Raw genomic sequence first — 47,552 nt, 5'->3', positions numbered from 1 at the left:
TTCTCCGTATTTATTTATCTTTACATAGTTTGGTTTTTTCGTGCCGACTTACTTAGCGCCATTCAGCAAGCTTATACCATTGGTTTTTTATCAGGATATCCCGGCAATCGCTTTGAGCCTAACCAAGCTATTCCCCGCCAACAGGTTTTAGTTTCCCTCGCTAATGGTCTGGAATATAGTCCCAGCGGTAATACCGAAAGCACTCTGCAATACTTCAACGATGCCTCTAACATTGCTAGCTACGCCCGTAGCCCGATTGCAGCAGCGACTGAGAAGCAAATTGTGGTGAACTATCCTAATGTGAAGTTCCTGAATCCAACTGCAACCGCCACTCGTGCCCAAGTAGCAGCTTTTATTTACCAAGCATTGGTTAGTTCTAATCAAGCCTCAGCAATTAACTCACCCTACATCGTAGCTCTTGGGACTACGACCCCAACACCTGTAGCTGTGACAATTCCTCAAGGAACTGCTATCCCTGTCAAGTATGACAAGGCAGAAAAAATTCTGGTCACCAAGGACGAAACAGCACCTTTGACACTGACAGTATCCCAAAGCGTGGTTACCCAAGAAGGATCTGTAGTGATTCCTGCTGGTAGCCAAGTTATTGGCCAACTCAAACCTGCTACAGGCGGTTCTCAATTCGTTGCTGAAAAACTGGTTTTGACCACAGGTCAAGAATATCAACTTAACGCAAGTTCTGAAGTGATTACTAAGACTGAAACCGTTAAAAAGGGTACTAGTACTGGATCAATCATTCAGAATACCGTGTTGGGTGCAGGAGCCGCCGCTGCGGTATCTGCCGTCACAGGCGATCGCGCCATTGCCACAGAAGAAGTTTTGGGTGGTGCTGGTATCGGGGCGTTGATTGGTCTATTCTTCGGTAGAAATAGTGTTGACTTAATAGCAATTGACCCAGATACCGATTTACAAATGACAATCAATCAAAACTTGTTGGTTTCACTTAGATAGTTATTGACATTGGGCATTGGTGAATGACAAATGACAAATGACTAATTCTCAACTTCCGGTAACCAAATAATAAATGTAGTTCCCGGTCTATTGGGTGAAGTTAATTTAGAGTTAATTGCAGGGCTGAAAACCTCGATTTCGCCCTGCATTTGTTCTATTAACTGTTTAGCGATCGCTAGCCCCAAACCTGTACCGGGGATTTCCGTTTGCGCCTGTACGCCCCGGTAATGGCGTTCTCCAAGATGCTCTAAATCTTCGGGTGGAATGCCAGGGCCATTGTCATTGATGACAATTCCTTGAAAATTACCTTTTTGTTGCCCACCTTGAATCAAAATCTTACCACCAGCAGGAGTGTATTTCAATGCATTATCGATGATGTTATTTAACACTTCTCGTAATGCTTTGATGTTGGCACGTACTAGGGGTAAATTGTATTTAAATTCGGTTATTAGTCTAAGTTTGCGCTCTTGTGCTATGGCTTTAGCTGATATTAATAATGGTTCTAATATATCTGCTAACGAGCAGTCAACTGTTTTATCTCCGGTTCCTGGCAATAATAGAGGCGGCTTCACATCTTTTTGCACAGTTGCTTCTAGAAATACTTCATCAGGTAGATGCAGTGGTGCTAAATCTGCCTGTGTCAAATCAATTACTTGCTCAAATTGTTGTAGTAATTCTTGGAGGCGATCGCTTTCTCGCACTATGCTATTTGCTACATCCCGATTAGTGTCTGCTGGTTTGAGTCGCTTCAACAAAAGTTTCCCAAAAGTCCGTAACGCTGTTAATGGGTTACGAAACTGATGTAACAGGTTATCTAACAAATCCTGCTGTTTTTCTTGAAGAATTTGTTGTTCGTGCAGCTGATGTTGTAACCATGCTCGTCGCTGATCTAAAATGCAAGCGATCGCCAGTGTTTGGGCTATGCGTTGAATCTGACTTTGCTCGTGTTCATTCCATTCTCGGTCTTTCCTACCAGTTACTAGCAACCCCATCATCACACCCTCATAGACCAGAGGTAAAACAATTTGGTTACCACTTAGTAGATATTCCTCTTGTAAATAAGGTTGGGATGCATCTGGTATCTCAGACTCCCATGAGGAATTTGAAGATTCCGATCCTGGTGTTAATAACCTTTGGTGATGATTAGGTAATACCAATACATTACCAACTTGAAGCTGCTTAGGTACTGTGCCGGCAGTTTCCTCTGTTTGCGGTAATAATGCTGTTTCCGGGTAAATCATCACAGGAATCAGTTTTGCCTCACCAGAGGGAGTCTCTACCAATTCTTGTGTTAGGTACACAATACTTAAAGTTGCTCCCAGCCCTTGGGCCAGCAGTGCTATTTGCTCCCGGCACAAAGCAAGAAAATCAGAACTGGCAGACATTAACATTTTTTAGCTCTTGCTCAAGATTACAGATTTTGAGGCATCATTAAGAGAGGATAGTTAGTTTTTACCTCATTCTTTTAATACAGCTTAGCTGAAATCTTCTGAGTGATGTTTTGTACCAGCGAATTATTATCGTTAGAAAGTTTTGTTTTATCTATACCTCTAAAGATATTAATTTTAATTGGATCAAAAGTTAAAAAACTATTGATTTTTTGAACTAGAACTTCTATAATGACGACGGATTTTGTAGCTATCACTACAATCTATAGCTTGAAAGAGGAGGACAATAGGTTGGCAAGGAGACGCAAAAGAAAAAGTCGTCGTCGTCAGGAAGGACGGCGCATTCTGGAACATGTGCCTCAATATAGCATCGAAAGTGGCGAAGAAAAACCTGTGACAGCAGCGAGAAGGTTCATTCAAGCTGAAGGGATATTGCCACCAGCATTGCTACTCGTAAAGCGAAACGAACACACCACAGACCGTTATTTTTGGGCAGAAAAGGGACTGTTTGGTGCTCAATACGTAGAGGAAAACCATTTCTTGTTTCCCAGCCTGAGGACTTTAGAAACTCCTCCAGGTCAAGAACCCCTTGCTTTAACTGCTCGATGAAAAATTGGTCATCTCAAGCATTGAATGTGGTCCCTGACTATTAATTAACTGGCAAAGTTGCTAAGTTTATGCAAAATTTAATTTTTTTTTAGTTTGTAGGTGATTTGCCAGTCAGCCTATTCTGGGCACTTGAAAAGGCAATACGTGTCAAACCACGCTAGCTTGCATGGCTTGGTACTTGCTTGAAAGATGTATAAAGGAGTGGATATAGAGCCAAGCGCATCAAAAAGCGCTAGTGAAGTTGCGCTCTTATCCAATAGATTGGAAGGCAAGCTCTGTCAACGAATTGAAATCAATCAATTCAGATTTTTACTCACAACGGGAGTTATGGATAAAATTGGCAAAGCAGCAGTTTTGATTTCCTCCTTACTACTTTTCATTGCCTTCAGAGTAGGTCAGGTCATAAAGGGAATACCTCATAAGTTAAGAGATGGTCATAAAAACCAACAATTATTTACCAGCCTTTAACTGTAGAGTCCTCCGTAACTCAGTGAGTTCATCTCGATGGGCAACTACAGTAACCTTACTTGAGGGGGTTTGTTCGCTCTGAGTTGTTTCTACCTTGAGCAACACCTTCTCAAGTCTTCCAGATTTTTTCCAATAAAACACACCACTCAAAGGTGAGAGCAGTACCATAGCAAGAATTAAGCTACTAAAGCTAGGAAAAAGTAGGTACACCACTAGTGAGAGACAAACAATACCAGTAGCTGACAGTAGGGTGAGAAATATAGCTAAGAACCAGCTAGGGCGAACATTACCTTCAAAAGTCACTTGGTTTTGTTCTCGGTCTACCGCTGCCACTCGGTAAGACCGCGATCGAAAATACTCTCTTAATTGAGACATGAAAGCGGCTTCGTCTTGTTCGGATACTAAGTGTGCTGTTTCTGTGCGGTCTTTAGTTGAAGCACGAATAAAGAAAAACAGCCCAACCGATAACAACAAGGTGAGCAGCAACGTAGATGGCAGAATAGGAGTATCCATAACTAATTGTTATTGTTTGACTGGAGGAGACTTATTCATTATCAATTATTCGTTACTTTGTTCGCCCGTTGATGTAGTCTTGCCAAAGAAAAGCTAAATTCTGCGCTTGAACTTGCCATTCTGGAGAAACTTGGTACATCCGCCTGGGGCGTCCCCGTCCTTCGAGTTTTTTCCAATATCCATTGATTGCCCTTTCGTCTTCCAGAAACTTGATTGCACTGTAAAGTACAGTATCGGAAAGCCTATGGGTGGGATATTCAGTTTCTAATCGTTGGATTAACTCGGTGCCGTAGGATTCACCTTCTAACAAAATAGACAGTATGTAACAAACTGCTAATTCCTGACAAAGGTAAGTTGGCGGAGGATTTTCAAAGAATTGATATATATCCTCAAGTTTCATGGTTAGTGAATGGCTAAAAAAATGCCTTAGGGTAAGGTCTACAATCCTCGTAGTCAGTATATAGTGCTACTCTTAGATGAGTAATATATAAAGCTACTTAAGCTAAATTTCCAAAGCGAAAACACCAAATGATTGCCCACGCCTTTGAAGTTGTGGAACTGGTTTGTGAGTTTCAGGGTATAGGATAGTATTCTCCTACCCAAGCTAAATCAGGTATGGTGAGGAGGGAACAGACAGTGGGGAAGTCACTGTTTTGGTGTTAAGCGATGCCGAGTTTATTAGAACTGCTTAAGCAATAAGATGCCATCGAAGAAATTTTACAGGTAAAATGCTATTTTGTCTGTAAAACTTAATAAACACTTTTTTTTACAGTGATTTTCCCAATGCAAATTTTAAAAACTGAAGCTAAAGAATATGTTTATGTTCAAACTGCTACTTTTGTAAACATACCTGGGTAGTAACTATTAATAATTTTCTAGGGTTGAGATCCTCTTGTGGTATCTGGTAAATGTGATAGTAAATTTATCAAAAAGAGCCAAAGGGGAGGGGAAAGAAAAGGAACATAGTGGGAGAAGTTCTAACACTTTAAATGCGTATGGGACATTGGGAATGTTGACTTTTGAGCAGAACCGGAGACGTTTCCGTTGTTCTGGTAAGGAGTTATTTTTGCCCCTCTACTCCCCCGTCCTGTGTTAGGGGTTCTACCATAGACCTCTGCTCCTCTACCCTCCATCTCCCCACTTCCCTTAAAAGCACCTAGCACATTGGTGATTCACTATATGTCACAAACTCCCGATGCCCCATCGTCTTCTTCTAATCTCCGGGCAATTGCCCAAACCTTTCGCCTTGCAGGTTGGATTAGCTTTTGGATTCAGCTAGTACTAGGTGTTGTTTCTGGCATAATTGTGCTGCTGTTCGGTATCTTTAGTCAAAGAACTGGCAGCCCTAGTAATAATCCTGGGACTGGCTTTGGCGTATTTTTAGCAGTTTGTGGATTGGTTATTTTAGGCGTGGGCATTTACTTAGCTTACCGTTACACCAGAATTGGCAAGCAATTGGAATCTTCCAATCCTAGCAACCGCCCTCGTAAAAGCGAGACTGTGCAAGTATTACGCTTAGGACTGTGGGTGAATTTAGGAGGAACGCTGGTGACTCTTTTGGGGGCGCAGGCGATCGTTGGTACGCTGGTAGCAAGATCTATATCTCCCCAAGCGATAACTACCCAATTTTTTGACCCAACTCGAATTATTAGCGGTCTAGATATGCTTGTTGTACAGGCAAACACTAACACTGTCTCAGCGCACTTTGCAGGGCTTGTAGCGTCACTTTGGCTACTTAATCGCATCAATAAACCGTAGAAAGACAAATTCAGAGCAAAAATTTAGCCAAAAATCTATACTTATTTTGACTGATTTTTTGTGTAAATTTCCCCTCTTTTTGGGAGGTTATATAGCAAATAATTAAAATGTGTTCGTAGTGCTTTTCCGAAATTTTCAAAATACAACGTGAAGACTAACATCAGTTGCTCATATTAACATCCACCTAAAAGGTGATATCAGAACTGTTATCAGATGAAATGAATCTGGATTGGAAGTCTTACACTATGAAAAAACTAGAAATTTGGAAATTTGGTATACAAGTGTTTTTTAGTACCTTAATGATTGGATTGTGTAGTTCCCTAATATTTATTGATCGCCAGAATAACCAAAACCAGTCAGTGTACTGGAGTGGTTTATCAGGTGTACTTGCCTATTGGCTACCTTCACCCGCGAGTACTCCGGAGTCTAGAAAATCAGAGGATTAATACTAAATTGACATTTGAAACTTTTTTCGCCCTGGCAAGATTGGCAGGGCAAAATTTTTATGTTTGCTTTTCTGTTCATTGCAAGGCAAAATCAGTATATGCTGGGGTGTTGGCAGGAAGATAATAGGCTAAAAACTGAGAAAAATCTGTGCTGGATATCAAGCAAATACGGGAAAATCCGCAATTAGTTCAAGAACGATTGAACAGTCGTAGTGGTAAATACGACATTGAACCGATATTACAGTTAGACCGGCAACAACGGGAGTTAGAGGGGACACGTAGTCAACTCCAAGCCCGTAGCAACGAAATTGGTAAAATTGTCGGCCAAAAGCTGAAATCTGGTATCGATGCTCAAGACTCAGAAATTCAAGCTTTGCGGAATGAAGGTAACTCTGTTAAAGCTAGATTGAGCGAACTGGAACCCCAAGAAAAAAACCTCAAAGCTGAAATTGCCCAGCTTGTGTTGGCACTTCCCAACTTACCAAGCGACTCTACACCCTTTGGTAAAAGTGAAGAAGATAACGTAGAAGTGAGGCGTTGGGGTGATGAGTATATTCCCCAAAACCCGAATATTCTTCCTCATTGGGAAATAGCTGAAAAATTAGGTATTCTCAATGTTGAGCGAGCTGTGAAAGTTGCCCAAAGTCGGTTTGTAACATTGATAGGCGCTGGCGCAGCACTGGAAAGGGCATTAATTCACTTTATGCTGAGTGTCCATACCCAAGGTGGGTATGTAGAAGTTAGTCCACCGCTATTGGTGAATACTGACTCTTTGACGGCGACCGGTCAGTTACCTAAGTTTGCAGAAGAAAGCTTTAAGTGCGCTGATGACGACTTGTGGCTGATTCCCACAGCGGAAGTCCCATTGACTAACCTCTATCGGGGCGAAATTCTCGCTGCTGAAGATTTGCCTATTTACCACTGTGCTTATACTCCCTGTTTTCGTCGGGAAGCTGGTAGTTATGGGCGCGATATGCGGGGTTTAATTCGGCTGCATCAATTCAACAAAGTGGAACTGGTGAAATTTGTCGAACCCAGCAGTTCTTTTGATGAACTGGAAAAATTGGTGGGGAATGCAGAAGCAATTTTACAGGCTTTGCAGTTGCCTTATCGAGTAGTAAATCTCAGTACTGGGGATTTAGGATTTTCTTCTACCAAAACCTATGATTTAGAGGTTTGGTTGCCTTCTGCTGGCAAATACCGCGAAATTTCCAGTTGTTCTAATATTATCGATTTTCAGGCGCGACGGGCTGATATTCGTTTCAAAGAAGCTGGAAAGAAAGGTACTCAGTTTGTGCATACTCTCAATGGTTCGGGCTTAGCAGTGGGACGAACGATGGCAGCAATTTTGGAGAATTATCAACAACCCGATGGGACAGTGAGGATACCAGAAGCATTGCAACCTTTCTTGGGGCGTGAAGTACTGTAATTAAGCATGGGAAAAGGGAAAGGGGTAAGGGGAAAAAGGGAAAGATTAAATTTATTCCTTTTCCCTTTAACCTTTAACCTTTTCCCCTGCCCCCTCTGCTCCCCATGCCCAATGCCCAATGCCCAATTAGAATGGAGATAACCATAGCTTAATATCTTCACTAATTTGCTCTATGTCAGTTTTAGCAGCGATCGCAGTCTTGGCTGTTCTGATCTTGGTACACGAGTTGGGACATTTTGTTGCAGCACGTTCTCAAGGCATTCTCGTTAACCGTTTTTCTTTGGGTTTTGGCCCAGTTCTTTTTAAGTACCAAGGTTCACAAACCGAATATGCTGTCCGTGCTTTTCCCTTGGGTGGCTTTGTGGGCTTCCCGGATGATGACCCCGATAGCGATGTTCCACCCAATGACCCAAATCTGCTGCGTAACCGTCCAATTTTAGACCGGGCGATCGTCATCAGTGCGGGAGTGATCGCAAATTTAATATTTGCCTATTTAGTACTGGCTCTGCAATTGGGTATTGTGGGTATTCCTGAGAAATTAAACTACAAAGCTGGTGTCATCGTACAGCCTGTTAATCAAGAATCCATTGCCTACCAAGCAGGAGTTAGAGAAGGAGATATTATTCTGGCTGTCAACGGTCAGGAACTTCCCGCTTCTGATAAATCAACCACTTTGCTGACAAAAGAAATTCAAACTCATCCCAATCAGCAAATCGAACTCAAAATTCAGCGCGAAAATCAACAACAATCCCTGAAATTAACACCAAAACTAGGAGCAGATGGCAAAGGTGTAGTAGGTGTGGCACTTAGTCCAAATGCTACAGCAGTTTATCGTCGTCCTAATAGTCCTTTTGAAATTTTCGGTATTGCCGCTAACAGGTTTCAACAATTATTTGTGGGAACACTCAGCGGTTTTGGTCAGTTAATCACCAATTTTCAACAAACTGTAGGACAAGTTTCTGGCCCAGTTAATATTGTCAAAATAGGCGCACAATTGGCTGCTGACAATAGCACAAATTTGTTATCTTTTGCAGCAATTATCAGCATTAATTTGGCTATTATTAACATTTTGCCTTTACCAGCTTTGGATGGCGGACAACTCGCTTTTCTCTTAATTGAAGGTTTGCGCGGTAAACCTGTGCCTGCTCGGATTCAAGAAGGTGTAATGCAAACTGGTTTGGTGCTACTCTTAGGACTAGGGATTTTTCTGATAGTTAAAGAAACTACCCAATTAACTAGTCAATTGGAGTGGGTACAAAAATTGCTTCAGTGAAAGTAGAGAATGGGGAGTAGGGAGTGGGGACTAAGGAAAAGAAAGTTTTATCTTTAAAGCAACGGGCGGTAGAAATTCTCTCTCGCCTGAAGCGTCTTTATCCAGATGCTACTTGCTCTTTGAACTACTCAACACCAGTACAATTGTTGGTGGCAACGATTCTCTCGGCTCAGTGTACTGATGAGCGAGTAAATAAAGTGACGCCAGGATTATTTAGTCAGTTTCCTGATGCAGCGAGTTTAGCGATCGCCGACTTAGCAGACTTAGAAAACTTGGTGCGTTCCACAGGATTTTATCGCAATAAAGCCAAGAATATTCAAGCTGCCTGTCGGATGATTGTCACCGAGTTTGACTCTGTTGTTCCCAACCAAATGGAACAGTTGTTAAAACTTCCAGGTGTGGCGCGGAAAACAGCAAATGTAGTCCTCGCTCACGCTTATGGCATTAATGCTGGCGTGACTGTAGATACTCACGTTAGCCGCCTGAGTCAACGTTTGGGTTTAACTGAGTATACAGACCCGATTCGGATTGAAAAAGATTTAATGCTTTTATTGCCGCAACCAGATTGGGAAAATTGGTCAATTCGGCTGATTTATCACGGCCGTGCTATTTGTAAAGCGCGTTCTCCCGTCTGCGTTGCTTGTGAACTTGCGGATTTATGTCCTGCTGCAAATAAGCCAGTAGTTGTAGGGTAGTGTTGGTCAGATAGAGAAAAGACGCGGGGACGCAAAGAGGGGGAGACGCGGGGACGTTAAGACAAAACTCTTCTTATCCCCGTGTCCCCACGTCCTCTTCCATATCTATGAATTTCAAGTTGACAGACTACTGGGGAACACAAGTATCCTAGAATTGAAAAGAAGACTGTAGAATGGAAAATGCTGTCTTTAAATTGAGTTAGAGAATATATGGCAAAAAAGAGCATGATTGAGCGCGAGAAAAAACGCGCCAGATTGGTAGAAAAATATGCTGACAAGCGTGAAGCTCTTTTAGAAGAGTTCAAAAGTGCAGAGTCTCCCCTTGACAAGCTAGAAATCCATCGGCAAATTCAACAGCTACCACGGAACAGTGCGCCCAACCGCCGCCGTAACCGTTGCTGGTTGACTGGTCGTTCTAGAGGTGTTTACCGGGATTTTGGACTGTCTCGAAATGTGCTGCGGGAATGGGCGCATGAAGGTCTTTTGCCTGGAGTCGTGAAGTCTAGTTGGTAGTCAAGAGTCATTAGTCATTGGTCATTGGTCATTAGTATTTACAAATGACAAAGGACAAATGACAAAGGACAAAAATTATTGACCGCAACACTTATCAATTCCCAGACTTTCTAAGAGTAGATCGCTAACGGCGTTGGCGATCGCAAACTCTCCATAAAAGCTATTGGAAAAATCATACGACTGCATCTCTGTGACAATGGCAATTACCAGAGAACCAAGGTCGTTTTCTCCTTCCATCCGTTGACGCACAAAAATCTGTGCGGCTCGTTGAGCAATCTTTTGGTTAACTGCTTCTGGGATAAATTCTGTATCCAGCCACCGCAGCAGACGTTCTCGCAACCATTCACCTTCAAGTTGCGGATTTTCAGGACGTGGTAGGGTAATGGGTGGAATTGGTTCAGTCATATTTTTTATACGCAGAGGGGATTACAGGGGAACGCAGAGAATGATTGTTAGTATCAAATTGCGTTCTTTTTGTATTTTTTATATTTATGCAATATGATATCGCTGCTATTGTTCAAGGTTATGCTCAAGGCTATTTTCTCATGGCTGATGATAGCGATCGCCTGAGTTGGTACGGAAGTCGCGATCGGACTTTTATACCCTTGGATGAGAGGTTTCGCTATCCCAAGTCTTTGCAGCGCGTCCTCAATCAAGAACGTTTTAGTGTGGCGATTAATCGGGATTTTCAAGCCGTGGTGGCTGGCTGTGCTAACCGCGAAGAAACTTGGATTTCACCAGAATTGCAAGATATTTACTGGCTACTTTACCAGACTGGTTACGCTTATAGTTTTGAAACTTGGCAAGGTGACGAACTAGCTGGGGGAATTTTGGGAATTGTTATTGGTGGTGCTTTCATTGGCGAATCCATGTTTTACGAGATTCCCGATGGTTCAAAGGTAGCGATGGTTAAGTTGGTAGAAAGATTGCGTCAGAGAAAATTTGTATTTTTTGATGCCCAAATGATGAATCCGCACTTGGAAAGATTTGGTGCTTATCGGGTTGGAGATGAAGAATATCAAGCTTTACTTAACAAAGCATTGCACCGTCGTTGTAACTTGGTATAAGATTTTAAACTTTTTAACATAGTTTTTTCTGCTGTATAAGAATAATGTTGAAGCCAAATTGTAATGGGCACTTGATACACTAGCTTTTTGATGCCAATACATAGGTTATTTCTGAGAAAGCATAGGATAGAAAAGTAAATAAAATTCATGCCCAGAAAAATTCGGGAATTAAAAGCACAAATTTTACGTGAAGGATTCGTTTATCTTCCTAAGCGTGGCAAAGGTAGTCATGAACGTTGGCGACATCCTTTGCTTAGAAAAACACTAACAATTTCAGGTAAGGATGGAGATGATGTGCCGCTATACCTGGAAAAGCAGTTAGCAAAGTTATTAACTGAACTCCAAGAGTTAAGAGAGGACGACAATTTATGAATCAATACAGTATGATTATTCAATGGTCTAATGAAGATCGGCTTTTTCTAGTCACTATTCCAGAGTTTAGCGATCGCGTTATTATGCCCTGCACTCACGGCAAAACTCGTGAAGAAGCTATTCATAATGGCGAAGAAGTAATTGAAATGTACTTGGAAGCTTGGCAATTAGAAGGTGAATCTATTCCTGAACCCAGCACGCTACAAATTGCCTGATTATTATTCCAACATTTTTGAATTTACAAAGTAAATGTTTACTGGTACGTGCGTTTGACGAAGTATGGAGTGTTGAATAAGCAATATAATTTATCTCAGATGAATAGAGCGATCGCTCGATTATCTCTAATATCATTAGTGAGTAAACAGCCTAACTGCAATCACTCGAGCAACCAACTAAATAAACCTTCTACTGTTAAGCTGAAATCTTTCGCAAATTCCGGGACTGGTAACTTTGTTTCTAGTTCTTCATAAACATTAGTTGCCTGATTTGGCAAGTAAACAAACACAGATTTTTCTTTAGGATCGATCAGCCATCCCATCTGAGTTCCATACTTGAGACAATGCAGAATATTCTTGATAACTTTAGTTTGACTTTGATCGGGAGATAGAATTTCAATTGTCCAATCTGGGGCAATTGAGAAGACGTTAGCAATCCCACCATTCTCTTGACGAGGAATTCTGTCCCACATAAACACAGAAATATCAGGCACAATTGAGCGATTTCCAAATGTGCAGCGAAGTTCGCAGAAAGCCCGTGCAATTTTTTTCGGTTTTACGATTAAATTAATTGCAGGTGCTAACTCAGTCTGAATTGCGCTGTGTTCTCCTTGTGGCATTGGTTTTTGGATAATACGCCCATCAATATATTCACTTGCAGGTTTTGTCTCTGGTAAATCGAGAAATTCAGCGAGAGTAAGAGATTTAGCAGGGGTTTGTACCATTGGAGGTTTCCTTAAAGTAACTCATCAGCCATCCAAACCCTTACACCTTTTGTTCGGTAACTAATGTCAGGCTAACCCATTCGCCTTTCTCGTTATAGCTGCGAATCATCCGTTGGCGGAGGTTTGGTTGGATTAACCAACCGGTTTCTAAAAATAAAGGTTGACGTAATTGCACTTTTAATGGTGAAGTTGCAGAAGCGCCATCAGGTAACATTAATACTTGTATCTGTTTTTCAGGATTTTCATCAAAGAGAATGATGGAACCTTTAATAGTAGCAGTTGAGGTAATTGTGCGTTCTGCAAAAGAAGTACTTTGAATTAATCGCCCAGTATTATCTAATTGTAATTTTAGAGTTGTAGAGTAAGTGTCAGGCGAACGCAAATCTCGATACATTGTCACTGCTTGACCTTGCCATTCTCCCAACAAGTCATCTAACTGCAAAGGTGGACGTTCTGCTGTTGGGGTTCCAGCTAGATGTTCTCGAATTAGGGTTAGTCCACTGAGATTACCTGTCTTATCAAATAGTTGCACCAGACGCAAGCGGCGATTTTCACGAACAAAAGCGAGTTCTCCACCGAATTCTGAAAATGGCCCTAACTGAATTAAACCTTCAGAAAACGAACCATTTTCAAAAAACAGCAAACCTCCTCCGACAGAACTAAATTCTCTGATTAAATCTTGTCCCGAACGACTCAGAGTTAGGCGCACTTTCTGGCTACCATTCAATTGTTCTAGGGAAAGGCGGCTAGGAGTATCGCTCAAAAGTGTACCTTGGGGAGAAAAATTAGTGAATGAACCTTCCCAAACACCAAGATTTTCTAAAAAACATTCCCATTGTGATTTCATAACGATTTCGTCCTTTCTCTTCTACCCATGCCCAATGACTATCCTTTAGCAAAACGTCTAACAGCAAATAAGCTTCCCATTAATCCTACCGTGGCACCGAAGCTCAAGAGAATTAGGGGCAATAATAAAATTTGGGCTGGGGTGAGTTGTATTCCGTTGGTGATTACTTGGATAAACTCTGGTTGAGTGGCTAGCAATTTACCGAGAAACTGTTGAATCACAGAAATAAAACTCCAAGCGATCGCACCACCAACTAAACCAAAAGCAATTCCTTGTAAAATGAAGGGCAGGTAAATCCAGACAGAAGTTGCTCCCACTAGTTGCATAATCTCAATTTCCTGGCGTCGCGCCATGACAATCAGGCGAATTGTGGTGGTAGTCACAGCGATCGCTGTTACAGTCAAAATAATTGTAATTGTTAAAGTAACCCAGTTCAAACCCCGGTGTAACTGGGCAATGCGTTTGACTGCTTCATCGATATACTGCACGGTATCAACTCCCTGTAACTTAGCCAACTGGGTTGCTAAAGTTGGTACGACTTGAGAGTTACGCGCTTTCACCTTGATCTCATCAACCAAAGGATTTTCACCTAGCTGCTGAGTGACACCCTCAATATCCGAAATTCTCATTTCCTTGACTAACTTATTCCAGGCTTCCTCCTTAGTAATTGTTTGTATCGCTGTTACCTGCGGCATTTTTGCTATCAGTGGCTCAATGCTTTGAACTTGCATATCCGGTTCGAGATAAACTGATACTTCTAGCTGGCTACCGAACTGGTAGAGAAGTTTTTCGACTTGCCAAGAAGTTTGCAAACTCAAGCCGAATAAAAATAACAATACGGTCACAGTACTGACAGCTGCCCAATTCATCCAACCTCCCCGCAGTAAGCCAAGGAAAGTTTCTTTGAGCAGATAGTCAAGTTTCGTGAGAGATTTCAACACAAATCACCCCAGTACAAAAAGTTAGAAGTCAGAAGTCAGAATTTATAATTGATAACTCAGAATTGGTGAATTCAGCACTCCCCACTCCCTTATGTCCCTCATCTGCCCACTCCCCATTCCCCAGCTTGATAGAATTAAGGCAGTAGGAATTTTCACCATCTAGCCATCAAGACTCATGCCTTCTGAAATTGCTGTCGAGAAAAAAAAGTTAAAAAATCCGCCTTTGGAGCTTCATTATTTAGGCGATCGCGTGCTACGTCAAGCTGCAAAGCGGGTTTCTAAAGTTGATGACGAACTCCGCAAACTGGTGCGTGAAATGCTGCAAACTATGTACAGTAAAGATGGCATTGGTTTGGCTGCACCCCAAGTGGGAATTCACAAACAATTAATTGTCATTGACCTGGAACCAGACAACGCAGCGAATCAACCGTTGGTGTTGATCAACCCCACAATTAAACAAGTTAGCCGTGACATCTCGGTTGCCCAAGAAGGATGCTTAAGTATTCCCAATGTATATCTAGATGTGAAGCGCCCTGAAGTTGTGGAAATCGCCTATAAAGACGAGTATGGCCGTCCCCAAACTTTAAAGGCTAATGACCTGCTGGGACGCTGCATTCAGCACGAAATGGATCACCTTAATGGTGTGGTGTTTGTAGACCGTGTGGAAAATTCCTTGACTTTGGCGCAGGAACTATCTAAGAATGGCTTCTCGTATCAAGCGGTGAAACCAGTAGCATAGGGGAATAGTAGTGTATTTAACTCCAAAAAGCGGTTTGTTTCTGGGTGGTTGTTGTGTAAGTGCGATCGCAGGTGTAGGTTCGATTTTTGAACTCAGTTACGGACAACCAGATTTTGGTGTCACAACCACGGCAATTATCCTCGCATTGAGTATTCCACTCACAGGATTATTTTTCTTTGCCGCAGTGAGGGACGCAAGGGCTAACATGAAATAAGCATCAGGTACATAAAAAAGGTAAACGGATGAACTAAGAATACTAAATTCATCCTTTTACCTTTTATTTTTGTTCTGTATCTTCTACTGCTCCTAAGGCTTTGAGCGTCATTAGCTGTGCTGCGGTTAAGCCTGTCACCCCAGTGATATTCATTCCTTCGTAGGGTTTTGGCGATCGCAGTGTTTTTAAGCACTCACCGGTTTGAATATCCCACAATTTAATCGTCTCATCTTCACTGCCACTAGCCAAAGTTTGGCCATCAGGACTAAAGGCAACTGACCGTACCCAACTAGAATGCTCGTGCAAGATTTTCAGGCGTTTACCATCACGGACATTCCATAACTTCACCGTCTGGTCTTCACTGCCACTAGCCAAAGTTTCACCATCAGGACTGAAGGCAACTGACCTTACCCGATTAGTAGACTCTTGTAAAGTTTTCAAGCATTTGCCGTCACGAATGTTCCATAACTTCACCGTTTGGTCTTCACTGCCACTAGCGAGAATTTCACCATCAGGACTGAAAGCAACTGACCATACCCAATTTGTATGCTCCTCCAAGGTTTTGATACACTTCCCCTCGTGAATATCCCATAACTTCACTGTCTGGTCGTCACTGCCACTAGCCAAAGTTCGACCATCAGGACTAAAGGCAACTGACCAGACTCGATTAGTATGCCCTTGGAAGGTTTGCAGGCAATTTCCGTCGCTAATATTCCATAACTTCACCGTTTGGTCGTCACTGCCACTAGCCAAAGTTTCACCATCAGGACTGAAAGCAACTGACCGCACTCGATGAGTATGTCCCTGCAAGGTTGTGAGGCAGTTTCCGTCGCTAATATTCCATAACTTCACCGTTTGGTCTTCACTGCAACTAGCCAAAGTTTCACCATCAGGACTGAAAGCAACTGACCATACTCGATTAGTATGTCCTTGGAAAGTTTTGAGACACTTCCCGTGGCGAACATCCCATAATTTCACCGTTTGGTTTTCACTAGCACTAGCCAGAGTTTGATTGTCAGGACTGAAAGCAACTGACCGTACTCTATCGGTATGCCCTTGCAAAGTTTTAAAACATCTCCCGTCGCCAACATTCCATAACTTCACCGTCTGGTCTTTACTGCCACTAGCGAGAGTTTGACCATCAGGACTGAAGGCGACTGACCATGCCCGATTGCTATGCCCCTGCAAGGTTTTGAGGCACTTGCCGTTAGCAACATCCCATAACTTCACCGTTTGGTCATCACTGCCACTAGCGAGAGTTTGACCATCAGGACTGAAGGCAACTGACCAGACACGATTGCCATGTCCCGGCAAGGTTTTGAGGTATTTGCCGTGGCTAACATCCCATAACTTCACTGTTTGGTCTTCACTACCACTAGCAAGAATTTCACCATTGGGACTGAAAGCAACTGACCGTACCCAATTGCTATGCCCTTGCAAAGTTTTGAAGCACTTGCCGTCGCTAATATTCCATAACTTCACCGTTTGGTCATCACTGCCACTAGCGAGAATTTGACCATCAGGACTGAAGGCGACTGACCATACCCAACTGGTATGTCCCTGCAAGGTTTTGAGACACTTTCCGTTACGAACATCCCATAATTTCACTGTTCGATCTTCACTAGCACTAGCCAAAGTTTGGCGATCGGGACTGAAAGCGACTGACCGTATCCTATTAGTATGCCCTTGCAAGGTTTTGAGGGACTTTCCGTTACGAACATCCCATAATTTCACCGTTTGGTCGTCACTACCACTAGCGAGAGTTTCACCGTCAGGACTGAAAGCGACTGACCACACTGGACTGTTATGCCCCATCAGGGTGAAAAGTGATTTACAATCTGCAACTTGCCATAGCTGAGTTTTACCATCAACATCACCCGTTGCCAAAAGTTTTCCGTCAGGGCTAAATGCTACCGATGAAATACTACCCAAGGTTTCAGCAAAAACGGATTTAGCAAGATTGCAGCCAGCAAAATTGACATCATGCAAATTCACATTTTGTAAGTATGCTTGCCAAATAGTCAAATGGGAAAAGTCATAGCAACTCAAATCAATCTGTAGTTGACAAAGCATATTCAGAATATTTCCAACTGCATACCCTGGTTCTGGCGGAAATTTATCTCGAATTTTCGATATAATTTGTGTTAATTTATTTTCGAGATCGTTAGGATTTATGAAAATAGTGTTTAACCTATTTAAAATGGGTTTAAGTATTAAATTAATTTGAGTATTTCTAATATAATCTTTCGCTGTAGCTTCAATTAGAGCATGATTTTTAAATATTGTAATTTCATCATCGACAATTTCTTGAGAAACATCTTCTACTAAACGGTCTGTCATATACTCCATCACTACAGGTTGGAGTGTGAAAGTAGGAACGTAACTAGTTCCTTCTGTTCCTCTTTCAATTAACGATCGCCGTCGTAAAGATTCTAGCGCTTCTAGTAATTGTCTTTTTGGTAAACCTACAATATCATCTAACAATTTCTCTAAAGAAACAGAGTCACGCTTAATTGCTAACCAGTACATAATTTCTGCTTCTGGTTCTGACAAACGTTCAAATTGCTGATCCAATAAATTACGAGTGTCACCAAAAATTATTTCTCCTTCATTAAGAAAAGCGGCGATATCACCAGCAAATAGCTCCCGAATCGGCTCAGAAACTAACTTTAGTGCTAAGGGATTCCCTGAATAATTCTCAACTAACTTTGCCCAGTCTTGCTTTGAGCCAAATATGCCTTTATCCTTAAGAATTTCTTGCCCTTCTATTTCTCCTAAGCCAGCTAATAATAGTGTTCTGACTGGTGATGTCTCTCCCTCTAAAGGAGCAAACTCTTTGGGTTTTTCACGAGAAGTCAATACTAAACAACTTTGATGCGCTTCTTCCCCGACTCGTTTGAGTAGTTGACCATAAGCCTCATATCCTTCTCTATATTCACCGGCACGGTCGCCCCCTTGCAAAATGGTCTCGGCATTATCCAAGACCAAAAGACAACGCTGTTTTCGTAAATATTTAATCAGTAAAGTTATTTGACTATCTACGGTTTCTAGTAAATCAATTTCTTTTTCATCAGATAAAAATACGATTAGGTTAGCCAAGAGTTCTTTGAGAGGTAGGGCATTGCGGAGCGATCGCCAAATCAAGTATTCAAAATCATACTGCACTTCCTCTGCTAACTTTACAGACAATGTGGTTTTGCCAATTCCTCCCATCCCTAATAGTGCTATTAATCGGCATTTATCCTGGACAATCCATTGCTTGAGTCCAGACAGTTCTGCTCCTCGCCCGTAAAAGCTACCACCGATACTAGGTGCTTCGCCCCAATCTGGAGGTTTACTGGCAATGGATTTCACACTAACTGAAGATGCTCGATACTCACTTTCAATCACTTGCTGTAACTTAGTGAGTTTTCCCGGGCCAACACCGTTGACATGAAATTTTTTATAAACCTCGCTTAATCTTTTGCGTACTGCCTCCGGGCTAATGTTCAATTCTTTGGCGATCGCATTTGGCGATTTGTCCTCAACCACACCTAACAACACCTCTAACTCACTACTAGATACACCCCGTTCTTGGGCTAAAGCCACAACAAAGTTTTGGGGAATCGCACTCATGCTCTCACCAATACAAACTACACTCCCAATGTTAGCTCACTATGTGAGGAAGCAATCTCTCAAAAGGGACGGTTAGGCTAACTGTCTATAACGAATGTCTAGTGCTATGGTGCTTTTTTGACAATTTTCTCACTTTATACCTTGACTAAGTAACTAAGTTACTTGTATAGTGAGTTCAACACTGCTTCATCGAGTAACTTAGTAAGTTTACAGTTAACTCCATGAAACTTAGTGAGTAATGCATCGATTTTGAAGATTGTCAAAAAGGCAAGTATGTTGTCTTTGGGAAATTGCATTTTAGGGTTTGATGCGCGTAATCTGCGTTCTGCGCCATCACGAGCATTTAGCACCTAATATCAATTTCCAGATTGCCATTGCAATTTATTTAAGAGTTATTCGAGTTCAGATAAACCTTCTCTCTACTTGCCTGAAGACATAAATTTCTTTGACTCAACTGTATTAATCTAGGAGCTTAATTTTCATCATTTATAAATACTAAGCTAACTCGATTTAGGAGTATGGCTGTAGTTTTCCTTAATTTACTAGGAGCAATGTTGTAACTATTTGCTCTCTACTTGGCATAGTGGGGTGTGTGCTGGCTAGCAATATTCAACTGTCAAAAAAGGACAAAAACTATGAATACCAATCTCAAAAACGACGAAAACCGCTTATTTAATTGGGCTACTAAAGGGCTGAAGTTTTTTCTGTTTACTCTGCTTGGTTTGGGAATTGCCTTGATTTTATCTAAGGTGCTTGGCGCTGTCTCCATCGCAGGGATACTGTTATCGGCCGTTTTATGGCAATGGTTGTTTCGGATAGCAGTTATTTTGTTTTGTTTGTTTGCGATCGCCATGATTATTGAATCTTGGCGTTAATTGTTTACTTCCTGATTTAGAAAACAGTACGAATCGAATCTCATGTTGGAACTTAATCAATTGCCTTTGGCTACCTTTTACTTCAGTCAAAGGCTTCTTCAAAGGATATTTTACCATGCAAAACAACAGCAATAACACTCTAAAAGAAACACTCTCGCCTATTTTAATCATCTTAGTGGCAGGCTCAATTTCTTTGGCAATTGTTAACAAAGAGAATCACCCTGCATATTTTGACATAGTTAAAATAGCTATGGCTTACAGCTTTGGCTCCATCAAGTCCCAAGGAAAAACTAAAGATTCCGAAAAGCAGAACGATCTAAATGACGATGAGGACGGTAGTAAAAAATAGTTCTATAGGAGTTAAATTTGGAGTGGGTTGTTGTTATACATTGCTTCTACAATAGAAGGATGCTATCAACTACCACTCAACTACTACGACTGTCTCAAGGACAACTCAACTTATTAGAAGCTTGTCCGCGTAAATTCCAACACACTTACCTAGAACAACTCAATTCGCCTACAAATCCCGAACACGAGGAACGGCAAACTTTGGGTAGTCGCTTCCACCTGTTGATGCAGCAGCGAGAAATGGGTTTACCAATTGATAGTTTCCTCCAAGCAGATCCTCAACTGCAAAGCTGGATGGCTGGTTTTGCTGATGCAGCCCCAGAAATTTTAATGTCTGCAACTGACAATCAAACTTTTCGTGAAAGCGAACACTACCGGACTCTGCAAGTTCAGAACTATTTGTTGACGGTTGTCTATGATTTATTAATTGCAGATAACCAACAAGCAGAAATTCTTGACTGGAAAACTTATCCGAAACCACCTCATAAACGGAAATTAGAATCCAACTGGCAAACACGGCTTTATATGTATGTTTTGGCTGAAACTAGCGCGTATTCGCCAGAAAATATTTCTATGACTTACTGGTTTGTGCAGTCTGAAGGTAAACCGCAAAATATTAAATTTAATTACAATACTGCTCAACACATAAAAATATCAAAAAAACTTAATGAACTGTTAAATCAGTTAACTAATTGGTTGGAAGATTACCAAAATCACAACAAGCAGTTTCCGCAAGTGCCAGAGGGTAGTAAAACTTGTGATTATTGCCATTTTGCTAAAAGGTGCGATCGCACAACAGTCACACAAGAAACAGTGAAAGATTCAATGCCGAATCTCGACAGTATTCAAGAAGTATCACTTTGATATTCTCGTATGATTGTGTTGACAAAATAGATGCCTTATACCTCTAAACTCTCGTAGAAAGCTAAAAAGTAATATCAAGTCATTTTTTTGATTCTAAAGCATTTGAAAGCATTTTGGTTAAAAGTTTTATATTCGGTAAATCTGCTTTTTTTTATTCAAATTTAATATAGCGATCTTATTGGATAAAATAAATGTTTGTTTGGTCGATATCGCTAAAATTCCGAAAACATCTAATAGAAATAAATTACAACTTCTAAATTTATGTCCAGCTTTGACGAAACTGAAGCGATTTATGTCCGCGAATTAGGAATAGACGACATTGCTCCCATTTATCATCTGGGAGAAGAGTTATTTACCAGTGATTTATATCCTTATTTATACCGGACTTGGGATGAATGGGAAGTAATTGGACTTTACAATACAGACCCAGAATATTGCCTCGTGGCTGAAAGAGAAGGAGAATTAGCAGGCTTTGTTTTGGGAACCATTATTACCAAAGCATCTTGGACTTATGGTTACATTTTATGGCTGGGAGTTAGTCCTAAATTCCAGCGTCGGGGAGTAGCAGACAAGTTAGTTGATAAAGTCGTTGCCCGCATGATTGAAGATGGGGCGCGGTTTATGCTAGTAGATACTGACCCCACCAATACTTCAGCATTAAAGTTTTTTAATCGCAAAGGTTTTGGTAATATCCGCCAGCATATTTTCTTGTCGATGAATTTAAGTAAACATGAATATTATGGCAGATTAATTGATTACGAACATCAAAAAGCAGAAAGAGCAGGTTACAGGCGATCGCGTCCAGCAATTCGCGTCCGGAAACCCGATAGCGCTGCTAATGAAATATTACTTAATCCCCTAGTGAGTGAATCTCAAACCACCGAAGATCAATCACCAATTTAATAAGAGTAGAAACGCCATTAACCCTTGTCTGTACAAGAGTTAGCAGTTAAAACTATCTTCAATCTTATTCATATTAATTTCCGAGCATCAAAAGAGGCTGAAGCAATTGCGAAACAATAAGGTAGTATCTGTGTAATCTGAAGTTTTTGGTAAAGCAAGGCGGATTCATGTTCCAAGAAATTACTGCTCAGATTGATTATTCTTCCTCATTTCCATATTTAGCGACAGTCTTAGGCGTTAGTAGCATAACGGGAACACTGGGTTGGCGTTGGTGGAAACAAAAGAACACATATAAATCGTTACAATTACTCCCTTCTCCTCCCAAACATTGGCTGTTAGGAAATCTTCCGCAATTATTAGCAGCAGTGAAAAAGAAGAAATTATTCCTGCAAATTTTTGATTGGAGTAAAGAGCTAGGTCCGATGTATGTTATCTGGAATGGCAGTTCTCCAATTGTCGTTTTAAGTAAGCCGAAAGTTATCGAAAATACCATTGTCAATGGGATTAGAGATGGTAGCTTAATTAGATCTGAGGAATTGCGTAAAGTTTGGAATGATATCAGTGGTCCCATTATGATAGGAGAAACCGGGACTGAGTGGCAGTGGCGACGCAAGGCTTGGAACCCAGAATTCAGTTCTAGCAGTCTTTCCAAATATGTTGAAATTATTAGCCAAGCCTGCGAACAAGTAATTGAGACAGTAAAACAAACTCCACCAACAAAAGAAGTTGAGGTAGATCCTCTGTTTGTAGAACTAACAATGAGGGTGATTTCCTCTCTTGTACTAGGCATTCCTGTGGATAGAAATAGTACTAGTCATGAAGGGCCACCCCTGGAAGTTCCCAAGGTGTACGAAGCGATGTCTATTATAGGCTATCGGTTCCTACGACAAGCTACTGGTGAGAAGACATGGATGAAATATTTGCCAACTCAGAATTCACGAGATTATTGGGCAGCAAGGCGATATTTAGAGGAATTTCTGACTCCCCGTGTAGACTTAGCTTTACAGATGAGAGAACAAAACCAGACCGATTTACCACAAGTCAGTCCTTTGTTCCGGGAATCAATGTTGGTCAAAATCGCTGCTAAAGAACCAAAATACAATCGTGAAACATTAATAGCAGAATCTCTTGAACTCTTAATAGCTGGTACTGACACAACAGCCCATACTTTATCCTTTGCAGTGGGAGAGTTGAGCTTAAATCAAAGGGTTTTTCAGCAAGCACAGGACATCGTTGACCAAGCTTGGCAAAGTAAAGGCTCTATTAATACAGAAAGCTTCAAAGAATTGGCTTATATCAGTGCAATTCTCAAGGAGACATTGCGCCTTTATTCAATTGCCTCAGGCTCGACTTCATTGGAGGCTCAACGCGACACTGTAATTGAGGGTAAAGTGATTCCTCGCGGTACTAGAGTATCTTGGTCAATGCTTGCTGCTGGAAGAGATTTAGAAGTCTATGCTAATCCGGAGGTATTTCTGCCAGAACGTTGGTTAGACAAGAGTAAGGAAACTAGTTCACTGCCAATGATAGACTTTGGCTCAGGATCTCATCGTTGCTTGGGAGAGCATCTATCAATGCTGGAAGGAACTCTGATGCTAGCATTATTACTCCGCTACTTCGATTGGGAGTTAGTCAACGGTCGTTCTTCTCTAGAAGAATTACAGCAAAACCTGTTAATTTATCCGTCTGATAAAATGCCAGTGCGCTTTCGGTTGAGAAATTGGGAGTAAAGCTTTCAGAATTTCGTACTACTTCTATTGTCCGGATTCTCTGTATTTCTATAGCAATCCTAAGTCATTCGTGAAAAAATCTATTGTTTATTGCCTGCCTCCAGGACTAATTGAACAACTCATACCAATTCAATTAATGATTGCAACATATCTTTTGTTAAAGACGCGATAAATCGCGTCTCTACAGATGGTCTATTTGTCGCATTCTTTTGCTAAATTAGTATCTTTTAGGAATGCTATAGAAATACACAGATAAAATGCTTGCAAAAACCACAAAGTAAGAAACTCTAAGACTTAATTTATTACTTTACTAACTTTCTTTGTATGCCAGAACAACAGTGGACTCTAGCAACAACTGAACAACCGCCAGAGTGGTTCATCCAAGCGGTGAAACAGCATACACCTGCATCAAATGGACTGTATGCAGCACAATTGTTGTGGCAACGGGGAATTCAAGAAAAATCACAACTATCAGCTTTCATTAACCATAAAGCTTATCAGGCAGCAAGTCCCTTTGAGTTTGGACAAGAAATGCATCTGGCGATCGCCCGCTTACAAAAAGCCCGCGATGGTCGTGAAAAAATTGCTATTTGGGGAGATTTTGACGCTGATGGCATTACCTCCACTGCCGTACTTTGGGATGGATTAGGAGAGTTTTTTGTCCAAAATATCGAGTTAACTTATTACATTCCCAATCGTTTAAAAGAATCCCACGGACTGAATAATCAAGGAATTGATAATTTAGCAAAACAAGGTTGTAAATTAATAGTTACTTGTGATACAGGTAGCACAAATATTAATGAAATTATTTATGCCAAACAATTAGGTATCGATGTCATAGTTACCGACCATCACACCTTACCTGAAGAACGCCCACCAGTTACAGCAATTATTAATCCGCGATATCTGCCAAAGGAACATCAGCTGTTTCATCTTTCTGGGGTGGCGGTAGCTTATAAATTGGTGGAAGCACTTTATCAAACTTTGCCTCATATTCCCCGACATCCATTAGAGGATTTATTAGATTTAGTGGCAGTAGGATTAATCGCCGACTTGGTGCAGTTGAGTGGAGATTGTCGCTATTTAGCACAGTTGGGAATTCAACGCCTGCAAGCAGATTTTCAACAGCCACCGACAGCGCGACGGCGACCGGGGGTAGGGCGATTATTAGAATTGTGCCAGAAAAGTGGCGATCGCCCCACAGATATTTCCTTTGGTTTGGGGCCTAGAATCAACGCCGTTAGCCGCATCCAAGGTGATGCTAGTTTCTGCGTCGAATTATTAACTAGTCGCAACGCCAAACGTTGTAACGAATTAGCCGAAGTTACAGAACTGGCAAACGCCCGCCGCAAATCCTTGCAAAAAGATGTACAAGCCCAAGTAGCACAAAAACTGACTCAATTAGATTTATCAACCACCAGCGTCATTGTCCTGGAAGATGCCCAATGGCCTGCCGGTGTATTGGGCTTAGTCGCTGGACAAGTAGCACAAGAAACAGGACGCCCGACAATTTTGTTGAGTACAGAGGAACTGGGGACTGGGGAGGAATTTTCCCAATCCCCAATCCCTAATCCCCAATCCCTAGCCCGTGGTTCCGCCCGTTCGGTGAATTCCGTCGATTTGTATCAACTGGTGAAAGAACAAGCACATCTGTTGCACCGCTTTGGCGGACATCCCTTTGCAGCGGGTTTGAGTTTGCCGATTGAGAATATTCCTTTATTTACAGCAGCGATTAATCAGCAGTTACGGCAATCTTTGGGCGGTACAACTCTGACACCAACGGTGCAAGCAGACATAGTGGTAAGAGTTGCAGACTTGGGCAAAGAGTTATTTTTAGAACTGAAATTGCTAGAACCTTGTGGAATGGGTAACCCTGTTCCCAAATTGCTAATTCAAAACTGCTGGTTTGAGAATAGTTGGCATCGCAATCAGCAGGATTGGCAAGGTAAAAAGGTACAGTATATTAAAACCGAGTTTGGCATTCGGGATGATTCAACTAGAAGTCCGTTTCCTGGTATATGGTGGGGACACTACAAAGATGAATTGCCTGTAGGTAGGTGTGATTGTATAGCAGAACTCGACTACAACACCTTTAAAAAACGGTATGAAATTAGATTAATTGCCGTGCGCCCTAGTGAGAACTTAGCACTGACGACTGACAACTCCCCACTCATTTTAGACTTACGAAATCAGCAATACTCAACACTGACAGATCGTGACTCAGCAATGATTCTCGAACATTGTCCGACGAACTGGGATGATTTACGTGCATGGTTGCGGCGATGTTTAACGACAAGCCCCTCGGTGTCTACGCTTTATAATAAACAACTAGCGATCGCTTGGTCTAAACCCAACCACGAACCACCAAAAGAAATTTGGCGAACTTTGGTTGGAATTGCCAAATATCTCAGTCGTACCAATCAATCTGTCACCCGCGTACAACTTTTAGATAAACTTGGAATTAGCGATCGCACCTTATTTTTAGGAATCAAAGCTTTAAAATATTGGGGATTTACAGTTACAAGACAAGACCGTGATTTGCAAATCACGTGGAACCCCAACAGCGTCTCTCAAACCAATGCTGATGCAGCTGTTACACAGTTTTTGGCCGCAGTTAGCGAAGAGCAATTCCAGCAAAACTACTTTGCAGAGGTGCCACTATCTACTATTGTTGCCATGATTAATACTCAGTAATGTGGCGATCGCATTCTGGATCTGCTCAATTGTGGCTTGCTGTCGTAACGAGCAAAAATGTGCCAAAAAATCCCTATTGAAACTAGATAAAGGGTACGTATAATTATACGTATATGTAATTGATTAATGAAATCGGCGTTTCCTGAAAACGCATATTTTATGTCTATCGGGAATTTTGGCAATATTTATTCAGATGAGCTAATTACAGCCACCGAGTTGAATCGTCAGCCCGGACGAGTTCTAGACAAAGCTTTAGAACGTCCAATCACAATTACTCGCAACGATCAGTCTTTTGCTTTGTTGCGCCGTGAGGAAGTAAGTTTTCTTGTGAAAGCAGCAACACAAAGTAAAGCTGTTTTCGAGGTATTAACCGTTGCTTTTTCTTTATTACTTGGCAAAGAAATCGGCTTTGAACATCCTTATGGATGGCTGAGTGTATTTGAATCTGACGAGCTGCAAGACTTGATTGAAGAACTGAGTGAAGCTTTTCGGTTGATTGATTTTTCTAGTCAGGCATGGGATACGATCGATGCGATTATCCATGAATGGCATGAAAGTGCTATTGCGATCGTCAGTCCTGAGTTAGCAGTGGCTTTTAGTGCCGAAACTGATGAGATGCCATTAACTCAGCCATCTGCTGAAAGTGTTGTGTGAATTTGAGTGATGTCAGAAAATCTTCCAGAATTTCCAATAATAGAAAATGTGGAGCCGCCAGAAGTTAAACTGACGGCTCCGACATTATCTGAAACACAAAGTACTTGGTTAGTAGTAGCCAAAAATCGTCGAGTGAATCGGGACTGGGAAACCTTAATAGAACGCCACCCAGAAAACACTCGCCGCTGTTACGAAGATTTGATTACTGCACCAACAACTAGACAGGCCGTGTGTTTCCTTTAAAGGGCAAACTCTACAAAGGTGCATGGGAATACGAAGTGACAAAAGGGGACAGAGTATTTTATGTTCCTGATGAAGAACTGTTGAAAGTTGTTGTCTACTACGCAGGTAAACATCCTTCTCCTGCACCAAGACCGTAATTTGTGTTAATCGTTTCGTCTTTGCTGATTTTAGGCAGAATCGCTCAAGGTAAGGATTTTTTGGGTGCGATCGCACACTACATCCTGCTACACTAAAAAGAACTTACGGTAATTACGGTATGGCTTCACTTGGTTTAGTTGTGAATCAAAACCAAATGCTGTTGAATTTACTGAAGTGTCAGCAATTTAGAAATTAGCTTTTTAGGAAGTAAAGAATTAACCTTATGCCCTCTCCAGGCTTTTCTCAGAGACTACGAGATTTAGAAATACACATCAGCAAAGACCAAGAACTACTTAACGACTTTGAAGAAGCATTGCGCTACGAGACAAACCCTCGTGTCAAGGCTCGGTATCGACAGGAAATTCAGCAGCAATACGATTCACTTACTCGCTACAAGCAAGAATACGCTGAACTAGAGCAACAATTATCAAATACTCCAAATGTTCAGATGCAGAAAGTCGAAAGCCAATTGCAGCAAATGGATGCGAAGTTAAATGTTTTACTCAATGGTCAAGTTGCCATTTATGAAAATCAGAATCAAATGCGTCAAGCCTTGTTGAATCGCTATGATGCTATCGAACGAGCCATAATTAGTGCTATTACTCAGCAACTAGACCAAACACAATTAGTTTTGATTCAGAATCTCATAGATGCACTGGAAGCAAACTTGATTTCAGATCAACAAATGCAGCAAATGTTAGCAGCTTTAGAAGAACGAATTCCTACTTTACCTCTCAATAGTTTAGCTGTAACTGAAATTATCAAAGACCCTGAGCTAGATGCCAAACATAAATTAAAAATAACTCTACCGATTGTGCCAATGCTTGTGGAGTACGAAGGTGAGTTGGAGTTTGGAACTGGTTTTAACATTAAGTCTGCTTGGGAACAGTTAATAGCTAAGTTGCGGAGAAACTAAGGTATGGATGCTCGGCTTCAAGACCTTCAAAATCAACTAGCAAAGGAGAGAGAGCTATGGAACGAGCTGCAAGATCGGCTGCGTTATGAAACAGATCCAAGGCGACAGCGCCAGTTGAGAAATGATATTCAACAGGCAGATCAAAGAATAATAGAGCATGAAAATGAAATTGAAAAAATAAAGCAAAAATTCAAAATTTCCCAAATCAAAGAAACTCAGCCAGAAATTTTAACTGATAACACTAATCAATCAAAACTAGAAACTGATAATTTCAACCCAGACACTAATTTGGGCACTAGAAATAATAATCCTTCGAAAGAACCTAAAATTAGAATCAAAAAAAATTTCAAAAAAATACTATTTTTTATTTGTATTGCCATCGGATGCTTCCTAGCAATATTACTATATCAATTAACATTAAATTCTTCAATTACTATTTGTCCAAATGGCAAGGAGAATAGCAATATCAACTTGTCAATTGTTAACTCTTTAAGCTGCGGTGAAAAGTCTTTAATATCAGGGTCTATTTTAGATGATAAAAGGAAGGGTGTAGAGGCTTATAAGAGCAATGATTATACCAAAGCTATTGAATCCTTTGAAAAAGCAATAAAGAAAGAACCAAACGATCCTGAAACATTGATATATCTTAATAATGCCAAAATTGAAAAAGACAAAATACCAGCTTATACAATTGCTGTAGCAGTTCCTATAAGTAGCAACCTTTATACCTCGTTACAAATATTGAGAGGAGTTGCTCAAGCTCAAGAGGAGTTGAGGGAAGAAGGATCTCGGCCTAAAAAAGGTCTTAAAGTAATGATAGCGGATGATGCAAATGACGTTAATCGAGCTAAGCAAATTGCAAGCATTTTGGTACAACAGAAGCATATACTTGCAGTTATAGGTCATTATGCCAGCGATGCGACTATTGAGACAAGGGACATTTATGAAAATGGCCAGTTAGTATCGGTTTCTCCTGGGAGTACTTCCACAGAACTTCCACGTCCAAACGATCGTTTTTTCTTCCGTACAATACCCCCTCTTGAAAGAAACACCACAGGTATAGCACGTTATTTAGAGAGGAAACAAATTACTAAAGTAGCAGTTTTTCACAATCCATCCAGTAAATTCAGTGAATCATTTTTCAGCGAATTAAAAACGATTTTTTCTGACTTTAAAATAGAGATTGTAAATGACAATCCAGAAGAGAGAGATTTTCATTTATCTAACCCTTTCTTTAAGCCAAAAAAAGCTAGTAAAAAAGCAATTGATAAAGGTGCTCAAGCCTTTGTCTTGATTCCAGATGGAGGAACTACAAACTATAGCATACCAAATGCCCTAAAATTAATTAAAGCTAGTCCTAAAAATTTTGTGATAGTAGGAGCAAATACCCTTTTCAGAGATGAAACACTTCTGTTAGGTGAAGATGTTGTAGATCGTTTAGTAGTGACTACTCCGTGGATACAAACAACAGTTTCTAAATCCAATTTTGCTAAGCAAGCTGAAAAATTATGGCAAGGTAGAGAAATTAGTCCCTGGACTGTGACGGCTTATGATGCAGCTAAAGTCTTGATTCAAGCCTTATTTATAAATATAGAAGATAATCCGACACGTCTCAAGTTACGAGATAGCTTGATAAATCCTACAGTTAAACCTAAGGGAGCTGATGAGATCTTTATCGAGTTTGAAAATGGTAATCGTAAAAAACCAGAGGTCGAATTAGCCAAAATTGTCAAGTTGAAGTGTTCTGAATTTGGTTACAGTTTCGTTCCCGAACAAGATCGAGAACAGGATATCAAACAGTTAGAGGCTAGTTGCAACTGATGATTTATTTAATCATAGAATCATTACTTAAAATCTTGTTCATCGCTTATCAGAACATAAGAGGCCTTTTAATTATCCAGATACGAGTTTAAATTTACAATTTAAATATTAAACTTCGTCAGGATTTATTCCCAGCTGTCTCAAACGTTCTGCCAAACGCTGGGCTTTTTGCTGTTCTTGTTCTAATTGCGACGTTAATAACTGTGATTTTTCCTCACCAGTTAGCAATAAATTTCCCTGCGTATCCCACCAACGCAACCAAGGCGCTGTAGTATTTCCATAGTTTCCTTGCCAAATACCCAATTCGACACCCATCAAGGAAATCTCATAGTGTCCGCGTTCGTTAGCACTGAGTTGCTGATATCTACCATCAACTAAGTGATAAACCTCAACAGCAGCTTTGCTAAATTCATAAATGCCGTAAAAAGGTACGCGAATTGCTTGCTCGTATACCCAAAATTTACCAGTAATTGGAGTCTTATCTCTCTCTTGGGAACCATCCCCAGAAGCGAATTCCAGTACAATTAAGGGAGCGATATATTCTTGCCACAACACATAAGAGCGCCGAAATTGACCATTTAACATAGGTGGAACATTCGGGACGTAAAACCAATCGGGTGCTTCTGCACCGCGTTCAGGTGGTTCAGTCAAACGCCAGTAAATGCCACAATCTTGACCAATACAATACTGTTTATCTGAGTGAATTTCCTGTAATACATCTTGAACGGAGTCAGTTAGAAGTATGCTTTGCGGGTGTTCTTGAAAATTTTTCACAAAGGTTCCATCTGACTCTGGTAACTCAGTATGGTCGGGAAGGTGAGTAATGCCTAGTTCGGAGAGTTTGGCAATAGTCATTGAACTTTGGCGCGAGTGAATCGGCTTATTTATGTTAGCACTGTTGCGAGCAAATGCTTGGCCGTTTGGCTGTGCTGCGTTGTGTTGCCCAACTGAAGTGAATTGTATTGCCCTATATAGGGTTGAGAAAGCGATCGCTCGTCGCAGGCATCACGGTAAGCTGAGCAAACACATTAGTACAACACGCGATCACCTACCAGAACACAAGGCGCGATCGCTTTTCATCACTTTCTGGTTTGTCTGCAAATAATCATGCAGCAAATCGCAACCCAGTGCTAGCAATTTATCCAGTTTAATATCTGCTAAATCTTGGAAAATCACTGTACCGCTAGCACTTCCCACAGCTAAAGTCTTGCCATTAGGGCTGAAACTGATGCTGGTTAACTCATCTTTATAACCTTTCAAAGCAATCACCAATGTTCCATCGCGGTTCCAAATCCTCACTTTGTCATCGCTGGAGGCTGCTAGAGTCTTACCATCTGGACTAAAGCTGACACTGATGAAAGTATCCCCATCCCCACCCAGATTACTTAGCAACTCACCATCTCGATTCCAAATCTTCACTGTGCTATCAATACTAACTGAGGCGAGAATTTGACTATCAAGTGACCAAGCTACCCCATTTACTCGACGGCTATGGCCAGCTAATGTTTGTATCAATTTACCGTCATTACTCCATAGTTTCACCGTTTTGTCATCACTAGCTGAAGCTAGCAATTTTCCATCAGGACTAAAACTTACCCAATTCACTGCATCTTGATGTCCCTGCAAGGTGTTCAGCAGTATACCGTTACGGCTCCAAAGTTTTACTGTTTTATCTTTACTCGCTGAGGCAATTACTTGACCATCAGGTGACCAAGCTACACCCAATACTGTATCATTATGACCCTGTAAGGTATGGAGCAATTGACCACTCCGACTCCAAAGCTTTACTGTTTTATCTTTACTAGCTGAGGCGATTATTTTACCATCAGGGCTAAAACTAACGCCCCAAACTTGACTCTGATGCCCAGCGAAAGTACGGAACAATTTACCTTCTCGATTGAAAAGTTTTACGGTTTTGTCTCGACTAGCTGCTGCTAAAGTGCGACCTCCAGGGCTAAAACTGATACTCGTCACCCAATCGTTGTTATCGGTTTTAGGTTTTTGCAGTAGCACATCGTCCCAACGCCAGAGTTTAATTGTTTTGTCTCGACTCGCAGAAGCAAGGGTGCGACCGTCTGGGCTGAAACTAACGCTATTCACCCAATTATTATGTCCTCTCAGCGTGCTAAGCAGCACACCTTGTGAACTCCAAAGTTTGAGCGTTTCATCGGTACTTGCGGAGGCGATCGTGTTACCATCGGGGCTGAAGCTGACGCTGGTGACTCCTGCACTATGTCCTGATAAGGTTCTCAGAAGGTTACCTTCTAAACTCCACAATTTGATAGTCTGGTCTAAACTAGCGGAAGCAATTGTTTTACCATCGGGCGACCAAGCGACACTCAAGACTGCATCATTATGACCTGGAAAGGTTTTCAGTAACTCACCCTCTCGACTCCAAAGCTTGATGGTGTTGTCAGCACTCCCAGAAGCAATGATTTGTCCATCGGGTGACCAAGCGACAGCTAAAAGTGCACTGCTATGTCCCTCTAAAGTTTTGAGTAATTTACCGTCCTGAGTCCAAAGTTTTATCGTCTTGTCTGTACTCGCTGAAGCAATAAGTTGACTATCGGGACTGAAACTAACACTATTCACCACAGCTTGATGTCCTACTAGAGTGGCTAGTAGTTGACCATTCTCATAATTCCAGAGTTTCACTGTTTTATCTTGACTGGCGGAAGCGATAATTTGACTATCGGGGCTGAAACTGATGCTATTGACTACATCTTCATGTCCTGACAAAGTTTTGACCAAGCTACCATCAAGACGCCAGAGTTTAATTGTAGTGTCTGCACTGGCTGAGGCAATTAAAGAGCGTTCGCGGCTAAATATAACACTATTTACCCCAGATATATGCCCATCGAAACGATTATATTCTCTTACCCCCGAAACCGCTTGATATAGAGCCGTCAGCACTTGCTCTTTTGTATTGGAATCTACCCAGATTGTTTGTTGTAATTTTTTCCCTGCCTTTAAACCTTCCTTTAAAGCATCAATACCTTTTTGCGAGGCAAATAAAGCTTCACTAGAAACACTCAGGGTTTTAATCTCGCTATCTATTGCTGTCACAATGGAAACACTTAAACCAAATATCGCCAACACAGAAGCAGTCAAAGCAATTTTCAAGGAACGATTTAATTTAGCTTCACTGAGTCTTTGTTTTTCTTGGCTTTCTGCTAGTTTAGCTGTTAATTCTTTTTCTTTGAGTTCAGCTCGCAATTGCTCAATTTCTAACTGACTTAATTCTTCGCGCTTTTGTAACTCCCGCAATTCTGTTAAGAAACCCAATCCCTGTTGGGGATGAGTATCTATCAATTTGGTTGGCTGCTTTTTTTGGCTCAGTTCGCTTTTGAGTCGCTCAATTTCAGCTTGACTTTGTTCTACTTTTTGGCGTAGTTGGTTGAGTTGTACTTGTAAGCTTGATTCCTGTTGTTGCAAGTAGCGAATTAAATCTACTAAATAATCGTGAATTAGTTGATAACGTTCTGGCACGTCAGGAAAAAGAACCACTAACCCAGAGCGAACTAAAATATCTAAAACTAGCTCTAATTTACTAGCATCTTCTAACTCTGTTAATTGTGCCGCTAATTCAGCGCGAGTTTTAAAAGGTCGATTGTTGCTTTCATCTGTTAATAAATATAAAACAAGTAAAGCTGCTCGTTCATTTTCTGGACCGCAGTCTTTGATTAATTCCTTAATATATCGCTCAATCAGTTTGTTGGGTCTATATGGCTGGTATTCTTCTAGGGTGGTAATTCGCTCATCTTGAATTTGTGCTCCTACAACTTGCAATTCAATGGGGCGTACTTCTCCAAATTCTGTGGATAAATCTGCAATTAGGGCATCAATTAAAGCAGGTTCTAAATGTAACTGAGAACGCTCTGTCAATTTTTTGATAATTGCTTTTGCGTATTCTGGTGAAAAATTATTTAACTGGTAGCGGATATTGTTATCAAGAATATTGTTGTTAATTGCTTCCAGTGAAGAAAGATGTTTAAAGTCTAATAAGCGATGTAAATAATCTTCTCGTAAAGAAAGAATAACTTTGACAAAAGGTATCTGAAGACAGTCGCTAATAAATTTATCAAACGCTTGCTTTTGATGGCGATCGCTATATCCAAAGAAAAATTCTTCAAACTGGTCAAAAATTAAAACTGTAATCAAATGATTCTCAGCATTTTTTTCTAATTGTTGTAAAATATTCATAATACTACTAGGCGTAACGGACTCCGGTAAAACCTCCGGTTGAATGGCTGCTTCTCCTTTAATCTGAGACATCGCCTCACTTAAAGATTTGCCTAATTCCCTGGCCCAATCTGTATAAACTTGCAGCACCACAGGCACAGCAATTTGATCGCCAATGGCTCGATTTTGCAATGCTGGAACTAAACCCGCAGTTACTGTAGAACTCTTACCTACTCCCGATTGACCGTGAATCACCGTCAACTTTTGGTCAGCACGGCTAATTCTGCCAATTAAATTATTAATATCTCGCTCTCGACCAGAAGCCCCAATTTCTAAAGCAACACTACTACTCCCAGCAGGTAACATTAATGCTGGGTTTGTCGCTTGTCTTTGGGGTTGTAAACGTCCTGCACCGATAAAAGCCCGAAAACCATACTGCTGTTCGACAGAACGGCGTTTTTGACGAATGTAATAAGCTTCTAAATACCGCCCTTCTTCAAAATAAAGCGATCGCAATGTCCGTAACAGGCGAATATAACGATGGGCATCATATTGATGAGCGCTGTATTCTAATGCTTCAGGAAGTTCTTTTGTCGCCTTTTCTAAATATTCACGCGCGACTTCTTGCTCACCTAAATTGCGCTGTGCTTTGGCTAATATTAAATAATAAATTTGCGCCAGCAGTAAAGGAAATAAACAGTTATAAGGGTCATTCTGCTTTTGCGCTTCACCTAATTTCAGCAGTGATACATGTGCTAAAATACTCGCCTGTACCCAACGTGATTGCTGCACGGCGACTTGTGCAAGAAAGCCGTAGTCACAAGCAAGTTGAATTTGATTACCATAAATTTGATGCAACTCCAAAGACCTTTGAGCAACAATTTGCAATTGTTCCCAGTCTTGGAGGTTTTGCAAAACTTCAGCAAGTTGACCAATAAATTCAGCAACTATATTTATACACCCAGCTATTTGTAAAATATTCAAACATTGCTGAAAATAAGATTTTGCTGCTAACCAATGACGGCGATTTTCAGCTTGATTTTGCTCAGCTAAACGACAACAACATAGCCCCAGATAAAACAGCAAAATTCCCTGTCGTAGAAGTATGGGAGATGGGGGAGATGGGGGAGATGGGGAAGAGAAGGGAGCAGGGAGCAGAGGGGAAAGAGGTAATTTTTCATTCTCACCCTTGCCGCCTTCACTCTCGCCCAACTTTTGCCAAACCTGTAAACTTTTTTGAAAATGACTTAAAGCTATATTGATGCGATCGCTAACATAATTATCTAAGCCAAAAACAAATTCTAAACTAGCGTGCAATTCTGGTTCTAAGGTAATACCACGATTTTGCAATTCTCTGATGGCAAAGTGGAGTTCATAGTTATGTTCCCAGACTTGCTCTAGAGTAGAATAATTTTCGGTAAACTTAGGTGCTTGGGGTTGTGCAGTATTCTTGGGCAACACTTTGGCAAACAAAGAATCAGTTTCTTGTTGGAGAAATTGCAGCAACGAGCGAGTTGTCATTTCAAAATGAATCGGTGTCGCCGCCCAACTCGCAAAATCTGGTGCTAAACGTACCACTTTTTGCAAAACTTCATCATTCATCCACACAATTATCGGAAATGGATGGCGTTTGCGAAATTCATCTCGAATATGATTAATAGATCTGAGGAAATCATCAAGTTCATCTACTAACTCTAAACCCAAAATCATCAATGCAGATGGGGGTTGATCGCGAGTAACTAACTGTAAATGAATAGTTGTGTAAAGACTTCTAGCGTTGTGGGGTAAAACTACTTTTTGAATCTGGTATAATCCAGAAGACATTTCTTCAAGTCGTTGCAACATTTCCTCTTGCAAAACTCGATAATCGCAGCATACTAAAACTAGGGAAAATTGACCGTTGGAAAGTGCGATCGCTCTCCCTAAACTCCTCAACGCCCGCTCGTTATTTGCTCTTATATCTGCTTGTGGGTGTCGTTCAACCATGATTTAAATTTTTGCGTTTCTGCTAAAACTGGGTTGACGGCAAACCAAGCCCCTTCCCGATCGCGGTATTCAAATACAAACAAACTCCGCAATAAAGTGTGGTATTCAATATCACCTCTGACCCTCTGTTGTTGCACCACCTGAAAGATGAGTTCCCATTCATGGGGGTCAATGGCGTTGGCTCGGTAGTCTCGCTGTCTTTGAATCACCAAGTCAACACACTCCCGCTCGAAGGGTGGATCTTGTTCCCGCAAACAATCAAACAACAACCCCAACAAGTCGCGCACATGACCACCACTAATCATACACAACCGATCTAAGGTCTCTAAATTATCAAACACCTCTGTAATTAAGCCTAACCGATCGCTAGGTAAAATGTCGGGAAAAGCTCTCGCTAGCACCATTTGTCGCATCAATGCTAGCCCTTGGGGAAAAATTTCTCCAGAGCGCAAACGCACAGGTATCATCGGTAACACTTTTGGTGCAACTCCTCCGCCCAAACGATGCTGAAGTTCGGCGCTATCGTTGGAGAAAGTCAAAGCTAGGGGAATAGTATAGACAATATGACAATTTAGTTTGCGTAACTGTTCGCCCCGTTGAATAAACAAGTATTCTGGCAGCGATCGCCCCGATGGTAAAGGTCGAATTGCCACTCTATCCAAGTTATCAACAATTACTACCAGTCCTCTTTTCCCCTTAGTTTTGAGTTCTTTGTTGGCGCGTTCTAATAGTTCTTGATTAATTGATTGTAAAATATTCGCCGTTCGCGGTTCTAAATAGTCCCTTAACCGCCGCCGCAATTGGGGGCTTTCTTTGGTTTTAGCTGTAATTTTGCCAATCCCTACAGATAACTCAGCTTCAACTCCCAGTTCAATTGGTGTTTGCAAAAAATCGACAATTTCGCCAAACAACTTGGTAAAATAGGTGGGCTTAAGTTTGATTTTCATCGCTTCTAGGCTTTCACTTACCTGACCAGCGATCGCCAATAAAACATCAGTCACATCCACATCTGCCATTTCTAAGACATGGGTAGACTCAAAATAAACTACATGAAATTGCTGCACTTCTAACTCAGCTTTCAGGCGCAACAATTCCGTTGATTTTCCGCAGCCGAGATGTCCCGTAAATAGCTGACAAGTTGGCGAATCTGGGGATATGCGAGTGATGGTGCGCTGCAAAGCCTCAATGATTTTGCCACCCCGCACCACTGCAAAATCGATATAATATCGGCGATCGCTTGCATCTCCTATCATTAGAGGTCTACTTGGATTGCAAGCCTGATAAAATCTTTCTAAATCTAGGAGCATAACTAATCGAGTTCATTCACGAATAGGGGGTGACAAAATTTCTCTTCGATAATTTATTTGTTAATTTAAGTACATCTCACTTAAATTACTAACAAAATTAGCAGCATTCCGGTTAACTTTTCATATTTTCGTTTTATATAGCACACCACAATGCTGACATTTGATTTTAAGTAAGCAGGAATACTACTATAGGGCTAGTATTTGATTTTTGAAATTACTCTTAGAGGCAGGAAACAGGCAATAGGCAATAGTGAAGAAGGGGATTAGAAGTGTACGGATTTTTTTCAGAAATCAAACCGGATTCCTATATAAGTATAAATTGCAAAAAGCTCTAATATTAAATAAGCTGCTCTTATCAATATTAAAAATATTCCATACAAAAAAAGTACTGTTAAGTACAATTTTGTAGTGTTTTTGAATATATAGCAATCCTATTTGATTTGTGAAAATATAGGAATCATATTTGATTTTTGAAATATACGTAGGGTGTGTTATGCCGTAGGCTAACGCACCAAAACCTTCGGGTGGTGCGTTACGGAAGCCGTAACACACCCTACACATACTTAGATTTTTTCAGAAATCAAATACTAGTCCTATAGAAAGTCACAGATACCCTAATAAGCTTCGGTTAAGCATTTTTTCTTCTCTTTGTGTCCTCTACACCTGGAGTAGTACCCTGGGGGAAGCCGCTTTGCGTCTACGTTAAAAAAATGACTTTGAGAAAGAATGCTAATCTTAACCCAAGCCTATTGACAAATACCCGACTTCTGGTGGAAAGTCGGGTATCTCATCTCTGACAAATGATTAAGTAAGGTTATAGAGTTCTGTTGCCTTGAAATCGAAAATCTAAAATCCAAAATCGTATAATCTATAATCCCATTGAATATAAAATTATTCGGTCATAGAGCTTATCCGGCAAAATATGTTTTAGCACAGCTTGGATTTTGGCATCTTGTCCAACGAGATAGCGTGTCTTTGGTTGTTTTGCAGTCAGCGCGTGGACAACAGCTTGAGCGACAATATCCGCAGAAATTCCTCTAGATGCAATGATCTGCATTTTCTGACGTACAGCATTCATCGCCTGGCCGTAAAGATTTAGTGCCGATTCTGGTAAGCTATCTTGCCCGATGTCAGCTTGAGTCAGGGATTTATTCCAAATTGGTGTAGCGATGGAACCAGGTTCAATAATTGAAACTGAGATTCCCCAAGGTTTTAACTCCATACGCATGACATCAGTGAGTGCTTCCAAGGCAAACTTTGAAGCATTGTAAGCACCCAAAAACGGTGTAGGACTTCTACCAGCAATGGAACCCATATTGATAATTCGACCCCGACCTTGGCGTAATAAACCAAGAAATGCTTGTGTCACTGCTAATTGTCCAGTGACATTAACGTTCATTTGGTGTTGAAATTCCGCGATCGGTAATAATTCTAAAGGACCTGGGACAGCAATTCCAGCATTATTCACTAAACCTGAAATCCCAACATCACCGACTGTGTTTGTTACCTTATCAACTACAGAGGCGATTGATTCAGCATCAGTAACATCTAAAAAAACCGGAATTAGCCTTGGTGAAGCTTTTTCTTGGAGTGTTTGAGCATCAATATCTTGACGCACACCAGCAAAAACAGAAAATCCCAATCGGTCTAAAAGTAAAGCACAGGCCTGACCAATTCCTGTTGACGCTCCTGTAATCAGAACTGTACCTTGATAATTTCCTGCAACCATTAGTTTTTTTGATTATGAAACTGCTGTAATATTTCTCTGTGTGTCCTAATAAAATTCAGCTAAAGTGCTTAAAAGTTGCATTTTTTCTTTAAGACCATCATTAATCATTAGTAAAAAACAAATGACAAATGATAACCTCACGACTTAATGTGCAACTTAAATACGTAACAGCTTAGTATCAATCCTTGCAGATACCAGAGCGAAGACAATCTTCGGTTTGGTCATCTCTAGCCGATATATCCCACGGGAATATATCTGAGGGAGCTTTTGTGCTGTAAACCATGAGAGCAGCTACGGTAGAAAGCTGATTTTTGACAATTGACACATTACTATAAACATTGCCTAGCTCAGGATTGGATAAATAAACAGGCAATGCCATCAGACCAATGCAAATTGTCCGGTTCATACAACCTCAGCTAAAAATTTCCGATTACGCTAAACTTAGATGCCACCTTGATGAACCGGAGTTGAAAAACTGAGCATTGTATATTGATGTTATGTTAAGCTACTCAGTTCTAATAGCCGCAGAGACGTGATTTACAAATTATCCGTTCCACCCTTTTTTAGGTTAGGCATTGCCTACAAAATGGCTTCCTACTAACTTATGCACATGCAACCCTAAAAAACAGGACAAAAAACTCGCAGCACTCAAAAACATATCTTAGTGGCTGCGATCGCCAGATAAAATAGTTAACAATGCTGACTAAACAGATGAGGCAGACGCGTGGACACAAAGAAAAACTAATACCCAATGCCCCATGCCCAATGACGCCACTTGCTTCAAGTCGGCAGAGCCGCCCAACGCAGTGGCTCCCCCATACCCATATTATAAATGTTGCCTACTAACTGACTCATGACGCCTTCACAAGACGTAGATACTGTAACCGCTCCTGATATAGATACAGAAGCAGATGGCAACTCCCAAACAGATCCTTTAGATGAGTTGCCAGATGAAGTCGAAATGTCGCTTTTCGACCACCTAGAAGAGTTGCGACAGCGAATTTTTTATTCACTCATTGCTGTAGCAATAGGTATTATCGGCTGTTTCTTTGCCGTTAAGCCGATTGTCCAACTACTTGAGGTTCCAGCACAAGGAGTCAAATTTCTTCAACTTGCACCTGGAGAATATTTCTTTGTCTCTCTCAAAGTCGCAGCTTACACTGGCTTGGTACTTGCTAGTCCTTTCATTCTTTACCAAATTATCCAGTTTGTGCTTCCCGGACTGACTCGCCGCGAACGCCGCTTACTAGGGCCTGTGGTTTTAGGGTCGAGTGTTTTATTTGCAGCGGGTTTAGTATTTGCTTATTTGCTTCTCATTCCCGCAGCTTTGAAATTTTTCATCAGCTACGGAGCAGATGTAGTTGAACAACTTTGGTCAATTGACAAATATTTTGAATTTGTACTGCTACTTTTATTCAGCACTGGCTTAGCATTTCAAATTCCGATCATTCAACTGTTGCTCGGTAACTTGAATATTGTCTCCTCTGAGAAGATGGTTTCTGGTTGGCGTTACGTGATTATGGGAGCGGTGATTTTAGGAGCTATCCTCACACCTTCTACTGACCCCCTGACCCAAAGTCTTTTAGCTGGCGCAGTGCTAGGGCTTTATTTTGGTGGGATTGGTTTAGTGAAGCTCACAGGAAAATAACGATACGCCACGCTTAATAAAAAATTAAAAAAATAAAATGCAAAACCACGGAATTTTAGATTTTAAATTTTGGATTTTGGATTGAAAATTCAAAATTTAAAAATTTCTGAGAGTAAGTAAATTTATACTCGTAATAAAAATCTAAAATCGCAATTTATTCATTCAAGCCCTTGCTTTTAGCTAGAGGGTCAATCTAAAATCTAAAATCCAAAATTAAATGACACAAATTAGCTTCCATGATTTTGAAAAAGTCGAAATTCATGTTGGCAAAATTATCCAAGTTGAAGAATTTCCTAAAGCTAAAAAACCAGCTTATAAATTATGGATAGATTTTGGTAATTTAGGTATCAAAAAATCTAGCGCCCAAATTACTAAACTTTATGATTCAAGGGAATTAATCAACAGATTAATATTAGCTGTTACTAACTTTCCACCCCGTCAAATTGCCGATTTTATTTCGGAAGTTTTAGTCTTGGGAGTAGTTCTAGATGATGGGGAGGTTGTATTAATTCAGCCAGATAGAGATGTAGCCCTTGGCAAGAGAGTTTTATAGCACGTTTAGGTCATAAACTTTTTTATATACAAAAAATGTAATAACTGAAAAATTAATGTTCAAGTAATAACAGCTCATAAGATCCATTCTGAAGCTCGTTCGCCCAAATCTAAAGGAATACTCACAGCTTTACCGAGTCGGGGGCGATCGCGTGTTTGGGTGATAAATGTTTGCACTTGTGCTGTTCCACCCAAAGCATGGAGATAACTGGCGATGCTATCAAGATGCTCTTGGTACTCTGCCTCAGTTAAGGGAAAAGAAGCTTGCTCCAAATATTTCCACATGACTTGCAAAAATATCTTCCCCTGTGCCCGCCGCAACTGGACATCGTAAGAGTATCCCCACTTCTCAACCAGCAGTTGACGTAATTCCTGTCCTGTCATAGCTTTTCTCAATCAGATTTTACATTTAGTTATGATGTTAAGTTCCGTAACTCCAGTATGATAAGGATATAAAGAAATGTAATGCTAACAGAAAAGATGCTAAATATATCTTGGAACAGAGAAGTATGGCATCGTCGTAAGCGTTAGCATTTCGACTTAGACAAGAGTTGCTCAAGTACAAGTACTCCTGTCAAAATGCTTAACAAAATACACAAAGAGCGCGTAGATTATGGCTCAATTTTCGGAATCAGCAGACGTGCCAGATATGGGGCGTCGTCAGTTCATGAATCTGCTCACTTTTGGGACTGTCACTGGAGTAGCTCTGGGTGCATTGTATCCCGTTGTCAAGTACTTTATTCCACCAGCTAGCGGTGGTGCTGGTGGTGGAACCACAGCAAAAGACGAGTTGGGCAACGATGTTAGTCTCGCCAAATTTCTGGAAAACCGTAACGCAGGCGATCGCACCTTAGTTCAAGGACTTAAGGGTGACCCCACCTATATTGTGGTAGAAAACAAAGACGCCATCAAAGATTATGGCATTAATGCTATCTGCACCCACTTAGGTTGTGTCGTCCCTTGGAACGTTGCTGAGAACAAATTTAAGTGTCCTTGTCACGGTTCTCAGTATGACTCAACTGGTAAGGTCGTTCGCGGTCCAGCACCACTGTCTTTGGCTTTAGCCCACGCCAACACAACAGACGACAAAATTGTCTTGAGTCCTTGGACTGAAACCGACTTCCGCACCGGCGATGCACCTTGGTGGACTTAATAATTTTGTCCTTAGTTATCTGTCCTTTGTTCTTAGTGTTTTGACTAATGACCAATGACTAATGACTAATGACTAATGACCAATGACTAATTCAATCATTGTCCTTATAGAGATGAGAAATGCTTCTGTAACAGCGAGGTTAACTCGCAGTGCTAGAGCAATTGTAAAAACATTGCTCATAGCGATCGCCACTGTGACATTTTACTTCACCAGCGATCTCGCCCTTCCCCAATCTGCTGCTGCCTATCCGTTTTGGGCACAGCAAACCTATCCTGAAACCCCCCGCGAACCAACCGGGCGGATTGTTTGTGCGAACTGTCACCTAGCAGCCAAGCCAACAGAAGTGGAAGTTCCCCAATCGGTACTACCTGACACTGTGTTCAAAGCTGTGGTGAAGATTCCCTACGATACCACTGCCCAGCAAGTTGGTGCCGATGGTTCTAAAGTCGGCTTAAACGTCGGTGCTGTGCTGATGCTACCCGAAGGCTTTAAGATTGCTCCTGAAGACCGCATTTCTGAGGAACTTAAAGAAGAAATCGGCGATACTTACTTCCAACCCTACGGCGAAGACAAAGAAAATATTGTTATCGTCGGTCCGTTACCTGGCGAACAGTACCAAGAAATCGTCTTCCCAGTTCTTTCTCCTAACCCCGCAACCGACAAAAACATCCACTTCGGTAAATATTCAGTTCACGTAGGTGGTAATCGCGGACGCGGACAAGTTTATCCCACCGGCGAAAAGAGCAACAACAACGTTTACAATGCTTCCGCTACTGGCACAATCACCAAAATTGCTAAAGAGGAAGATGAAGACGGTAATGTCAAATATCAGGTAAACATCCAACCTGAGTCTGGTGATGTTGTCGTTGATACAGTTCCCGCAGGCCCCGAATTGATTGTTTCTGAAGGACAAGCAGTAAAGGCTGGTGATGCTTTGACCAATAACCCCAACGTTGGTGGATTTGGTCAAAAAGATGCAGAGATAGTACTGCAAGACGCCGGTAGAGTCAAAGGGTTAATTGCATTCATCGCTCTTGTGATGCTGGCTCAAGTTATGCTAGTGCTGAAGAAGAAGCAGGTTGAAAGAGTCCAAGCTGCTGAGATGAATTTCTAAATTCTTTGCTAAATCATTCATTCTTTATCGGACAGGCATCTTGCCTGTCTTTTTTATATGTTATGGTTCTAAGCCTACCTATGAGAGCTGATTCGTAAAGAAAATCTTAAGCATACTCAACTCATTGCTAGGTCTAAGTTTCAGTGAAGAAGTGCTTTATTAACGTGAGTTCGATGAACCTCTCCCCAACCCCTCTCCGAGGCGGAGAGGGGCAGAAATATTTCCAGTTTGGAACTAAAAATCAAGGTTTCAAAGCCTCTTCCCCTGTGGGCTATCCATTACCCGGATCTTTCTCAACATTTGCGAGAGTATTCACTCACGTTTCTTACAACCCTTATTGGTCTGTTGTTAATTCTCAATAAAAACCTAATTTTAGCGAGAATATTAAGAGCCAATTTGTCAAGTATGCCTCACACCTCAGTGTTTAAGATGCCTACAAAACAAACGTTTCAAGATTGTAAAGAAAGATGTGACTAATGGATAGCCCTGTGGGGGAGAGGTTTGGAGAGAGGTTTTTTGCATCCGTCGAATTCACGTTTTATTAACTCAAATTCTTGAAATCCTTACAAGGTAAGTATTTTACTTGAGTTTAAAAATTAGTTCTTAGACTCCTAGCTTGATATGCAATTTCCTTTAAAAGTATGGTCGTCTCAAAAAAATGGGGTTACCTGAAAGATATAGATTATTTTTTAGAGCATTCAAAAAACAAAAAATTATTATTATTCTTTGGTTAGGCTTCCCTCGGAAGGAAGGCGATAAAAAAGATTGTTATCAAGTTTTTACAAAAAAAGTTGAAAATGGCGAGTTTCCTAACTAAAAGTATTGATAATCTGCTTGCAGAATGTAAGTTAGAAGATTCTGATGACAAAAATGAAGATTAAACAGCGATTAAATATAGCTATAAAATATTAGGGTGGGTAAATAACACCCACCCTACTCTTGCTTAATTAATTACGCTACTACAACGGACGGTAAACCCGATAGTTGATGTTAGGGAAGATATTATCCATGACCTCGACTTTTTCGAGCCAACCGCTGTCAATTTTGCCAACTTTCACATCTTCATAGAGCTTATTAAACCGCATCAGGTGCGATCGCGTCCGTCTGACTGCATAGGGTACCATCGTTCCCGTCCGCATAATAAAAGCCCAGTCAGAAGATTGTGCTAATAACAATTCCCGCGCTGCTTGGTTTAATGCTCGCCACCCCAACTCATCCTCTGGTTCCAAGTGAGATATTTCAATCATTCGTTCAGCGGCTTTGTGCAAGTGTGGATAAATCCAGGCGTTTGTTTCATTCAACCAATACTCGTGGAAACCTTTGAAACCCCAACTTGACTGGGAAGGACGACAGACTTGCTGTACTGGATGCGATCGCAGATAATCTGCTAAGTGGGTCATTGCATAGGTTCCTTGGTCATACCATGACTTGCGGAATAGAAAATCAATGAACCAAGGGCCTTCATACCACCAATGCCCAAATAACTCGGCGTCATAAGGCGAAACGATAATTGGCGGGCGCTGCATTATACCATAAAGATGTTCAGATTGCCGCTCTCGGTTATACATAAAGTTAGCGGCATGTTCCGCTGCCTTTTCCCGTGCCCAATAAGGGTCGTAGAGTGCCTTATCTGACAGCCCTAAACCACGTCCAGTAATTTTGTGATATTTAATGCCCGTGTTTTTGCGTTGACCATTGGGCATAATGTAGGGCTTAATGTACTCATATTCTGCTTCCCAGCCCAAATCTTTGTAAAATTCTCGATATTCTGCGGCCCCAGGATAGCCAACTTCAGAAGACCATACCTGTTGAGAAGATTCATGATCTCGACCAAAGGCAGCAACACCAGTTTCTGTGAAAATCGGGGCATAAGTACCAAAGCGCGGACGGGGACGGGCGTAAAGAATGCCATGTCCGTCGGTGAGGAAGTAACGTAAACCAGCATCTGCCAGCATCCGCTCTACACCTTCGTAGTAAGCGCATTCAGGTAACCAGATACCTCTGGGTGCTTGTCCAAAAGTTTCTTCGTAGTGTTCACAGGCTACCTGAATTTGCGCCCACACTGCTTGCGGATACATTTTCATCAACGGCAAGTAGCCGTGGGTAGCGCCGCAAGTGATAATTTCCAGGTTATTACTATCTTGGAACTGCTTAAAAGCCGTCACCAAGTCACCTTTGTAGCGTTCCCATATTTGACGCGCTTCGTTAAACTCAGTGGCGTAATGTTCGGCCAAGTAGCGAATATGTCCATTATGGACGTTACGCTCGGCCTCCATCTCTATAAGTTCTTCTAGTTGTGCTAAGTGGGCGTCATAGCGTTCTTGCAGTAGAGGGTCACGAAGCATCGACACTAGAGGTGGTGTCATACTCATCGTGATTTTAAAGTCGATACCGTCTCGCTTTAAGCCTTCAAATACTTTCAATAATGGGATGTAAGTTTCTGTGATGGCTTCATAGAGCCATTCTTCCTCCAACACATAGTCACTTTCTGGGTGACGAACGAAGGGCAGATGTGCATGAAGGACAAGCGCGACATAGCCAATAGCCATAGTGATTTTGGGGTGATACTTGTAAGTTGAAGGTGGAGGGGTTTGCCAGAAATTAACAATATTTTAAGACTTTATGGGGATCGTCAGTTAGGTTTATACGAGTTTTCAATTAATTTAGGGACTTCCAAAAAATAAATTATCCCAAATTATTTGTACATTTGTAGGGGCGCACAGCTGTAAAGCCCCTACGTTCGCGGAGCGTCCCGCAGGGATGGAATGTTTTTTAAACTGAAAGTCCCTTAAAAGCTTTGTACCAATATTTGAACTCCTGGGCATTCCTACTCCGGTTGTGGGTTGACTTGTTGCAGCACAAAAATCGGGTTTCTCACTTACAGTCCTTTTGTAAACTTTTTGCCTTTGGAGTTTAGTAATTATTTTTTAACCAGATGCCGTTAGTATCTGCCTCCAGAAAAATTTTACTTTTACTTTGTTTGGTGAGGTTGAATTTCAGGAGTGATGCCTAAGGCGGGCTACGCCTACGCCAAAATTATACAAAAAAGCGTTGAACTCGAACGCTAAAACCTGGCAAAAGTGTTGATGTAATTTCGTCATCAGCTAACAAAGTTGCTATCAGTTTTAACTGGGCAGTTTCTCGACGATAAACTTCTAACTGCTGTAATTGCCAATTTGCAATTCAATATTATTGTGCTTATAATTACACTTATATTGGCTCAATATTTATACTAGTATTAAAGCAAAAATGGCATAAGACGCTACTTTTAGATATAAAAATTAGACCTCTTGCGCGAATAGAAAAAGCATAAAAAGGATACACCTTAAATAAGTATTTTTGGTGGAGACATTCATCGCTAACTGAAGATTTTTCGCATCCTGAAATAACAATATCGTAACCGCAGAAAAAGTTTTGGATTACATTGCAACTTGATTGCTAGACTTCTCAAGTATGAACTTGCTCTGTTTTCTTGATTCGGAAAATACGTATACTACTTATATATAAGTACATCGGAATTCATTGAAATTACAAAGTAAATTTACAGTTTCAATATATACATGCTGTTATCATTGTTTTCAGTATATCTGACATAGTAGACTACACCAGGCCAAAATGAGCAAAAACATCTTTACTGTCTTAACATCAAGCATAGTAGCCGTAACTGCGATCGCCGTTTCACCTCTCAAATCACAAGCACTAACCTTTGATTTTAAATTTGATAATACGCCTAATGCCACTGTAACTTCTCCCTTCGTAGGAACAGGAACGTTTAGCTTTGACGGAGACCCTGGAGATGGAACATTCGCACTTACGTCTTTACCAAACTTTAACTTTTCCTTTAATGTTAATGGAAATAGCTTTACCAACACGGCTCTTGCAACGCCACTGGCTAATAT

The 47,552-nt window shown here is 41.1% G+C and carries 46 protein-coding genes and 1 pseudogene (1 of these 47 only partly in view); 32 read left to right on the top strand and 15 right to left on the bottom strand.

The features are described from left to right. Positions 1–969 (top strand): S-layer homology domain-containing protein (locus tag ACM0OY_RS13475; RefSeq protein WP_414569348.1); only part of this gene is annotated, 969 nt, incomplete at its 5' end. A 41-nt stretch (positions 970–1,010) separates the two neighbouring features. Here the strand turns inward: ACM0OY_RS13475 and ACM0OY_RS13470 are convergent. Beyond that, positions 1,011–2,360, bottom strand: a complete 1,350-nt coding sequence (locus ACM0OY_RS13470) for an ATP-binding protein (RefSeq protein ID WP_414569347.1) — start codon at positions 2,358–2,360, stop codon at positions 1,011–1,013. A 288-nt stretch (positions 2,361–2,648) separates the two neighbouring features. On the opposite strand from ACM0OY_RS13470, the gene ACM0OY_RS13465 reads away from it, so the two are divergent. Then, complete coding sequence (locus ACM0OY_RS13465; RefSeq protein ID WP_414569351.1) at positions 2,649–2,966, top strand: DUF3155 domain-containing protein; 318 nt, start codon at positions 2,649–2,651, stop codon at positions 2,964–2,966. 189 nt (positions 2,967–3,155) lie between these two features. Then, entirely contained in the window at positions 3,156–3,434 is a 279-nt protein-coding gene (locus tag ACM0OY_RS13460) for a hypothetical protein (protein WP_414569346.1), read from the top strand. Here ACM0OY_RS13460 and ACM0OY_RS13455 read toward each other — a convergent pair. Both ACM0OY_RS13455 and ACM0OY_RS13450 read right to left on the bottom strand, forming a co-directional pair. Further along, on the bottom strand, positions 3,417–3,947 hold the full coding sequence (locus tag ACM0OY_RS13455; protein WP_414569345.1) for a cofactor assembly of complex C subunit B: 531 nt from the start codon (positions 3,945–3,947) through the stop codon (positions 3,417–3,419). The genes ACM0OY_RS13460 and ACM0OY_RS13455 overlap by 18 nt on opposite strands. 52 nt (positions 3,948–3,999) lie before the next feature. Beyond that, positions 4,000–4,347 (bottom strand): PadR family transcriptional regulator, encoded by a 348-nt coding sequence (locus ACM0OY_RS13450; RefSeq protein WP_414569344.1) that lies wholly within the window; start codon positions 4,345–4,347, stop codon positions 4,000–4,002. Positions 4,348–5,126: 779 nt separating this feature from the next. Here ACM0OY_RS13450 and ACM0OY_RS13445 point away from each other — a divergent pair. From ACM0OY_RS13445 to rpsN, 6 genes are all read left to right on the top strand, one after another. Further along, the gene (locus tag ACM0OY_RS13445; RefSeq protein ID WP_414569343.1) at positions 5,127–5,705 is read left to right on the top strand and encodes a DUF3611 family protein; all 579 of its coding nucleotides are present in this window, start codon (positions 5,127–5,129) and stop codon (positions 5,703–5,705) included. Between the two features lie 245 nt (positions 5,706–5,950). Next, positions 5,951–6,151, top strand: a complete 201-nt coding sequence (locus ACM0OY_RS13440; RefSeq protein WP_414569341.1) for a hypothetical protein — start codon at positions 5,951–5,953, stop codon at positions 6,149–6,151. Positions 6,152–6,299: 148 nt separating this feature from the next. Further along, the gene (serS, locus tag ACM0OY_RS13435) at positions 6,300–7,580 is read left to right on the top strand and encodes a serine--tRNA ligase (protein ID WP_414569340.1); all 1,281 of its coding nucleotides are present in this window, start codon (positions 6,300–6,302) and stop codon (positions 7,578–7,580) included. Between the two features lie 172 nt (positions 7,581–7,752). Further along, complete coding sequence (gene rseP, locus ACM0OY_RS13430; RefSeq protein ID WP_414569339.1) at positions 7,753–8,853, top strand: RIP metalloprotease RseP; 1,101 nt, start codon at positions 7,753–7,755, stop codon at positions 8,851–8,853. 23 nt (positions 8,854–8,876) lie between these two features. Continuing rightward, positions 8,877–9,548: an endonuclease III gene (gene nth / locus ACM0OY_RS13425; protein WP_414569338.1), complete on the top strand. Its 672-nt coding sequence runs from the start codon at positions 8,877–8,879 to the stop codon at positions 9,546–9,548. A 210-nt stretch (positions 9,549–9,758) separates the two neighbouring features. Beyond that, the gene (rpsN, locus tag ACM0OY_RS13420; protein WP_414569337.1) at positions 9,759–10,061 is read left to right on the top strand and encodes a 30S ribosomal protein S14; all 303 of its coding nucleotides are present in this window, start codon (positions 9,759–9,761) and stop codon (positions 10,059–10,061) included. Positions 10,062–10,136: 75 nt separating this feature from the next. Here the strand turns inward: rpsN and ACM0OY_RS13415 are convergent, their stop codons facing one another. After that, positions 10,137–10,466 (bottom strand): hypothetical protein, encoded by a 330-nt coding sequence (locus ACM0OY_RS13415; RefSeq protein WP_190875439.1) that lies wholly within the window; start codon positions 10,464–10,466, stop codon positions 10,137–10,139. Positions 10,467–10,552: 86 nt separating this feature from the next. On the opposite strand from ACM0OY_RS13415, the gene aat reads away from it, so the two are divergent. From aat to ACM0OY_RS13400, 3 genes are all read left to right on the top strand, one after another. Then, the gene (gene aat / locus ACM0OY_RS13410; protein WP_414569336.1) at positions 10,553–11,128 is read left to right on the top strand and encodes a leucyl/phenylalanyl-tRNA--protein transferase; all 576 of its coding nucleotides are present in this window, start codon (positions 10,553–10,555) and stop codon (positions 11,126–11,128) included. Positions 11,129–11,275: 147 nt separating this feature from the next. Next, positions 11,276–11,500, top strand: coding sequence for a type II toxin-antitoxin system HicA family toxin (locus ACM0OY_RS13405; RefSeq protein WP_414569335.1), 225 nt, complete (start codon positions 11,276–11,278; stop codon positions 11,498–11,500). Continuing rightward, positions 11,497–11,715 carry a type II toxin-antitoxin system HicB family antitoxin gene (locus ACM0OY_RS13400; protein WP_414569334.1) on the top strand — a complete coding sequence of 73 codons (219 nt, stop codon included), beginning with the start codon at positions 11,497–11,499 and terminating at the stop codon, positions 11,713–11,715. Before ACM0OY_RS13405 ends, ACM0OY_RS13400 begins: the two co-directional genes overlap by 4 nt. Positions 11,716–11,876: 161 nt before the next feature. Here the strand turns inward: ACM0OY_RS13400 and ACM0OY_RS13395 are convergent, their stop codons facing one another. From ACM0OY_RS13395 to ACM0OY_RS13385, 3 genes are read right to left on the bottom strand one after another with little or no spacing between them, the layout of a single operon-like run. After that, complete coding sequence (locus ACM0OY_RS13395) at positions 11,877–12,440, bottom strand: Uma2 family endonuclease (RefSeq protein ID WP_414569333.1); 564 nt, start codon at positions 12,438–12,440, stop codon at positions 11,877–11,879. Between the two features lie 40 nt (positions 12,441–12,480). Continuing rightward, positions 12,481–13,287 carry a DUF3598 family protein gene (locus tag ACM0OY_RS13390; RefSeq protein ID WP_414569332.1) on the bottom strand — a complete coding sequence of 269 codons (807 nt, stop codon included), beginning with the start codon at positions 13,285–13,287 and terminating at the stop codon, positions 12,481–12,483. A gap of 38 nt (positions 13,288–13,325) precedes the next feature. Beyond that, positions 13,326–14,228: a cell division protein FtsX gene (locus ACM0OY_RS13385; RefSeq protein WP_414569331.1), complete on the bottom strand. Its 903-nt coding sequence runs from the start codon at positions 14,226–14,228 to the stop codon at positions 13,326–13,328. Between the two features lie 175 nt (positions 14,229–14,403). Between ACM0OY_RS13385 and def the strand changes: the two genes are divergently transcribed. Continuing rightward, a complete protein-coding gene (def, locus tag ACM0OY_RS13380; RefSeq protein ID WP_414569330.1) occupies positions 14,404–14,967 on the top strand; it encodes a peptide deformylase in 564 nt (187 codons plus the stop codon). A 10-nt stretch (positions 14,968–14,977) separates the two neighbouring features. After that, the gene (locus tag ACM0OY_RS13375; RefSeq protein WP_414569329.1) at positions 14,978–15,181 is read left to right on the top strand and encodes a hypothetical protein; all 204 of its coding nucleotides are present in this window, start codon (positions 14,978–14,980) and stop codon (positions 15,179–15,181) included. 63 nt (positions 15,182–15,244) lie between these two features. Here the strand turns inward: ACM0OY_RS13375 and ACM0OY_RS13370 are convergent, their stop codons facing one another. Further along, entirely contained in the window at positions 15,245–18,796 is a 3,552-nt protein-coding gene (locus tag ACM0OY_RS13370; protein WP_414569328.1) for an NB-ARC domain-containing protein, read from the bottom strand. A 635-nt stretch (positions 18,797–19,431) separates the two neighbouring features. Here ACM0OY_RS13370 and ACM0OY_RS13365 point away from each other — a divergent pair. From ACM0OY_RS13365 to ACM0OY_RS13315, 11 genes are all read left to right on the top strand, one after another. Next, entirely contained in the window at positions 19,432–19,671 is a 240-nt protein-coding gene (locus ACM0OY_RS13365; RefSeq protein WP_414569327.1) for a hypothetical protein, read from the top strand. 115 nt (positions 19,672–19,786) lie between these two features. Then, on the top strand, positions 19,787–20,020 hold the full coding sequence (locus ACM0OY_RS13360; protein ID WP_414569326.1) for a hypothetical protein: 234 nt from the start codon (positions 19,787–19,789) through the stop codon (positions 20,018–20,020). 59 nt (positions 20,021–20,079) lie between these two features. Then, complete coding sequence (locus ACM0OY_RS13355; protein ID WP_414569325.1) at positions 20,080–20,883, top strand: PD-(D/E)XK nuclease family protein; 804 nt, start codon at positions 20,080–20,082, stop codon at positions 20,881–20,883. Between the two features lie 261 nt (positions 20,884–21,144). Then, the gene (locus ACM0OY_RS13350) at positions 21,145–21,786 is read left to right on the top strand and encodes a GNAT family N-acetyltransferase (protein ID WP_414569324.1); all 642 of its coding nucleotides are present in this window, start codon (positions 21,145–21,147) and stop codon (positions 21,784–21,786) included. A gap of 167 nt (positions 21,787–21,953) precedes the next feature. Then, positions 21,954–23,516 (top strand): cytochrome P450, encoded by a 1,563-nt coding sequence (locus ACM0OY_RS13345; RefSeq protein ID WP_414569323.1) that lies wholly within the window; start codon positions 21,954–21,956, stop codon positions 23,514–23,516. Positions 23,517–23,840: 324 nt separating this feature from the next. Further along, positions 23,841–26,210: a single-stranded-DNA-specific exonuclease RecJ gene (gene recJ / locus ACM0OY_RS13340; protein ID WP_414569322.1), complete on the top strand. Its 2,370-nt coding sequence runs from the start codon at positions 23,841–23,843 to the stop codon at positions 26,208–26,210. Positions 26,211–26,369: 159 nt separating this feature from the next. Continuing rightward, positions 26,370–26,864 (top strand): hypothetical protein, encoded by a 495-nt coding sequence (locus tag ACM0OY_RS13335; protein WP_414569321.1) that lies wholly within the window; start codon positions 26,370–26,372, stop codon positions 26,862–26,864. Between the two features lie 9 nt (positions 26,865–26,873). Then, a complete protein-coding gene (locus ACM0OY_RS13330; protein WP_414569320.1) occupies positions 26,874–27,107 on the top strand; it encodes a hypothetical protein in 234 nt (77 codons plus the stop codon). Further along, entirely contained in the window at positions 27,095–27,244 is a 150-nt protein-coding gene (locus ACM0OY_RS13325) for a hypothetical protein (RefSeq protein ID WP_414569319.1), read from the top strand. The genes ACM0OY_RS13330 and ACM0OY_RS13325 overlap by 13 nt, the downstream gene beginning before the upstream one ends. 224 nt (positions 27,245–27,468) lie before the next feature. Then, complete coding sequence (locus ACM0OY_RS13320; RefSeq protein WP_414569318.1) at positions 27,469–28,161, top strand: hypothetical protein; 693 nt, start codon at positions 27,469–27,471, stop codon at positions 28,159–28,161. A gap of 3 nt (positions 28,162–28,164) precedes the next feature. Further along, complete coding sequence (locus tag ACM0OY_RS13315) at positions 28,165–29,982, top strand: ABC transporter substrate-binding protein (RefSeq protein WP_414569317.1); 1,818 nt, start codon at positions 28,165–28,167, stop codon at positions 29,980–29,982. Positions 29,983–30,090: 108 nt separating this feature from the next. Here the strand turns inward: ACM0OY_RS13315 and ACM0OY_RS13310 are convergent, their stop codons facing one another. Beyond that, on the bottom strand, positions 30,091–30,837 hold the full coding sequence (locus tag ACM0OY_RS13310) for a Uma2 family endonuclease (protein WP_414569316.1): 747 nt from the start codon (positions 30,835–30,837) through the stop codon (positions 30,091–30,093). Positions 30,838–30,868: 31 nt separating this feature from the next. Between ACM0OY_RS13310 and ACM0OY_RS13305 the strand changes: the two genes are divergently transcribed. After that, on the top strand, positions 30,869–31,087 hold the full coding sequence (locus ACM0OY_RS13305) for a hypothetical protein (protein ID WP_414569315.1): 219 nt from the start codon (positions 30,869–30,871) through the stop codon (positions 31,085–31,087). Here ACM0OY_RS13305 and ACM0OY_RS13300 read toward each other — a convergent pair. From ACM0OY_RS13300 to ACM0OY_RS13285, 4 genes are all read right to left on the bottom strand, one after another. Further along, positions 31,027–36,150, bottom strand: a complete 5,124-nt coding sequence (locus ACM0OY_RS13300) for an eIF2A-related protein (RefSeq protein WP_414569314.1) — start codon at positions 36,148–36,150, stop codon at positions 31,027–31,029. The two genes, ACM0OY_RS13305 and ACM0OY_RS13300, sit on opposite strands and share 61 nt — an antisense overlap. After that, positions 36,120–37,457 carry a P-loop NTPase fold protein gene (locus ACM0OY_RS13295; RefSeq protein ID WP_414569313.1) on the bottom strand — a complete coding sequence of 446 codons (1,338 nt, stop codon included), beginning with the start codon at positions 37,455–37,457 and terminating at the stop codon, positions 36,120–36,122. Before ACM0OY_RS13295 ends, ACM0OY_RS13300 begins: the two co-directional genes overlap by 31 nt. A gap of 868 nt (positions 37,458–38,325) precedes the next feature. After that, positions 38,326–39,186, bottom strand: coding sequence for an SDR family NAD(P)-dependent oxidoreductase (locus ACM0OY_RS13290; protein WP_414569312.1), 861 nt, complete (start codon positions 39,184–39,186; stop codon positions 38,326–38,328). Positions 39,187–39,364: 178 nt separating this feature from the next. Further along, a complete protein-coding gene (locus ACM0OY_RS13285; protein ID WP_414569311.1) occupies positions 39,365–39,592 on the bottom strand; it encodes a hypothetical protein in 228 nt (75 codons plus the stop codon). 447 nt (positions 39,593–40,039) lie between these two features. On the opposite strand from ACM0OY_RS13285, the gene tatC reads away from it, so the two are divergent. Together tatC and ACM0OY_RS13275 are read left to right on the top strand one after the other, a co-directional pair. Beyond that, the gene (gene tatC, locus ACM0OY_RS13280) at positions 40,040–40,834 is read left to right on the top strand and encodes a twin-arginine translocase subunit TatC (protein ID WP_414569310.1); all 795 of its coding nucleotides are present in this window, start codon (positions 40,040–40,042) and stop codon (positions 40,832–40,834) included. Positions 40,835–41,051: 217 nt separating this feature from the next. Further along, entirely contained in the window at positions 41,052–41,387 is a 336-nt protein-coding gene (locus ACM0OY_RS13275) for a tRNA-binding protein (protein ID WP_414569309.1), read from the top strand. Positions 41,388–41,461: 74 nt separating this feature from the next. On the opposite strand, the gene ACM0OY_RS13270 is transcribed toward ACM0OY_RS13275, so the two are convergent. Beyond that, entirely contained in the window at positions 41,462–41,770 is a 309-nt protein-coding gene (locus ACM0OY_RS13270; protein ID WP_414569308.1) for a DUF3067 family protein, read from the bottom strand. 229 nt (positions 41,771–41,999) lie between these two features. Here ACM0OY_RS13270 and petC point away from each other — a divergent pair, with 229 nt between their 5' ends. From petC to ACM0OY_RS13255, 3 genes and pseudogenes are all read left to right on the top strand, one after another. Further along, positions 42,000–42,539, top strand: coding sequence for a cytochrome b6-f complex iron-sulfur subunit (petC, locus tag ACM0OY_RS13265; protein WP_414569307.1), 540 nt, complete (start codon positions 42,000–42,002; stop codon positions 42,537–42,539). A gap of 112 nt (positions 42,540–42,651) precedes the next feature. Next, positions 42,652–43,653 (top strand): cytochrome f, encoded by a 1,002-nt coding sequence (gene petA / locus ACM0OY_RS13260; RefSeq protein ID WP_414569350.1) that lies wholly within the window; start codon positions 42,652–42,654, stop codon positions 43,651–43,653. A gap of 637 nt (positions 43,654–44,290) precedes the next feature. Continuing rightward, positions 44,291–44,534 (top strand): annotated as a pseudogene (locus tag ACM0OY_RS13255) (type II toxin-antitoxin system YhaV family toxin); the annotation flags it as partial. A 78-nt stretch (positions 44,535–44,612) separates the two neighbouring features. Here the strand turns inward: ACM0OY_RS13255 and ACM0OY_RS13250 are convergent. Further along, positions 44,613–46,202 carry a glycoside hydrolase family 57 protein gene (locus ACM0OY_RS13250; RefSeq protein ID WP_414569306.1) on the bottom strand — a complete coding sequence of 530 codons (1,590 nt, stop codon included), beginning with the start codon at positions 46,200–46,202 and terminating at the stop codon, positions 44,613–44,615. Between the two features lie 1,066 nt (positions 46,203–47,268). Here ACM0OY_RS13250 and ACM0OY_RS13245 point away from each other — a divergent pair. After that, positions 47,269–47,552: the beginning of a PEP-CTERM sorting domain-containing protein gene (locus ACM0OY_RS13245; RefSeq protein ID WP_414569305.1), read on the top strand. It continues 286 nt past the right edge of the window; 284 of the gene's 570 nt are visible here — the first part of the coding sequence; its start codon is at positions 47,269–47,271; its stop codon lies beyond the right edge, outside the window.

The sequence above is a fragment of the Nostoc sp. CCY 9925 genome, from assembly GCF_963920935.1.
GTDB lineage: Bacteria > Cyanobacteriota > Cyanobacteriia > Cyanobacteriales > Nostocaceae > Nostoc.
This window is presented reverse-complemented; position numbering and strand designations above follow the sequence as displayed.

What these genes read in the sequence shown, in the direction of transcription:
- ACM0OY_RS13335 (WP_414569321.1), top strand. Translation starts at nt 26,370, where the DNA reads ATGTCTATCGGGAATTTTGGCAATATTTATTCAGATGAGCTAATTACA.
- petC (WP_414569307.1), top strand. Translation starts at nt 42,000, where the DNA reads ATGGCTCAATTTTCGGAATCAGCAGACGTGCCAGATATGGGGCGTCGT.
- ACM0OY_RS13460 (WP_414569346.1), top strand. Translation starts at nt 3,156, where the DNA reads ATGTATAAAGGAGTGGATATAGAGCCAAGCGCATCAAAAAGCGCTAGT.
- ACM0OY_RS13450 (WP_414569344.1), bottom strand. Translation starts at nt 4,347, where the DNA reads ATGAAACTTGAGGATATATATCAATTCTTTGAAAATCCTCCGCCAACT.
- tatC (WP_414569310.1), top strand. Translation starts at nt 40,040, where the DNA reads ATGACGCCTTCACAAGACGTAGATACTGTAACCGCTCCTGATATAGAT.
- ACM0OY_RS13295 (WP_414569313.1), bottom strand. Translation starts at nt 37,457, where the DNA reads ATGCTCCTAGATTTAGAAAGATTTTATCAGGCTTGCAATCCAAGTAGA.
- ACM0OY_RS13360 (WP_414569326.1), top strand. Translation starts at nt 19,787, where the DNA reads ATGCAAAACAACAGCAATAACACTCTAAAAGAAACACTCTCGCCTATT.
- ACM0OY_RS13470 (WP_414569347.1), bottom strand. Translation starts at nt 2,360, where the DNA reads ATGTTAATGTCTGCCAGTTCTGATTTTCTTGCTTTGTGCCGGGAGCAA.
- ACM0OY_RS13370 (WP_414569328.1), bottom strand. Translation starts at nt 18,796, where the DNA reads ATGAGTGCGATTCCCCAAAACTTTGTTGTGGCTTTAGCCCAAGAACGG.
- ACM0OY_RS13300 (WP_414569314.1), bottom strand. Translation starts at nt 36,150, where the DNA reads ATGGTTGAACGACACCCACAAGCAGATATAAGAGCAAATAACGAGCGG.
- ACM0OY_RS13355 (WP_414569325.1), top strand. Translation starts at nt 20,080, where the DNA reads ATGCTATCAACTACCACTCAACTACTACGACTGTCTCAAGGACAACTC.
- rpsN (WP_414569337.1), top strand. Translation starts at nt 9,759, where the DNA reads ATGGCAAAAAAGAGCATGATTGAGCGCGAGAAAAAACGCGCCAGATTG.
- recJ (WP_414569322.1), top strand. Translation starts at nt 23,841, where the DNA reads ATGCCAGAACAACAGTGGACTCTAGCAACAACTGAACAACCGCCAGAG.
- ACM0OY_RS13405 (WP_414569335.1), top strand. Translation starts at nt 11,276, where the DNA reads ATGCCCAGAAAAATTCGGGAATTAAAAGCACAAATTTTACGTGAAGGA.
- ACM0OY_RS13440 (WP_414569341.1), top strand. Translation starts at nt 5,951, where the DNA reads ATGAAAAAACTAGAAATTTGGAAATTTGGTATACAAGTGTTTTTTAGT.
- ACM0OY_RS13270 (WP_414569308.1), bottom strand. Translation starts at nt 41,770, where the DNA reads ATGACAGGACAGGAATTACGTCAACTGCTGGTTGAGAAGTGGGGATAC.
- ACM0OY_RS13275 (WP_414569309.1), top strand. Translation starts at nt 41,052, where the DNA reads ATGACACAAATTAGCTTCCATGATTTTGAAAAAGTCGAAATTCATGTT.
- ACM0OY_RS13310 (WP_414569316.1), bottom strand. Translation starts at nt 30,837, where the DNA reads ATGACTATTGCCAAACTCTCCGAACTAGGCATTACTCACCTTCCCGAC.
- ACM0OY_RS13315 (WP_414569317.1), top strand. Translation starts at nt 28,165, where the DNA reads ATGGATGCTCGGCTTCAAGACCTTCAAAATCAACTAGCAAAGGAGAGA.
- ACM0OY_RS13445 (WP_414569343.1), top strand. Translation starts at nt 5,127, where the DNA reads ATGTCACAAACTCCCGATGCCCCATCGTCTTCTTCTAATCTCCGGGCA.
- ACM0OY_RS13330 (WP_414569320.1), top strand. Translation starts at nt 26,874, where the DNA reads ATGTCAGAAAATCTTCCAGAATTTCCAATAATAGAAAATGTGGAGCCG.
- ACM0OY_RS13285 (WP_414569311.1), bottom strand. Translation starts at nt 39,592, where the DNA reads ATGAACCGGACAATTTGCATTGGTCTGATGGCATTGCCTGTTTATTTA.
- ACM0OY_RS13305 (WP_414569315.1), top strand. Translation starts at nt 30,869, where the DNA reads ATGTTAGCACTGTTGCGAGCAAATGCTTGGCCGTTTGGCTGTGCTGCG.
- ACM0OY_RS13395 (WP_414569333.1), bottom strand. Translation starts at nt 12,440, where the DNA reads ATGGTACAAACCCCTGCTAAATCTCTTACTCTCGCTGAATTTCTCGAT.
- aat (WP_414569336.1), top strand. Translation starts at nt 10,553, where the DNA reads ATGCAATATGATATCGCTGCTATTGTTCAAGGTTATGCTCAAGGCTAT.
- ACM0OY_RS13320 (WP_414569318.1), top strand. Translation starts at nt 27,469, where the DNA reads ATGCCCTCTCCAGGCTTTTCTCAGAGACTACGAGATTTAGAAATACAC.
- ACM0OY_RS13365 (WP_414569327.1), top strand. Translation starts at nt 19,432, where the DNA reads ATGAATACCAATCTCAAAAACGACGAAAACCGCTTATTTAATTGGGCT.
- ACM0OY_RS13390 (WP_414569332.1), bottom strand. Translation starts at nt 13,287, where the DNA reads ATGAAATCACAATGGGAATGTTTTTTAGAAAATCTTGGTGTTTGGGAA.
- ACM0OY_RS13455 (WP_414569345.1), bottom strand. Translation starts at nt 3,947, where the DNA reads ATGGATACTCCTATTCTGCCATCTACGTTGCTGCTCACCTTGTTGTTA.
- ACM0OY_RS13290 (WP_414569312.1), bottom strand. Translation starts at nt 39,186, where the DNA reads ATGGTTGCAGGAAATTATCAAGGTACAGTTCTGATTACAGGAGCGTCA.
- ACM0OY_RS13250 (WP_414569306.1), bottom strand. Translation starts at nt 46,202, where the DNA reads ATGGCTATTGGCTATGTCGCGCTTGTCCTTCATGCACATCTGCCCTTC.
- ACM0OY_RS13400 (WP_414569334.1), top strand. Translation starts at nt 11,497, where the DNA reads ATGAATCAATACAGTATGATTATTCAATGGTCTAATGAAGATCGGCTT.
- ACM0OY_RS13415 (WP_190875439.1), bottom strand. Translation starts at nt 10,466, where the DNA reads ATGACTGAACCAATTCCACCCATTACCCTACCACGTCCTGAAAATCCG.
- rseP (WP_414569339.1), top strand. Translation starts at nt 7,753, where the DNA reads ATGTCAGTTTTAGCAGCGATCGCAGTCTTGGCTGTTCTGATCTTGGTA.
- petA (WP_414569350.1), top strand. Translation starts at nt 42,652, where the DNA reads ATGAGAAATGCTTCTGTAACAGCGAGGTTAACTCGCAGTGCTAGAGCA.
- def (WP_414569330.1), top strand. Translation starts at nt 14,404, where the DNA reads ATGCCTTCTGAAATTGCTGTCGAGAAAAAAAAGTTAAAAAATCCGCCT.
- ACM0OY_RS13345 (WP_414569323.1), top strand. Translation starts at nt 21,954, where the DNA reads ATGTTCCAAGAAATTACTGCTCAGATTGATTATTCTTCCTCATTTCCA.
- ACM0OY_RS13350 (WP_414569324.1), top strand. Translation starts at nt 21,145, where the DNA reads ATGTCCAGCTTTGACGAAACTGAAGCGATTTATGTCCGCGAATTAGGA.